This window comes from Mycobacterium sp., from assembly GCF_019247635.1.
In the GTDB taxonomy this organism is placed as follows: domain Bacteria; phylum Actinomycetota; class Actinomycetes; order Mycobacteriales; family Mycobacteriaceae; genus Mycobacterium.
The window spans coordinates 1-54771 of sequence record NZ_JAFBAR010000061.1; the positions used below are offsets into that span (position 1 = coordinate 1).

Genomic DNA, 54771 nt, shown 5'->3' on the forward strand with positions numbered 1-54771 from the left:
CGATACCGAACTCCGGGCCCCGGTCGTAGTAGATCTCCGACGACGGGCCGCACGGACCGGGGATGCCCATCGACCAGTAGTTGTCGGCCATGCCGCGCCGCTGGATCCGCTCGACCGGCAGGCCGGCGATCTCCTGCCACAGCGCTACGGCCTCGTCGTCGTCCAAATAGACTGTCGTCCAAAGCTTTTCGGGGTCGAGCCCATAGCCGCCGTCGGCGAGGCTGTTGGTCAGCAGACCCCAGGCCAATTCGATGGCCTCGCGCTTGAAGTAGTCGCCGAACGAGAAGTTGCCGGCCATCTGGAAGAAGGTGTTGTGCCGGGTGGTGATGCCCACCTCGTCGATATCGGGTGTGCGGATGCACTTCTGGATGCTGGTGGCCGTCGCGTATGGCGGCCTGCGCTGACCCAGGAAGAACGGCACGAACTGGACCATGCCGGCGTTGACGAACAGCAGGTTTGGGTCGTCGAGGATCACCGAGGCACTGGGCACCTCGGTGTGGCCCGCCTTCACGAAATGATCAAGGAACCGCTTCCTGATCTCGTGTGTCTGCACTCTCTTTCGCTTCCTTAGCCTTCTTGTACTTCCGGGGTGCGCCCGGGTTCAGCCTGCCTAGCCTTCCACAAAGCTCAAGCGGACCGACCGACGCGGATTGTCCCGGTTGAGGTCGACCAGAACGATGCTCTGCCAGGTACCCAGCGCCGGCTCACCACGGCAGACCGGCACCGTCACCGACGGCGAGACGATCGCCGGCAACACGTGGTCCGCGCCATGGCCGTGCGAGCCGTGCGCGTGCCGGTAGCGGTCATCACGCGGCAACAGCCGCTCGAGCGTGTCGACCAGATCGTCGTCGGACCCGGCGCCGGTCTCGATGATCGCGACGCCGGCCGTCGCGTGCGGGACGAACACGTTGAGCAGACCGTCCCCGTAGGAGAAGCAGAACCTGCGAATCGCGTCGGTGAGATCCACAATGCGGCGACTGGCGGTATCCACATCCAGCACATCGGTTTGCACCCGGTCAAGCCTACGGCGGCAGTTCGATCACCTGCCAACCGGCGATGTGACCATTGCCACAGGTAGTCGGCCGGAGGAAAGTATCTGTTGGGATCGGCGGCGCCCCAATCCAGCCCGCGGCGCCGCCCCGATATAAGAGGGGTCGGCTGTGTACGCACGCTCTACCACCATCTCGGCACAACGGTCGTCCGTCGACATGGGGATCGCGCATGTTCGCGACGTCGTCATGCCCGCCCTGCGCGAGGTCGAGGGCTGTCTGGGGATGTCGTTGTTGGTCGACCGCGAGTCCTGCAGGTGCATCGCGACCAGCTCCTGGGAGAGCGAGGAGGCGATGCGGGCGAGCGCCGAGCGGGTGCGGTCGGTGCGTTACCGCGCGGCCTCGGTCTTCGGGGGCAGCGCGGTGGTCGACGAGTGGGACATCGCGGTGTTGCACCGCGATCACCACTCCGCACCGGGTGCCTGCGTGCGGGCCACCTGGCTCAAGGCGCGGCCCGAGCAGTTCGCCCCGGCCATCGAGTTCTACCGGCTGGCCGTGCTGCCGGCCGTCGAGGAGTTTGACGGCTTCTGCAGCGCCAGCCTGCTGGTCGACCGGGCGTCTGCCCGGGCGGTGGCCTCGGTGACCTACGACAGCCGGGACGCGATGGAACGCAGCGAACTCCCGGCCCGCTCGTTGCGCACGGCCATGCTGCGTGACCTCAGCATCGACCAGGACGACGTCGGCGAATTCGAGCTGGCAATCGCCCACCTTCGGGTGCCCGAACTGATCTGAGCCCGCTCAGGGCAGCGCGTCCCCGGGGAACCCGCGGCAGGGGTGCACCTCGTAGGTGAAGACCCCGGCCGCCACCCCGGGATCGTCGTTCATGATCTCGGTGGTGTCCTCGACGGTCGCTGCGAACACCCCGATGCCGCACACGTCGGACCCATCGGTGACCGGCAGGACCACCGCCAGCACACCGTCGTCGCGCAGCCCGAAGTTCCGGCGACCGTGTTCCCAGACGATCGCGGCCGCCTCTTGGTCCGCGAATTTAGGCCCCCGCGTGAGGATGACGACGCTGTAGGCCTTGGCAGCGGGCAGCAGTTGGCCCATCTCTTCGTCGGTGAACGTCTTCACGGGTGGCCGCCCTTCTCGGCTGGTGCGCCGAACGTAACGCCGTGGCGAAACCCCAGCGAGCCCGCGGGTGGGCTTGCCGTCATCCGCGCCGCCCGCGGATGATCGCCCGCAGCCGATCCAGCCGGCCGGCGATGTGCCGCTCCGCACCGTGCTCGGTGGGCTGATAGTAGTCCACGCCGACCAGCTCGTCCGGCGGATATTGTTGGGCCACAACGCCATCCGGGTCATCGTGCGCGTATTTGTAGCCCTGCGCGTTGCCCAGCGCCGCCGCACCGGAGTAGTGCCCGTCGCGCAGATGGGACGGCACCAGCCCGGCCTTGCCCGCCCTGACGTCGGCCATCGCCGCGCCCAGGGCGGTGGTGACGGCGTTCGACTTCGGCGCGGTGGCCAGGTGGATGGTGGCGTGCGCCAGCGTCAGCTGGGCTTCGGGCATCCCGATCAGCGCCACGGTCTGCGCCGCGGCGACGGCCGTTTGCAACGCGGTCGGATCGGCCATCCCGATGTCTTCACTCGCCAGGATCATCAGCCGACGCGCGACGAACCGGGGATCCTCTCCGGCGACCAGCATCCGCGCCAGGTAGTGCAGCGCGGCGTCGACGTCCGAGCCGCGCACCGATTTGATGAAGGCGCTGATGACGTCGTAGTGCTGGTCGCCGTCGCGGTCGTAGCGCACCGCGGCCTTGTCCAACGACTGCTCGATGGTCTCGACGGTGACCTGCTCGTCCGCTGCCCCTGCCGTTTCGGAAGCCACCTCCAGCGCGGTAAGGGCGCGACGGGCGTCGCCGGCGGCCAATTGCACCAGCAGGTCGACGGCGTCGGGCGTCACCACGACCCGCCCATCCAGGCCGCGGGGATCCTCGATCGCGCGCCGCACCACTGTGCGGATGTCGTCGGGGGTCAGCGGCCGCAACTGCAGGATCAGCGAGCGGGACAGCAGCGGGGCGACCACCGAGAACGACGGATTCTCCGTGGTCGCGGCCACCAACAGCACCACCCGGTTCTCCACCGCGGACAGCAGCGCGTCCTGTTGCGTCTTGGAGAACCGGTGCACCTCGTCGATGAACAGCACCGTCTGCTCGCCGGCGAGGACGCCTTTGCGCGCTATTTCGATAACCGCCCGAACGTCCTTGACACCCGCCGACAACGCCGACAGCGCCTCGAAGCGGCGGCCGGTCGCCTGGGAGATCAGCGCCGCGAGCGTGGTCTTGCCGCTTCCCGGCGGGCCGTAGAGGATTGCCGACGCCACGCCCGACCCCTCGACGAGGCGGCGCAGCGGCGATCCCGGTGCCAGCAAGTGGTCCTGCCCCACCACCTCTTCGAGCGAGGCCGGACGCATCCGCACCGCCAGTGGCGCTCCGGCCGACACAACCGGCCCGAGGGCCGAGTCGCTCGCCTGCGCGGCGCCGGGCAGGTCAAACAGGCCGTCGGACACGGTTTCAGGCATACCACGCAGCCCGGACATGTCGCCCACCCCGGCGACCCAACAATCACCGCGGCACCAATGCGCGCGCTCCCGCGGCGCATTTGCTAAGTTGCGGTTTGCTAAGTTCCGCGCGTGTACTGACCGAGCGAGTGAGGACGGCAATGAGCCAGCCCCCAGACTATCCAGGCACCCCGGGCGAGTCCCACGGTTCCCATGCGAAACCAGAGGGCTACCCACCATCACCCGATTACGGCACGCCGCCCCCGGGCTACGGCACGCCTCCCGGGCCGCCCGGGTACGGAGCGCCGCCCCCGCCGCCGCCTGGTTATGGTCAGCAGCCACAACCGCCGGGTGGGTACGGTCCACCCCCCGGGGGCTCGCCGCCGGAATACGGCACACCGCCCCCGCCGCCCGGCCCGTCGGAACACGGAACATCACCGGCACCATCGGGATACGGAGCACCTCCCCCGCCTGGCTATGGCGCGCCCCCGCCCGGCTATGCGACACCACCCGGTTACGGCCCGGCGACGCCGCCGTTCAGCGTCGGTGACGCGTTCAACTGGGCGTGGAAAAAGTTCACCGGCAACGTCGCAACGCTCGTCGTGCCGGTCGTCGCATACATCTTGCTGATCGGCGCAATCGTAGGCATCGGGTACGGCATCTTGTTCGCGAACACCACCACCACGAACTCCACCGATGACTACGGCTATGCCGTGCACACCACCCACACGGGCGCCTTGGGGATCATCGCTGTGATCGCTGCCTACCTCGTGTGCTTCCTGGTCGGGGCCTACATGCAGGCCGCAATGATTTCCGGCGTCCTCGACATCGCTGACGGAAAGCCGGTGAGCATCGGCACGTTCTTTAGGGCGCGCAACCTGGGTCCGGTGTTGGTCACCTCGCTGCTGCTCATCGTCGCGACCGGTCTCGGGTCGCTGTGCATCATCGGCGGTCTGATCATCGGCTTCCTCACGCACTTCGCCGTCGCATTTGTGGTCGACAGATCGCTGTCGCCCGTCAACGCCGTCAAGGCCAGCTACGAGCTGGTGAAGAACAACTTCGTCCCCGTGCTGCTGTCCCTGCTGGTGCAGTACGCGGTGATCGCCGTCGGCGAAATCGCTTGCTTCGTCGGCCTGTTCGCCGCGGTGCCGGTGGCCTTGCTGATCCAGGTCTACACCTATCGCAAGCTTTCGGGCGGCCAGGTCGTTCCGCTGGAACAGGCCGCATCCCAGCCGGGGCCCCCGGCTGGCCTCCCGCCGGCGCCACCACCGGGCCAACAGCCGGCCTAGCTCGACCGGAATCGATCTCGCGCGCAACGCGCGATCAACGGCGATAGTTCCGACGGCCTGCGCATTTAAAGCGGGCGCTGGCGGGCCGTGGATGCTAAATTCCGGATGCTCGGTTCCGCGCGAATGCCGACCGGAATGAGGACGACGATGAGCCAGCCCCCCGGCCCTCCGGGTTATCCGGGTGAGCAGAACCCTCCCAGTTACGGTTACGGCGCCCCGCCCCAGCCTCCCGGGTACGGCGGCACGCCCGGGTACGGGGGCGCACCAGGGTACGGCGGGCCGCCCGGCTACGAGGGCGCACCAGGGTATGGCGGGCCGCCCGGATACGGCGCGCCTCCCGCCGGCTACCCGCCGCAGCCGGGCGAGCAGTTTAACGTGGGCGACGCGTTCAAATGGGCCTGGAGCAAGTTCGGCGAGAACGCGGTGGCGCTCATCGTCGCGTATGTGATTTACCGCGCGATACTGGGTGGCCTCAATCTCGTGTACCGGCTGCTGGACGGCGTGCTCGAGTCGGCCGGCACCACCACGACCGACTCCGGCCACGTCTCTACCTCACCGGGCTGGGCCATCGTCTCGGCGGTCATCCTGCTCATCGTCTACCTGGTGACTCTCGCAGTGGAGTTCTTCACCTGGACCGCGTTGATCACCGGGTGCCTCGACATCGCCGATGGCAGACCGGTCACCATCGGTTCGTTCTTCAGACCACGCAACTTCGGCCCGGCGATCCTCGCGGGGCTGCTGGTGGGCCTAATCACCACCGTCGGCTTCATCCTGCTCATCATCCCCGGGGTTATCTTCGCTTTCCTCGCCGCGCTGACCTTCTTCTTCGTGGTCGACAGATCGCTGGGGCCCGTGGACGCGATGAAGGCCAGCATCGCGACGGTCAGGGCGAACGTCGGCCAAGTTCTGCTGGCGCTACTGGCGACAATCGGGACGACAATCCTGGGTTTCCTGGCGTGCTGCGTCGGTCTGATCGTCGCGGTGCCCCTGAATACGCTCATCTGGACCTACACCTACCGCAAGCTGTCCGGCGGCCAGGTCGTCCCGCCGCGGCAGCCGAATTATCAAGCGGGGCCGCCGCCGGGCATGCCGCCCGGACCGCCGCCGGGCACGCCGCCCGGGCCGCCGCCGGGCATGCCGCCGGGGCCGCCGGCCTGGGGCTGACGGTCGGCAACATCGACGCCGCGCGCACCCGGCAAGAAGCAGCGCGATTGCGCTGCCCTGCGCCCTCGCCGCCCTTGTGATGTGATACGCGATTATGAGCATCAAAGTTGCGCTGGAGCACCGCACCAGCTACACCTTTGACCGGCCGGTCCGGGTTTTTCCGCACCTCGTGCGGCTGCGCCCGGCACCCCACTCACGCACGCCAATCGAGGCCTATTCGCTGCGGATCGAGCCGGCCGACCACTTCATCAACTGGCAGCAGGACGCGCTGGGCAATTTCCAGGCCCGGCTGGTCTTCCCGGATCCGATGAGCCGCCTCAGCATCACCGTCGGGCTCATCGCCGACCTCAAGGTGATCAATCCGTTCGACTTCTTCATCGAGGACTGGGCCGAGATGTGGGCCTCGAATCAAGGCTCCGGATGGACCTACCCCAAGGAGTTGGCCGAAGACCTCAAGCCGTACCTGCGGCCGGTCGACGAGGAAGGCGAAGGGTCTGGGCCCGGCGAGCTCGTGCGGGCGTGGGTACGCAAATTCACGGTCCCGGACGCCATCCGCACCATCGATTTCCTGGTCGCGCTCAACCACGCGATCAACGCCGACGTCGCCTACAGCCTGCGCATGGAGCCCGGGGTGCAGACGCCGGATCACACGCTGCGCACGGGCGTCGGGTCGTGCCGCGACTCCGCGTGGCTGCTGGTGTCGATTCTGCGCCAGTTGGGACTCGCGGCCCGCTTCGTGTCCGGATACCTGGTCCAGCTGGCCTCCGACATCGAAGCCCTCGACGGGCCGTCCGGCCCCACCGCCGACTTCACCGACCTGCACGCCTGGACCGAGGTGTACATCCCCGGCGCGGGCTGGATCGGGCTGGATCCGACGTCGGGGCTGTTCGCCGGCGAGGGGCACATCCCGCTGGCCGCCACGCCGCATCCCGCAAGCGCGGCGCCCATCAGCGGGGGCACCGAGCCCTGCGAATCGGTGCTGGAGTTCTCCAACACCGTGACCCGCGTCCACGAGGACCCGCGGGTCACGCTGCCCTACACCGACCAGGCCTGGAAAACCATCTGTGCTGTCGCCCAGTCGGTCGACGAGCGCCTGACCGCCGGCGACGTCCGGCTGACCGTTGGCGGCGAGCCCACCTTCGTCTCGGTGGACAACCAGGTCGACGAGGAGTGGACGACGGCGGCCGACGGCCCGCACAAGCGCCGCCTGGCATCGGATCTGGCCGCCCGCCTCAAGTCCGTGTGGGCCCCACAGGGGCTGGTCCAACGCGGACAGGGCAGGTGGTATCCCGGAGAACCGTTGCCGCGCTGGCAGATTGCGCTGTACTGGCGCACCGACGGGCACCCGCTGTGGACCAACGATGCGCTGCTGGCCGACCCGTGGACTCCCGACACAAGCGAGCCGCGCGACCCCGTTGACGACGATGCCGCTTACCAGGTGGTGGCCGCGCTCGCCGAGGGCCTGGGCCTGCCGCTGTCACAGGTGCGACCCGCCTATGAGGACCCGCTGTCCAGGCTGGCCGCCGCGGTGCGGATGCCTGAAGGGGATCCGGTCGCCTCCGGCGACGACCTGGCCGGCGACTCCGACGCGGACCGCTCGGCGCTGTTGGCCCGCCTCGAGGCGGCCGTCGCAACCCCCGCGGCGTTCCTGCTGCCCCTGCACCGGCGCGCTGACGACCTTGGCTGGGCCAGCGCGAACTGGCGGTTGCGCCGCGGGCGCATCGTGTTGCTCGAGGGGGATTCGCCGGCGGGCCTGCGGCTACCGCTGGACTCGATCAGCTGGCGGCCGCCGCGGGCATCGTTCGAAGTGGATCCGGTGACCGTGGTGTATGCCCTGCCGTCGCCGTCGGCCGCCGGGTCGGGTGCGCCGGCGGCGGTCGTGGAGGACCCCGAGCGCGCGCCGACGACCGCACTGCTGGCCGAGGTTCGTGACGGGCTGCTGTACATCTTCCTGCCACCCACGGACGCACTCGAACACTTCGTCGACCTCGTCGCGCGGGTCGAGGCCGCCGCGGCCAAGCTGGGCTGTCCGGTCGTGGTCGAGGGCTACGGCCCACCGCCGGACCCGCGGCTGCAGTCGACGACGATCACCCCCGACCCCGGCGTCATCGAGGTCAACGTCGCGCCCACCGCCAGTTTCGACGAGCAACGACAACAACTGGAAACCCTGTACGAGTGCGCCCGGTTGGCCCGGTTGTCGACGGAGTCGTTCGATGTCGACGGCACGCACGGCGGCACCGGCGGCGGCAACCACATCACCCTCGGCGGCATCACCCCCGCCGACTCGCCGCTGCTGCGCCGTCCCGATCTGCTGGTCTCGCTGCTGACGTACTGGCAGCGACACCCGTCGCTGTCCTATTTGTTCGCCGGGCGGTTCGTGGGCACAACGTCACAGGCCCCACGGGTCGACGAAGGCCGCGCGGAGGCGCTCTACGAGCTCGAGATCGCGTTTGCCGAGATCGCCCGGCTGTCGGCGGGCGGCCCCGGGGAAAACCGGGCCAAACCGTGGGTGACCGACCGTGCGCTGCGCCACCTGCTCACCGACATCACGGGCAACACCCACCGCGCCGAGTTCTGCATCGACAAGCTCTACAACCCCGACGGCCCCCGCGGCCGGCTCGGTCTGCTCGAACTGCGCGGCTTCGAGATGCCGCCACACCTGCGGATGGCGATGGTGCAGTCCCTGCTCGTACGCGCGCTGGTGGCGTGGTTCTGGGATGAGCCGCTGCGTGCCCCCCTGATACGCCACGGCGCCAACCTGCACGGGCGATACCTGTTGCCGCACTTCCTGATTCACGACATCGCCGATGTCGCGGCCGACCTGCGCGCGCAGGGCATCGCGTTCGAGACCAGCTGGCTGGACCCGTTCACCGAATTCCGGTTCCCGCGCATCGGGACCGCCGTGTTCGACGGCGTGGAGATCGAATTGCGCGGGGCGATCGAGCCGTGGAACACCCTCGGCGAGGAGTCCACGGCCACCGGCACCGCCCGCTACGTCGACTCGTCGGTGGAACGCCTGCAGGTCCGCATCATCGGCGCCGACCGGCACCGCTACCTGGTGACCTGCAACGGTTACCCGGTGCCGTTGCTTGCCACCGACAATCCCGACATCCACGTGGGCGGGGTGCGGTTCCGGGCCTGGCAGCCACCCAGCGCGCTGCACCCGAGCATCACGGTCGACGGCCCGCTGCAGTTCGAGCTGATCGACCTCACGGTCGGAACGTCGCGCGGCGGTTGCACGTACCACGTCGCGCACCCCGGCGGACGCTCCTACGACGAGCCGCCCGTCAACGCGGTCGAAGCCGAGTCGCGGCGGGCTCGCCGCTTCGAGGCGACCGGCTTCACCCCCGGCAAGCTCGACCTGTCCGACATCCGGGAGAAGCAGGCCCGGATATCCACCGACATCGGCGCGCCGGGCATCCTTGACCTGCGACGCGTGCGTACCGTACTGCAGTAATGGCACTGGGCACGGATAGCTCGTCGGCGGTCTCTCCCAGCACCGGAGGCCGCTACGACGTCGACCGTCTCCTGACGGGCTACCGCGCCGCACGCGCGCAGGACACATTGTTCGACGTTCGTTCCGACCGCTCGGCGGCCCCCGGAATCGGCTACGACGAATTCGTCGACCAAAACGGCAATGTGCGACCGGCCTGGACCGAGCTCGCCGACACCGTCGCCGAGCGTGGCAGGGCCGGGCTGGACCGACTGCGCTCGGTGGTGCACAGCCTGATCGACAGCGACGGCATCACCTACACCGAGGTCGTCCCCGACATTGACGTCCCCCGCTACGGCGCGACCGCCGCCCACGGACTCGAGCCGGGTCCGTGGATCCTGGACACCCTGCCGCTGGTGGTGTCGGCCGCCGACTGGGACGCACTGGAGGCCGGGCTGGTACAGCGCTCCCGGCTGCTCGACGCCGTGCTCGCCGACTTGTACGGGCCGCGCAAATTGCTGACCGAAGGCCTGCTGCCGCCGGAATTGCTGTTCGCCCACCCGGGTTACGTGCGCGTCGCCAACGGCATCGAAGTGCCAGGACACCACCAGCTCTTCATGCACGCCTGTGACGTCAGCCGACTGGCGGACCACAACTTTCAGGTCAACGCCGACTGGACCCAGGCGCCGTCCGGGGCCGGTTACGCGTTGGCCGACCGGCGCGTTGTGGCGCACGCGATCCCCGACCTCTACGAGCGGATCGCACCGCGGCCGACGACCCCGTTCGCCCAGGCGCTGCGACTGGCGCTGATCGACGCGGCGCCCGACGTCGCCCAGGACCCGGTGGTGGTCGTGCTCAGTCCGGGCATCTACTCCGAGACGGCGTTCGATCAGGCGTATCTGGCCACGCTGCTGGGTTTTCCGCTGGTGGAAAGCGCGGATCTGGTGGTGCGCGACGGCAAGCTGTGGATGCGCTCGCTGGGCACGTTGAAGCGCGTCGACGTCGTGTTGCGCCGCGTCGACGCGCACTACACCGACCCGCTGGATTTGCGCGCCGATTCCAGGCTCGGGGTCGTGGGTTTGGTGGAGGCGCAGCACCGCGGAACGGTGACCATCGTCAACACGCTGGGCAGCGGCATTCTGGAAAGCCCTGGGCTGCTGCGGTTTTTACCCAGGATGGCCGAAAGCCTGCTCGACGAGGCCCCGCTGTTGCGCACGGCGCCGGTGTACTGGGGCGGCTTCGCCAGCGAATGCTCGCACCTGCTGGCCAATCTCTCGTCGCTGCTGATCAAGTCCACCGTCGGTGGGAGAAGCTTTGTCGGGCCGGCACTTTCGTCTGCGCAGCTAAGCGAGCTGGCGGCGCATATCGAGGCCATGCCGTGGCACTGGGTCGGTCAGGAGTTGCCCCAATTCTCCTCTGCGCCCACCGACCACGCCGGCGTGTTGACATCGGCGGCCGTGGGAATGCGGTTGTTCACGGTCGCCCAACGCAGCGGCTACGCCCCGATGATCGGCGGCCTGGGCCACGTGCTGGCATCGGGTTCGGACGCCTATGCGTTGAAAACCGTTGCGGCCAAAGATATCTGGGTGCGTCCCACGGAACGCGCGCGAGCCGAGACGGTGACCCTCCCCCTTTTGGAGCCGATCAAGGAGTTGCCGCCGGCGAAGACCGGTGCGGGCACGTGGGGCGTCAGCTCACCGCGTGTGCTGTCCGATCTGTTCTGGATGGGCCGCTACGGCGAACGCGCGGAGAGTATGTCCCGGTTGCTGATCGTCGCCCGCGACCGCTACCACGTCTACCGCCACCACCAGGACACCGAAGAAAGCGAATGCGTGCCGGTGCTGATGGCCGCGTTGGGCCGGATCACCGGCACCGACACCGGGGCCACCAACGACCAAGCCGAAATCATCGCCGTCACCCCGTCGACGTTGTGGTCCCTGACGGTGGACCCCGGCCGACCGGGGTCCCTGGTGCAGTCGGTGGACGGGCTGACCCTGGCCGCCAGGGCGGTGCGCGACCAGTTGTCCAACGACACCTGGACGGTGCTGGCCAACGTGGAGCGCGCGGTGGTGCAGCGGTCCGACCCGCCGCAGTCGCTCACCGAGGCCGACGCGTTGCTCTCGTCGGCGCAGACACAAACCCTGGCGGGGATGCTGACGCTGTCCGGGGTGGCCAGCGAGTCGATGGTGCACGACGTGGGCTGGACCATGATGGACATCGGCAAGCGCATCGAACGCGGCCTGTGGCTGACCGCGCTGCTGCGGGAGACGTTGACCACGGTCCGCAGCGCTCCTGCCGAGCAGACGATCATCGAATCGACCCTGGTGGCATGCGAATCGTCGGTCATCTATCGACGCCGCACGGTCGGCAAGTTCAGTGTCGCCGCGGTGACCGAGCTGATGCTGTTCGACGCCGACAATCCGCGGTCGCTGGCGTACCAGCTGGAGCGCCTGCGGGCCAACATCAGGGACCTGCCCGGCTCGTCGGGATCGTCGCGCCCGGAACGGATGGTGGACGACATCAACACCCGCCTGCGCCGCTCGGATCCCGCGGAGCTGGACGGGGTCTCCGCCCGGGGCGAGCGCGCGGAGCTGGTCGAGCTACTCGAGGCGGTCCATGCCGCACTGCGCGATTTGGCCGAGGTCATCACCGCGACCCAGTTGGCACTGCCGAGTGGCATGCAACCGCTGTGGGGGCCCGACGAACGCCGGGTGATGCCGTGACCGTCAGCCGGTGATGTCCACCGGCCCTTTCGCATCCGCGGTCACCTCGGTGACCACCGTGTGGACGAACTGCATTTTCTCCAGCACCGCAGCCGGCAGCACAAAGGGGTAGAGGTCGTCGTGGCCCATCGACCTGTTCACCATGTTCAGCGACCACGACACCGGCAGCCACATGTCGATGATGGTGGGAAAAGCACTGGGGCCCAACGGGGTTCGGTCGAATGTGCCCGAAGCCGGCGCGAAGCCCGACCAGGCCGCGGTGTCCAGGGTGTCGCGGATGTGCAAGTAGTGGGCGAACGTCTCGGCCCAGTCCTCGGCGGGGTGCATCGTCGCGTACGACGACACGAAGTCTTCCTGCCAGCCCTCGGGTGCGCCTTCTTTGTAGTGCCGATCCAGCGCGGCCTGATAGTCGGCGTCGGGGTCGCCGAATAGTTCGTTGAACCGCGTCACGTACTCCTGCGACGGGGTGATCAGCCGGTAGAAGTAGTAGTGCCCGATCTCGTGGCGGAAGTGCCCGAGCAGGGTGCGGTAGGGCTCCTCCATCTCCACCCGCAGCTGCTCGCGGTGCACGTCGTCGCCTTCGGCCAGATCCAGTGTGATTACCCCGTTTTCGTGGCCGGTGAATACCTTCTCCTGCGCGCTGGACAGCAGTCGGAAGGCCAACCCGTAGTCGGGATCCTGGTCACGCCCGATGATGGGCAGCTTCAGCTCGTAGAGCTCGGCGATCAGGCGCCGTTTGGCCGCCTCGGCCCGGGCGAACTCCGCCAATCCGGCCGTGTCGTTGTCGTTGGGCCGTTCAATGGTCAGCTCGCACGACGTGCACAGTCCGCCGGGGTTGTCCTTGGCAACCAGCCAGTTGCACTCGGCGAGATACAGATTGGCGCACAACTGGTATTCGGCGGCGTCCACGGCGCCGGCGTGATCGCCCTCGTCTTCGTCCTTGGCAATCACCAACAGAGCCATCTCACCGAGCGAAAAGCCCAGCGCGCTCCCGCAGGACAGGCACGCCGAGTTCTCAAACGTCAGACGCTGCCCACAGTTGGGGCAGTGGAAGTCACGCATGCAGCACCCCGTCTTCTTCGGAGTCCTCATAGGGCGCCACGTCAACGGCGACGTCGATCACGCTGTTCTTCGAGTTGGTGTAGATGATGCCGCGCAGCGGCGGCACGTCGGCGTAGTCGCGACCCCGCCCGACGATGATGTACCGCTCGTCGATCAGCTGGTCGTTGGTGGGATCCAGCCCCAGCCACTCGAACCGCCCGGGTTCCTGCGGCGTCCACACCGCGGCCCAGGCATGGGTTGCGTCGATCCCGATCATTCGATCCTTTCCGGGGGGCGGGTCGGTGGCCAGATATCCGGATACGTAGCTGGCCGCCAGACCGTTGGCGCGCAGGCAGGCGATCGCTAGCCTCGCAAAGTCCTGACATACCCCTTCCCGGGCGGCCAGAACCTCTTTAACGCCAGTGGAAATCGTGGTCGACCCCGACCGGTAGGTGAAGTCGGTGAAGATCCGCGACGTCAGGTTACGCAGCACCTCGACCAGTGGGCGTCCGGGCATGAAACTGGGGGCCGCGTAGTCGCGCACTTCGTCGGTGATCTCCGGCGGGTCCAGGTCCAAGGTGAACTCGGTCGCGAGCGCCCCCGTGCGTCCGGCCGGCCTGGCGGCCTCCCATGGCTGCGCCGCGGGACCGCTGGTGTACAGCCCGGGCTGCGGCGGATCGACGTCGACGATCGACTCGCCGGTGATGGTCAGCGCGCGGTGCGGCACGGTGACGTGGAAATAGGAGCTGATGTTGCCGTAGGCGTCCACGCTGGTCGAGCTGTCGGTGGGGGTCGGTTCGATGCTCAGCCGGTGCGCGATGCATCGCTGCCGCAGCGAGTCGCGCGGCGTGAGGAAGCCGCGGCCGTAGGAACTCGTCACGATGTCGGAGTAGCGGTACTCGGTGCGGTGCGTGACCCGGTAGCGCCGGGTGGCCACGGGACCGGACGCCATGACGCACCTCCTGACCAGAAATCGACCGCGCGAATGCGGCACCAACCGCACGATAGCCGGAGCACAATCATTTCGTGGCCGCGTGGAACGACGTCGCCCGCATCCTCGGTGGGTTGCCACTCACCGCAGAGCAGTCACCGCACGACTGGCGCGTCGGCAAGAAGCTGTTGGCGTGGGAGCGGCCGCTGCGCAAATCCGACCGCGAAGCGCTCTCCGCGCAGGGGCTGCAGCCACCCGATGGCGACATCCTCGGTGTCCGGGTGTCCGACGAGGGTGTCAAGTTCGCGCTGATCGCCGACGAGCCGGACGTGTATTTCACCACCCCGCATTTCGACGGCTACCCGGCGGTGCTGGTCAGGCTCGCCGAGATCGACGTTCGCGACCTCGAGGACCTGGTCACCGAGGCGTGGCTGACGCGGGCGCCGCGAAAGCTGGTCCAGGAATTCCTGGCGGGGTCATCCTGATCACGTTTGCCGCAAATCGATCACGCGCTGCAGATCGTCAACGCAACTCTGCGCGACACCTGCCAGCATCACCTCGTTTGGCTCGCGGGACTCGGCTTGCAGCGCGAACGCGTGGTGGCGCGCCGCGGCCAGCTGCGCGGCCGCCGCGGCGGGGTCCGCGTCGGTGAGGCGCGTGGCCGTCGCGAGATCGGCGAGCAACGCGGGCACGTGTGGGGGAAGCCAGTCCGGTTCGTGCAGGTCGGGTGCGACGGCGCGGGCCAGTTGCAGCACGCTGCCGGCGAGCAAGGCCACGTGCAGCGCCTGATGGTCGGCGCCGTGCACCGATCGGCGCAGTCCCCAGCGCCGCGGTGCCACCAGCACCACCTGACGGGCCGTTGTTCGAGCCTGGATGAGGGCGCCGAGCTGATCATGCACCGGGTCGACGGCCGATAGCGGCCAGTCACGCGGCGCCGCTTTGCGGCCGGCCGCGAAATCCGCGGTGCGGCACAGGACGCCGTACAGGGCGTGCAGCACTCCGGCGCGGGCGTTGCCCAGTACCGTGAGCGGGTTGGCCGGGAACAGCACGACGGCCACGAACATCGCCAGCCCGCCGCCGATGAGGGCATCGGCCAGCCGTTCAAAGCTGACGCCGTTGCGAAACAGGGCCAGCACCAGCACCGCCGAGACCGTGGTCTGGTTGACGAACATCAGACCTTGCCCGATGTAGCCCCGCCCGAGAAACACCGCCGCACACAACGCGAACAACGCCGCAACCGCGATCGGGACAGCCCCGGTACCCATGATGTGTTGCACGGCGGCCCCGATCGCGATCCCCAGAGCCACCCCGATGATCATCTGGATGGCGCGCTGCGCGCGTAGCACGTTGCTTGCCGACAGGCACACGGCGGCCGCGACCGGGGCGAAGAACGGCTGGGGGTGATCCAGCGCATCGTGCGCGACGTACCAGGCCAGGCCCGCGGTAGCCGACGTCTGCACAATCGGGAACCAGACCCCGCGCACCCGTTGCAAGCCCTCGAGGGTGTTGTCGGTCGCGTGGGTCAGCAGCGTCGGCAGCGAAGTACTCACCACGCTTGCTTACCGTACGACCGCGGACCGCGCCCAACGGCAACTGCCCACCAAGGTTTAGGACGACCCGGGCTGGCCGTTCGCGCCAGGAACACCGCCGTACCGCCCTCCGCGGGCTGGCCGGCGGGTCTAAGCGCGCTCGAGTTCGAACAGCGGAATGACCCGGCTGGTCTTGGCCTGGTATTCGGCGAAGCCCGGCGCCGCCGCCGTGACTTTGTCGAACAGCTCGTCGCGCTCCTCGGCTGGCAACTCGCGTGCGGTCACGTCGTAGGCGTCGGTGCCGACCTCGATATGCGCCTGCGGGTGCGCCCGCAGATTGTGCACCCAGGCGGGGTTGACGGGAGCGCCAGCAAAGGACCCGATGATGATCAGCTTGCCGTCAACGCGGAAGTACGCCAGCGGCGAGACACGCTCCTTGCCGGATTTGGCACCCGTCGTGGTGAGCAGCAACAGGTTGGCGTTGGCGAATTGCCCGGTAACGTTGCCGTCGTTGGCCCGGAACTCCTCGACGATATCCTTGTTGAACGCGTTGATCGTTGCGGTGTCAGGAATTTCTGTCATGCCTCGTGAACCTGTTTGGGCTTGGCGTCTATTCCGGAGTCCTTGCGCTGCTGGGCGGTGATCGGTGCGGGCGCGTCGGTCAACGGGTCGACGCCGCCGCCGGTCTTGGGAAACGCGATCACCTCGCGGATCGACTCCACGCCGGACAGCAGCGCGTTGATCCGGTCCCAGCCGAACGCGATCCCACCGTGCGGCGGCGCACCAAACGTGAACGCCTCCAACAGGAATCCGAACTTCTCCGCGGCCTCGGCCTGATCCAGCCCCATCACCGTGAACACTCGTTCCTGGATGTCGCGGCGGTGGATACGGATCGAGCCGCCACCGATTTCGTTGCCGTTGCAGACGATGTCGTATGCGTCGGCCAGCACGCTGCCGGGATCGGTGTCCAGGATCTCTCCGAATTCTGGCTTGGGCGAAGTGAAGGCGTGGTGCACCGCGGTCCACGCGCCCGAGCCGACCGCCACGTCACCGGCTTCCACGGCGTCCGCGGCGGGCTCGAACAGCGGCGGGTCCACGATCCAGACGAACGCCCACTCCGTCGGGTCGATCAGGCCGAGCCGGTGGGCGATCTCACCACGCGCCGCGCCCAGCAGCGCGCGAGACGCCTTGGCCGGGCCCGCCGAAAAGAAGATGCAGTCTCCCGGCTTGGCGCCCACGTGTGCGGCCAGCCCGGCGCGTTCGGCGTCGGAGAGGTTCTTGGCCACCGGCCCGCCCAGCTCGCCCCCGGATGACTCGTCGCCGACCAGCACGTAGGCCAGCCCGCGGTGGCCGCGCTGTTTGGCCCACTCCTGCCAGCCGTCCAGCGTGCGGCGCGGCTGCGAGGCGCCGCCGGGCATCACCACCGCACCCACGTACGGGGCCTGGAAGACACGAAATGTGGTGTCTTTGAAGAACTCTGCGCACTCGACGAGTTCTAGCCCGAAGCGTAGGTCGGGCTTATCGGAGCCGAAGCGGCGCATCGCGTCGGCGTAAGTCATCCGCGGAATGGGGTTGGGTATCTGGTAGCCGATCAGGGCCCACAGCGCGGTCAGGATCTCTTCGGAGATGGCGATGATGTCCTCGGCGCCGACGAAGCTCATTTCCAAGTCGAGCTGGGTGAATTCGGGTTGCCGGTCGGCACGGAAGTCTTCGTCGCGGTAGCAGCGGGCAATCTGGTAGTAGCGCTCCATCCCGGCCACCATCAGCAGCTGCTTGAACAGCTGCGGGCTCTGGGGCAGGGCATAGAACGAGCCGGGCTTCAGCCGCGCGGGCACCAGGAAGTCGCGCGCCCCTTCCGGCGTCGAACGGGTGATCGTCGGCGTCTCGATCTCCACGAAGTCGTGCCGGGCCAGCACTGCGCGGGCAGCCGCATTCACCTTGGAGCGCAACCGAATTGCCGCGGCCGGGCCCTCGCGGCGCAAATCCAGGTAGCGATACCTCAGCCGCAGCTCCTCGCCGGCCGGCTCGTCGAGCTGGAACGGCAGCGGCGCGCTCTCCCCCAGCACCGTCAGCGATGTGGCGTTGACTTCGATGTCGCCGGTAGCGATCTCGGGGTTGGCGTTGCCTTCCGGACGGATCTCGACGATCCCGGTTACCGCGATGCAAAACTCGGAGCGCAGCCGGTGTGCCTGTGCCAGGACGTCCGATTCGCGGAACACCACCTGCGCGATACCGGACGCGTCGCGCAGGTCGATGAAGATGACGCCGCCGTGATCGCGGCGACGAGCCACCCAACCGGCCAACGTCACCTGCTGCCCGGCGTCGCTACTCCTGAGCGCTCCGGCGGCGTGGCTGCGCAGCACAAATACTCCCTTCACCCGAGGTTTGGCCCGCTCTGAAAACGAGTGCCCAGTCTAGATGGCGACAGGACGCACGCGGCTGCCGCCGGTAAGTTGTTCGCATACCCACGGACATCGCTCTGGTCGGTCCCGGCGCCGTCGGCACGACGGTCGCCGCCCTGTTGTACGCGGCCGGCAACCCGGTGCTGCTGTGCGGCCACAGCCCTCGCGACAGCATCGAACTGCGGCCCGACGACGCGGACCCCATCGTCGTGCCGGGCCCGGTGCACACCGACCCCGACGATGTCACCGGGCCGGTCGAACTGCTGATCCTGGCCGTCAAGGCCACCCAAAACGCCGATGCCGCCGGCTGGCTGGCTCGGCTGTGCGCCGAACACACCGTCGTGCTGGTCCTGCAGAACGGCGTCGAGCAGGTCGAACAGGTGCAACCGCTGTGCCCGTCGTCGGCCGTGGTCCCCGGGATGGTGTGGTATTCGGCCGAGTCCCAGCCGCAAGGGTGGGTACGCCTGCGCGGCGAAGCCGCGCTGGTGTTGCCCAGCGGACCCGCGGCGCATACGGTCGCCGAACTGCTGCGGGCGGCGGGTTGCCGGGTGGACTGCGACCCCGACTTCATCACCGCGGCGTGGCACAAGCTGCTCGTCAACGCGCTGGCCGGCGTCATGGCGCTGTCCGGGCGGCGAGGCGGAATGTTCCGCCGCGACGACGTCGCGGCGGTGGGGCGCAGTTATGTCGCCGAATGCCTCGCCGTGGCGCGCGCCGAGGGCGCGCGGCTGGGCGACGACCTGGTCAGCGGGTTGGTCGACATGTTCAGGGCCGCTCCCGAGGACATGACCACCTCGATCCTCACCGACCGGGAAAACCACCGGCGACTGGAATGGGACATCCGCAACGGCGTGATCATCCGCAAGGCCCGGGCGCACGGGCTGCCCACCCCGATCAGCGACGTGCTGGTGCCCCTGCTGGCCGCGGCCAGCGATGGTCCCGGTTAGGGTCTGGTGCATGTTCCCCTGCGAGCGCGTCGACCTCAGCTTCATCGACACCGCACCCCATCGATTCCGCAACAGCGTCGACCTCGCGATCACGCCCGAGCAGCTGTTCGCGGTGCTTGGCGACGCCGAGTCGTGGCCGCGCTGGGCGACGGTGATCACCAAGGTGACCTGGACCAGTCCAGAGCCACGCGGTGTGGGCACCACCCGCACCGTCGAGATGCGCGGCGGCATTGTCGGTAACGAAGAGTTCCTGTCCTGGGAGCCGTACACCCGCATGGCATTTCGATTCAACGAATGCTCGTCGAAAGCTGTTGCCGCCTTCGCCGAGGATTACCTCGTCGAGCTCATTCCGGGTGGTTGCCGGCTGACCTGGACCATGGCCCAGAAACCCGCCGGCCCGGCGCGGTTTGCGATGGTCCTGGTAGGCCCGCTGCTCAACATCGCCCTACGTCGGTTTCTGAAGAACCTGCGCTCCTACACCGACGCGAATGTGAAAAGCTGACTCATGACCTTCAACGAGGGTATGCAGATCGACACCAGCACTGCATCGTCGTCAGGCGGAGGCGGTGGGCGGGTCATGGCTATCGGCGGCGGTGTCGGCGGCCTGATCTTCGTGGTGGTAGCGATGCTGCTCGGCGTTGATCCCGGACGCGTGCTGAACCAGCAGCAGACCAACACGAGCGACTATTCGGCACCCGGTTTCGACCTAAGCCAGTGCAAGACTGGCGCCGACGCCAACAAGTACGTGCAGTGCCGCGTGGTGGCGACCGGCAACTCGGTGGACGCGGTGTGGCATCAGCTGATGCCCAGCTACACCCGCCCGCACGTGCGCCTGTTCACCAGCCAGGTCAGCACCGGCTGCGGACAGGCGACCACCGCGGTGGGGCCGTTCTACTGCCCGGTGGACCAGACGGCGTATTTCGACACCGACTTCTTCCAGGAACTGGTCGACAAATTCGGTTCCAGCGGTGGACCATTCGCCCAGGAGTACGTGGTCGCCCACGAATACGGCCACCACGTGCAGAACCTGAAGGGCGTGTTAGGCCGCGCCCAGCAAGGGGCTCAGGGGGCTGGCGGTAACGGTGTCCGCACCGAGTTGCAGGCCGACTGCTACGCGGGCATTTGGGCACACTACGCATCGACCGTAAAGCAGGACAGCACCGGCGTGCCCTACCTTCAGCCGTTGAGCGACAAGGACATTCAGGACGCTCTCTCGGCAGCGGCGTCGGTGGGCGACGATCGCATCCAGCGCGAGACGACCGGGCGCGTCAACCCCGAATCGTGGACGCACGGTTCCGCGGCGCAACGGCAGAAATGGTTCACCATCGGCTACCAGACCGGTGACCCGAGCCAGTGCGACACCTTCAGCGCACCCGACTTGGGTTAGCTACGGCGAGCAGACGCAAAAGCACCCATTTCGTGCCGAAATGAGGTGCTTTTGCGTCTGCTCTCCCTCTTACTCGCCCTCTTACTCGCCCTCTTACCAAGGCCGCGTCGAGCACGTGACGCCGGTGGTGGCGTTCTGGGTGACCACAACCTGGCCGTCCACAGCGATCTGGCACTGGATTTCGGGAGTGGCCCCCGAGCCACAGTCGGGCCAGTGACATCCGCCGCTGGCGGCGACGTACGCCCACTGGTTCGGGTCTGTGAGAGTGGCGGTGTACACCAGCGGCTGGCCCGCGCTGAACGCCGTCTGCACGGTGTTCATGTACTGCGCCGAGTTCGCGTTGAAGGCCGCCTGGCTGGGCGGGTCACTGTTCATGTACCGCACGTTGCCGGTGAGGTTGCCCGTGGCCGTGATGGTGTAGGTGATCTGGTGGCCGGCCGGGTCCGCATGCGAGACCGCGGGCGTCAGCGCGATTCCGGCGACTCCAAGAGCCAACGTTGCCGCCGCAAGCACGCATGCCACTTTTTGCACGTTAGTCATAGCCAAAACGCTACCGGATCCATTACCGACGGTCGGGGTCTCGGTGGGCTCGGTTAGTCCCTCGGTTTAGCCAGGATCAGAACAGCGTCGGCTGCGCGGCTGGGGCCACCGTCACTTCGGCGGCGACCGGAAGCGGGCGCGAACCGCCGGCCAGCCGATACTTCGCGATCAGCGGTGCCACCCGTTCCCGCAGCATGTCGCGGTAGCTTGGCGGCAGGTAGGCTCCGCGGCGGTACAGCTCGCGGTACCGGCCGACCAGTTCGGGGTGCGAACGGGCCAGCCAGGACATGAACCAGCCGCGGGTCGAGCTACGCAGGTGCAGGCCGAAAACCGTTGCCCCGGTGGCACCCGCTGCGCCGATCTGGCCTAACAGTCCGTCGAGGTGCTCGACGGAGTCGGTCAGGTGCGGCAACACCGGCGCCACCATCACATGACAATCCAGGCCCGCCTCGCGGATCGCGGTGATCAGCCCCAGGCGCGCCTGCGGCGTCGGCGTGCCCGGCTCGACGTCCCGGTGCAACTCCTGGTCGCCTATCGCCAACGAGACCGCCAGCGACACCGGAACCTGTTGCGCTGCTTGGGCAATCAGCGGCAGGTCGCGGCGCAGCACCGTGCCTTTGGTCAGGATGGACAGCGGTGTGCCCGATGCGGCGAGGGCGCCGATGATGCCCGGCATCAGCGCGTAGCGCCCCTCGGCGCGCTGGTAGGGGTCGGTGTTGGTGCCCAGGGCGACGGCCTCGCGCCGCCACGACGGCCGGCGCAGCTCACGCCGCAGCACCTCGACTACGTTGGTTTTCACCACCACCTGGGTGTCGAAGTCGTTGCCGCAGTCGAACTCCAGATACTCGTGCGTGGGACGCGCGAAGCAATAGCGACAGGCGTGGGAGCAACCCCGGTAGGCGTTGATGGTGTATTGGAACGGCAACGCGGAAGCGTTGGGCACCCTATTCAGTGCGGACTTGCACAGCACCTCGTGGAAGGTGATGCCGTCGAAATGCGGCGCCCGCACGCTCCGGACTAAGCCGATCCGCTGCAGCCCGGGCAGCGCTCCGTCGTCGACGGCCTTGCCGCTCACCGCGACGACCTGGTTGGCCCACCGCATTGCACTATTCGAACACTCGTTCGACTCCGAGTCAAGTCGCGGCGCGTCCTCGCGGCGCGTCCTCGGGTAAGCAAGCGACAGGCCGGCGGCACACCCGAGTCGCTATTAGGTGGGCAAATCGTCCCGTCCTGCAGACAGGCGGCAGGTGTTGCAGATGTGCCGAACCGCCAATCGCCATGCAGCTTGCACCACCGGTGCTGTCCGCCAATTCCGAGGGCCGGCCTACTTAACCGCGTAACATCGAAAGCACTTCGGCGACAACGGAATCCGTCGGCACCGACACCTGTTCACCGGTCGTCATATCCTTCACCCCAACGGTCCCGGCCTCGATGTCCCGGTCGCCGGCGACCAGCGCCAAACGCGCCCCCGAACGGTCGGCCGCGCGCATCGCGCCCTTGAGCCCGCGGTCGCCGTAGGCCAGGTCCACCCGCACGCCCGCCGCCCGCAACTGCCCGGCCAGCACCGCCAGTCGCAGCTTGGCCTGCTCACTCAACGGCACGCCGAACACGTCGCACCTGGCGGTCTCCCCCACGATCTTGCCCTCGGCACGCAACGCCAGCAGGGTCCGGTCCACTCCGAGCCCAAAACCGATGCCGGACAAGTCTTGTCCGCCGAGTTGCCGCATCAGGCCGTCGTACCGGCCGCCCCCGCCAATGCCCGACTGCGCGCCCAAGCCGTCGTGCACGAACTCGAACGTGGTCTTCGTGTAGTAGTCCAACCCGCGCACCATGCGCGGGTTGAGGACATATGGCACCCCGAACGCGTCCAGGTGCGCCAGCACGGTGTCAAAGTGTTGCTTGGCGGCATCGGACAGGTGGTCGAGCAACACCGGCGCCTCGGCCGTCAGCGCCCGAATGTCCGGCCGCTTGTCGTCGAGCACACGCAGGGGGTTAATTCGTGCGCGCTGCTGGGTCTCCTGGTCCAAATTTAGCCCGAACAGGAACTCCTGCAACATTTCCCGGTATTGCGGACGACAGCTCTCATCGCCCAGCGAGGTGATCTCCAGGCGGAACCCGTCGAGGCCGAGCGAGCGGAAGCCGGCGTCGGCGACGGCGATCACCTCGGCGTCAAGCGCCGGGTCGTCCACCCCGATCGCCTCGACGCCCACCTGCTGCAGCTGGCGATAGCGGCCGGCCTGCGGACGCTCGTAGCGGAAGAACGGGCCCGCGTACGCCAGCTTCACCGGCAACGCCCCACGGTCCAGGCCGTGTTCGATCACGGCGCGCACCACCCCGGCGGTGCCCTCGGGCCGCAGCGTTACCGATCGGTCCCCGCGGTCGGCGAACGTGTACATCTCCTTGGACACCACGTCGGTGGATTCGCCCACGCCGCGGGCGAACAGGGCGGTGTCCTCGAAGATGGGCAGCTCGATGTCGACGTAACCCGCACGCCGAGCGGCGCCCAGCAGCCCGTCGCGCACCGCGACGAACTGCACCGAGTCCGGCGGGACATAGTCCGGTACGCCCTTCGGGCCAGAAAACGACGTAAATTCCGTCACCGGCTCAGGCCTTCGAGGAACGGATTGAGGCGACGCTCGGCGCCGATGGTGGTCGAGTTGCCATGTCCGGGAAGTACCACGGTCGCATCGTCGAGCACCAGTAATTTGTCGACGATGGAGCGCAGCAGATCGCGGCCGCTGCCGCCGAACAGGTCGGTGCGGCCGATCGAACGCTCGAACAGCGTGTCGCCGCTGAAGACGACGTCATGGTCGCCCTTGCTGGCCCGAAGGACACGGAAGCACACCGACCCGCGGGTGTGCCCGGGCGTGTGGTCAACATTGATGGAGATGCCGCCCAGGTCGATCTTGTCGCCGTCGCGATCCAGCTCGACGACCTGCCTGGGCTCCCGGAAGAAAGCGCCCGCCATCAGCTGCGCCACCCGCGGACCCATGCCATAGATCGGGTCTTTCAGCATGAACCGGTCCTCGGGGTGGATGTACGTGGGGCAGCCGACCGTGTCGGACACCTTCTGGGCCGACCACATATGGTCGATGTGCCCGTGCGTGATCAGCACCGCCGCCGGCGTCAGCCGATGCTGGTCCAGGATGCGCCGCAGCGGACCCATGGCGCGCTGCCCCGGGTCGACAATGATGGCGTCGGTTCCCCGCCGTTCGGCCAGCACGTAGCAGTTGCACTGCAGCAACCCGGCGGGGAATCCGGTGAGTAACACGGTCCCCAGTTTCCCATCCCAGGGCACCGGCCCTACGCACCGGGCGATCATGGAAAGATATCGGCCGTGCCGACTAACCAACAGCGACGTGCGACAGCCAAGCGCAAACTCGAGCGACAGTTGGAGCGCCGCGCCAAACAGGCCAAACGACGCCGGATCTTCGTGATCGCCGGCGGCGCCACCGTGGTGGTGGCGTTGATCGTGGCGATAACGCTGCTCGTGATGAACGACAAGGACAAGAACAAGAGCAACACGGCGGCCACGCCGACGATCCCAAGCGCCGCGGAGACCACCACGACCACCGGACAGCCGCCACCGGCTCCGCCAATGCCGGCATTCAAGCCGTCGGCCAGCGTCGGTGCCAACTGTCAGTACCCGGCGTCGCAGGACAAGCCCGCCAAACCGGTGAAGGCGCCGCGCACCGGCAAGGTGCCGACCGATCCCGCCCAGGTGAGCGCCAGCATGGCGACAACCCAGGGCAACATCGGGCTGATGCTGGCCAACAACGAATCACCCTGCACGGTCAACAGTTTCGCCAGCCTGGTCAGCCAGGGCTTCTTCAACGGCACCAAATGTCACCGACTGACCACCTCGCCGGAACTGGGCGTCCTGCAATGCGGCGATCCCAAGGGCGATGGAACGGGCGGGCCCGGGTACGAATTCGCCAACGAGTACCCGACCGACCAGTACGCGGCGAACGACCCGAAAGCCCAAGAGCCGGTCCTGTATCCGCGCGGCACACTCGCGATGGCCAACGGCGGGCCGAACACCAACGGCAGCCAGTTCTTCCTGGTGTACCGGGACTCCGAACTGCCGCCGCAGTACACCGTGTTCGGCAAGATTCAGGACGACGGGCTGGCGACCCTGGACAAGATCGCCAAGGGCGGCGTCGCGGGCGGGGGCATGGACGGCGAACCGGCGACCGAGGTCACCGTGAAGTCGATTCTGCTTGACTGACCTGCCCGCGCTCGCACCGAAACTGCGCTGAGGGCGTACTTTTCGCGAAAAACCAGCCCTGCGCGCAGGCTCGACGCTCTCACCGCAGACTCGGCGCGATAACCGCCCAGAGCGCGTGTGCGCTAGGCCGCGGATGTCACCCGGTAGACGTCGTAGACGCCCTCGACGTTGCGCACCACGTTGAGCAGGTGCCCGAGATGTTTGGGGTCTCCCATCTCGAAGGTGAACCGGCTGATCGCAACCCGGTCGCCCGAGGTGGTGACCGACGCCGACAGGATGTTCACCTTCTCGTCGGCCAGCACCCGCGTCACGTCCGAGAGCAATCGATGCCGGTCGAGCGCCTCGACCTGGATCGCCACCAGGAACACCGACGACGGTGACGGCGCCCACAGCACGTCGATGATGCGTTCGGCCTGTTGCTGCAGCGACGCGGCGTTGGTGCAGTCGGTGCGGTGCACGCTGACCCCGCCGCCGCGGGTAACGAACCCCATGATCTGGTCACCGGGCACCGGTGTGCAGCACTTGGCGAGTTTGGTCAGCACGCCCGGAGCCCCGGGGACCGAAACCCCGACATCATCGGTACTGCGCGGGCGCCGCAACATGGTCGCCGGCGTGGACCGCTCGGCAAGGTCCTCCTCGGCCTGATCGATGCCGCCGAGTTCGGCCAGCAGCCGCTGCACCACATGGCGCGCCGAGACGTGGCCCTCACCGATGGCGGCATAGAGCGCGGAGACGTCCGTGTAGTGCAGTTCTCGCGCCACCGCGCCCATGGAGTCGCCATTGACCAAGCGCTGCAACGGAAGTCCGCCGCGGCGCACCTCGCGCGCCATCGCCTCCTTGCCGGCGTCGAGCGCTTCCTCGCGTCGCTCCTTGGCAAACCACTGCCGGATCTTCGTCTTGGCGCGCGGTGACACAACGAACTGCTGCCAGTCCCGCGAGGGCCCGGCGTTGGGCGCCTTGGAGGTGAAAACCTCGACGACTTCACCGTTTTCCAACTTGCGTTCCAGCGCCACCAGGCGGCCGTTGACGCGCGCGCCGATACAGCGGTGGCCGACCTCGGTGTGCACGGCGTAGGCGAAGTCCACCGGCGTCGAACCCGTGGGCAGTGTGATGACGTCGCCCTTGGGGGTGAACACGAAAAGCTCTTGCACCGCAAGGTCGTAGCGCAGCGACTCCAAGAACTCGCCGGGGTCGGCGGCCTCCCGTTGCCAGTCGAGCAGCTGACGCATCCAGGCCATGTCGTCGATCTCGGCAGCGGCGTGCGGATGCGGAACACCGTTGCGGCCCTTGGCTTCTTTGTACCGCCAGTGCGCGGCGATGCCATATTCGGCGGTGCGGTGCATGTCGCTGGTGCGGATCTGCACTTCCAGCGGTTTGCCTTCTGGCCCAACCACAGTCGTGTGCAGCGACTGGTACACACCGTATCTGGGCTGCGCGATGTAGTCCTTGAACCGCCCCGCCATCGGCTGCCAGAGCGAGTGCACCACGCCGACAGCGGCGTAACAGTCGCGGATTTCGTCGCACAGGATGCGGATGCCGACCAGGTCGTGGATGTCGTCGAAATCGCGGCCCTTGACGATCATCTTCTGGTAGATCGACCAGTAGTGCTTGGGGCGCCCTTCGACACTCGCCTTGATCTTCGACGCGTTCAGGGTGGAGGTGATCTCGGCGCGGACCTTGGCCAGGTACGTGTCGCGGGACGGCGCGCGGCCGGCGACCAGTCGGACGATCTCCTCGTATTTCTTGGGGTGCAGGATCGCGAACGCCAGGTCTTCTAGTTCCCATTTGACGCTGGCCATGCCCAGCCGATGCGCAAGGGGGGCAATGACTTCCAGTGTTTCGCGGGATTTGCGGGCCTGCTTTTCCGGCGGCAGGAAACGCATGGTCCGCATGTTGTGTAACCGGTCGGCCACCTTGATCACCAGCACACGTGGGTCGCGGGCCATGGCGGTGATCATCTTGCGGATGGTCTCGCCCTCGGCCGCGCTGCCCAACACGACGCGGTCCAGCTTGGTCACCCCGTCGACCAGGTGGCCGACCTCCTCGCCGAATTCCTCGGACAACGCCTCAAGCGTGTAGCCGGTGTCTTCCACGGTGTCGTGCAGCAGCGCGGCCACCAGCGTGGTGGTGTCCATGCCCAACTCGGCCAGAATGTTCGCGACCGCCAGCGGATGGGTGATGTAGGGGTCACCCGAATGGCGCAGCTGCGTGGCGTGGCGCTGGTCGGCGACCTCGTAGGCGCGCTGCAGCAGCGACAGGTTGGCCTTGGGATAGATCTCGCGGTGCACCGCGACCAGCGGCTCGAGCACCGGGTTGAGGGCGCTGCGCTGGGCTGTCATGCGCCGGGCCAACCGGGCCCGGACCCGCCGAGAGGCGCTGCTCGTGGTCTTGAGGGTTTCGGCGGGCGCCTCGGGTATCTCGTTCAACGGAGGCGGAACCGAGGGCGAATCCGGGGGCGACGCGACGGCTTGGGCCGTGCTCTGGTCGTCCGCCACGTTGGTCACCTCCGAGTTCGAGGATATCGCTGAATTTCATCGGCCCGCGCCCGTTGCGGCCGGCATCGTCGCCGAGCGTAGCGCCACCGCGACAAATCCAGCCGAAATCGCAGCCGCGGTACGCCCGCGGGGCGACCCACCGACCTAAACCAGGCTCAGGCTGTGTACGGGCAACGGCGCGACCGCCTCGCGACCTCCCAGCCCCTCGAGTTCCAGCACCACCGCCGCCGCGGTCACCTGGGCGCCGCTGCGCACCAGCAGCCGATTGGCCGCACGGACGCTGCCCCCGGTCGCCAGGACGTCGTCGATAATGACCACGCGCCGCCCCGCTAACTCGATGCCGTTCGCGGGAATCTCGATGCTGGCGGGGCCGTACTCCCGCTCGTAGTCCTCGCTGAGCACCGGCGGCGGCAGCTTGCCACCCTTGCGAATGGCCAACACCCCGGTGCGCAGGCGCGTGGACACGGCCGCGGCCAGCAGGAACCCCCGAGAGTCGATGCCGGCCACCAGGTCGGCACCGGATGCGATGTCGGCCAGCGCGTCGGTGACACCGGCCATCGCATCCCGGTCGGCGAAGACGGGGGTGAGGTCCTTGAACTGGATCCCCGGCTGGGGGAAATCGGCGACGTTGCGCGTCAGCGACGCAATGAGCTGAGTCAGGTCCGCCGTCACTGAACCAGCGCCCATCGGTCCATGTTCCAGCCCGCACCCCAGCGGGTGGGATTCATGCTCACCGCGTACATCTTCTTCGACACGAGCAGCGTGCGCTGCTGGCGGTACAGCGGCAACGTCGGCATGTCGGCCCACAGTACCGGGGCGGCGTCGGCGAGCAGCCTGACCCGCTCGGCGGGGTCGGCCGACACTGCCAGTGCAGCGATGACGTTGTCGACCTGCGTGTTGGTGTAACCGGACAGATTGTTTCCGTTGCCGGTGTGCAGGTCGTAGGCGTCGATCGCCGACGATCCACTCGATCCGCTCCCGGTAGCCCCGCCGGTGCTGGCCACCAGCACGTCGAGCTTTCCGTCGCGCAGGGCCTGCGGTCCCGACGAGTCGACGATGACGTTGGTGACGGTGATACCCGCGGGCGCACAGGATTTGGCGATGGTCCCGATGGTGGTCGCCAGCCGCGCATTGGGTCCGCGATAGCCGATCCGCACCGTCAGCGGCGCTCCACCCAGCGCATCGCGGGCGGCGGCCGGATCCGCCTTGCTGAACTGTGCGGCCTGTGCCGCGCCGTCAGCCTGGGCGGCCGCGTCCTCGCTGGCCGGGTCCAACCGCGAATTGGCGATGCCCACCCCGGCGTCGCGCGCGATGGCGTCGCGCGGCGTGCACAGCGCCAGAGCACGTCTGGCTTTGGGCTGTGACGGGCCGGACAAGGGCCACTGCCCGCTGAAGATCAGTTGTTCGATGCCCGACGACGGCGCATCGCTGCGCTGGTAGTTGTCCGGGGTGGCCAGCGAACCCGACGACCCGGCGGCCACGTCGACCACGTCCACGCTGCGGCTGTTCACCCGGTCCTGGATGTCGGCGCCCTGCGCCGCCACCGTGATCCGCTTGGTGATCGGTTTGGCGCCCCACCAACGGTCGTTGGCGACGAGCACGACGGCGCCGCCATCCAGGACGGACTCGATCTTGTAGGGGCCCGACGACGGAAAGCGCTTGAGTACTTCGTCGGATTTGAGACCGGGCTTGAGGTCCCAGGTGGTGTTCCACAGTTTGGCGATCTGGTCCACCACCTGTGCATTGTTACCGAGCAGCGCCGCGGTGAGGTCGATGTTGAGCTGGTCGGCGATGACGTGCGACGGCATGATCGCGGTCGCGGAGAACAACTGCGCATAGTCCACGACGCTGCGGTCCGGGACGAATGACACGCGGGCCTTCTTCTGCCCCGGCTGGCACTCGATGTTGGCGATGTCGACGTAGCCGGCCTGGCTGGCGGCGTCGAAACCGGGGAATCGCCCGGAGGAGGCCGCCCAGGTCAGCACCAGGTCGTCGCAGGTAACCGGCTTGCCGTCGGAGTAGACGGCGTTGTCTGCGATCTGATAGTCCAGCACCAGCGGGGCGCCACCCACCACGGAGACGGTTCCGAAGTCGTGGTCGGCGACGACCTGCCCGTCGGGACCGTGGTACGAGAAGCCGGTGAGGGTTCGGGCGAAGGCCTGCGCCCCGGCCGACGCGGCGCCGACGACCGTGTTGGCGTTATAGGTGACCAGCGTTCCGTCGACCACATAGTCGATCTGGCCGGAGGCGGTCCCGGAACACGCGGTAAGCACGCAGGCCGCCAGCACTGTCCCAGCCACACCCAGGGCCCGTAAGCGACGCCAGGTGGCCATCGACAACTAGTCCCGGTTACCGCTTGCCGGCGTTTCGCTTGCCGGTGGGACGGCCCGAGCGGGTACCGGTGGGCCGCACCGGCCGCGCGCCGGGTGCCGGCTTGTTCGACGCTCCCGGTTTGCTGGTCTCAGCTGACTGCGTGACGGCCTCTGCGGCTTCTGCGCTTTTGTCCGGCGCCTCGTCGCCCGCTTCGGGCGGCTCCACGCCTTTCGGCGTCTCGTCCTTGGCGCTTTCCGGTTGGCTTTCTTTAGCGGTTTCTTTTGCGCTTTCTTTTGCGCTTTCTTTTGCGCTTTCCGATCCGCCCGGCGCAGCCTGACCGCGGCGTCTGCTCACCCGGCGGGTGTGCGTGCGCACCAGTTCCGTGCGTTCGCGCAGCGTGACCAGCAGCGGCGTGGCGAAAAAGATCGACGAGTAGGTCCCAACGAGGATGCCGACCAGCTGCACCAGCGCCAGGTCCTTCAGCGTGCCCACCCCCAGCAGCCACACCGCGACCACCATGAGCGCGAGCACCGGCAGCACCGAGATCAGGCTGGTGTTGATGGAGCGCATGAACGTCTGGTTGATCGCCAAGTTGGCTTGCTCGGCGAAGGTGCGCCGGGTGGTGTGCTGGAAGCCGTGGGTGTTTTCCTCGACCTTGTCGAACACGATGACGGTGTCGTACAGGGAGAAGCCGAGGATCGTCAGCAAGCCGATGACGGTGGCCGGGGTGACTTCGAAACCCACCAGGGAATAGACGCCGGCGGTGACCGTGAGGTCGAACACCATGGTCAACAATGCCGACACCGTCATGTACCGCTCGTAGCGCACGGTGATGTAGAGCGCGACCAGCCCCAGGAAGACCACCAGCGCGATCAGCGCTTTCTTGGTGATCTGATCACCCCAGGTCTCCGAGACCGCCGAGTCGCTGATGGCCTTCTTGCTGGCCTTCCCATCGGCGCCCTTGGGCTGGAAGGTGTCGAACAACGCGGTGCGCAGCTTGGACGTCTGATCGTTGGAAAGGGTCTCGGAACGAATCTGCACCGTCGCCGAGCCGCCGTTGCCGACGATCACCACCGATTCCGGGGCGACACCGAGGGTCTTGGTGAAGACGTCGGTGACCTGCGCCGTCTCCGCGTTGCCTTTCCCGCCCGCGGCGGGCATTGACACCGTGGTGCCGCCCTTGAAGTCGATCCCGAACGTGAATCCGCGGATGAGAATGCTCAGGACCGCGATCGCCACGATCGTGCCGCTGATCGCGTACCACATGCGACGACGTCCCACGACTTCGAACGCGCCCGTGCCCGTGTACAGGCGGGACAGAAAGCTGTGGTGCGGCAGCGCGGTGCCGGTGTCGCCGGCGGACAGTTCCGTGGCACTGGTTTCGGTGACTTCGGTGACTTTGCGAGTGCCCTTGGCGGCCCCGGTGCCGGTCTTGGCTTTGGACGCCATGGCGTTATCCCCGTCCCGTCTTTGCGGCACCCGCATACGCCGTCCGGCGTTCGCGGGCGACCTGCTGAACAGCACCCAGGCCGTTGTAAGCCGGCTTGGCGAGCCGCGACGACTTGGACGCCAGGTACACCAGCGGCCAGGTCACCAGGAACACCACGACGAGGTCGAGGATCGTGGTAAGGCCCAGGGTGAAGGCGAAGCCCTTGACCTGACCGATGGCCAGGAAGTACAGCACGGCGGCGGCCAGGAAGGTCACGGCGTTGCCCGACACGATCGTTTTGCGTGCGCGCACCCAGCCGCGCGGCACCGCCGAACGGAACGAACGGCCTTCGCGGATCTCATCTTTGATGCGCTCGAAGAACACCACGAACGAGTCGGCGGTGGTGCCGATACCGATGATCAAACCCGCGATGCCGGCCAGGTCCAGGGTGTAGTTGATATAGCGACCCAGCAGCACCAGGATCGCGAAAACCATTGCGCCCGAGGCGGACAACGACAGCAACGTCAGCAATCCCAGTACCCGGTAGTACAGCAACGAGTACACCAGGACGAGGGCCAGGCCTATTGCGCCCGCCATCAGTCCCGCCCGTAGCGATGTCAAACCCAGTGTCGCCGAGACGGTTTGGGCCTCCGACGATTCGAAGGACAGCGGCAACGACCCGTATTTGAGGACGTTGGCCAGCTGGCGTGCCGTTCCGGCGTTGAACGGCGGATCGCCGCCGCTGATTTGGGTGCGGCCGCCCGGAATGCCCTCCTGGATCTGGGGAGCGCTGACCACCTGCGAGTCCAGGGTAAAGGCGGTCTGGACGCCGATGTGAGCGGCGGTGAAGTCGGCCCAGGTGTTGGCCGCCGCGGGCTTGAATTGCAGGTCGACGACGTAGCCTACGCCGCGCGGGTTCATGCCCGACGTGGCGTCTTGGATTTGGTCGCCGCTGATGATCGAGGGTGCCAGCAGGTACACAGTCTTGTGGTCTTGCGAGCAGGTCACCAACGGCAGGTTCGGGTCGTCGTTGCCGGCCAGGATGTCCTGTTTGTCGCAACTTCTTGCCAGTACTTGCAGGGCGAGCATCTGTAGGTATTGGTTGTTGCTCTGCCGCAACTTCTTCTCATAGGCGATGCGCTCGGCGAGATCCTGGCGGGGATCGGGCGGGGGTGCCTGCTCCGGAGGGGTCTCGGCCGGGGGTTGCGCACCGGTCGCCGGTGCCGTCGCGCTGGGCGCCGGGGTTGGGCTGGGCGCTGGGGTTGGGCTGGGCGCCGGGGTTGGGCTGGGTGCCGTCGCGCTGGGCGCCGGGGTTGGGCTGGGTGCCGGAGTCGGGTCCTCCGGGTACGGCCGCGGTTGCGGCGCCGGTTGCCCAGTCGGCGGCGCCGGAGTCGGCGCTGGCCCTCCAGACGGGGCTCCGGTCTGCGTCGGCGCGCCTGGTGCCGGTTGGTCTGTCGGCACAGGTGCTCCAGGCGCTCCGGGTGCTGCGGGCGCTCCGGGTGCCGGCTTGGGCTCAGCGCCCATTGCAGGTTCCGCCTGGATCACTGGCCGGATGTAGAGCCGCGCGGTCTGTCCCAGGTTACGGGCCTCGTTGCCGTCGGTGCCGGGCACGGTGATGACCAGGTTGTCGCCGTCGACGACGACCTCGGAACCGGAAACTCCCAGCCCGTTCACGCGCGCGCTGATGATCTGCTGCGCCTGCGCCAAAGCCTCCCGGCTCGGGGCGGAGCCGTCGGGCGTGCGCGCGGTCAAGGTGACGCGGGTGCCGCCCTGCAGATCAATGCCCAGCTTCGGGGCGGCCTTCTTGTCCCCGGTCAGGAACACCAGCAGGTAAACGCCGATGAGCAACAACAGGAACACCGACAGGTAGCGGGCAGGATGCACCGGCGTCGAAGACGATGCCACGTTGCTTGTTTCTCCTTGAGAATCGGTCTTTTCCTCGGCGGAGCTTCCAGAGAGCCTCCAAAGAGACTACGTGTCGCGTCCGGCTGGACTTCGCCGGTCAGGAATCCTTGATCGCCCGGTCGGCGTCTTCGTCGGTTTCGTCCGCGTCTTCCAGCTCATCCACGTCGTCGGAATCCTCCGGCAAGATCCGGTCGCGGATCGCCAGCTTCATCCACGTGGTCACCACGCCGGGGGCGATCTCGAGCTCGACGTTGTCCTCGGTGATGGCGACGAGGGTGCCTATCAGGCCGGACGTGGTGTGCACCCGATCGCCGGGCTGCAGGGATTCGTGCAGGTCGATCGTGGCTTGCATCGCGCGCCGCTGGCGCCGCGACGACAACACGAAGATGCCCAGCATGATCAGCACGAAGGGCAAGAACAAGACCAAGTTATTCATCGACGCGCCTGTCTTTCATCTCGGTGGTGCTGCGTATTGCGGTCCAGTCTGTCAGGCGCCAGGTCGTTATCCGACCGGCAGTGCGGACGGCTTACAGCTACGCTTTACCCGCGACGCGTCTTCGGACGCGCAAAGCGCCACAGTGAGGAGGATTTCGTGGCCAGCCTCGAGCAGAGTCGGCACCTGGTCACAGAGATTCCGGGACCCGCATCGCTGGAACTGACCAAGCGCCGGACCGCGGCCGTGTCGCGTGGGGTGGGCAGCACGATGCCGGTGTTCGTGGCGCGCGCCGGGGGCGGCATCGTCGAGGACGTCGACGGTAATCGGCTGATCGACCTGGGTTCGGGCATCGCGGTGACCACTATCGGCAACTCGTCACCGCCCGTGGTGGAAGCGGTGCGCCAACAGGTGGCCGAGTTCACCCACACCTGCTTCATGGTGACGCCGTATGAGCAGTACGTTGCAGTCGCTGAAGAGCTCAACCGAATCACCCCGGGCTCGGGCGAGAAGCGCTCGGTGCTGTTCAACGCGGGCGCCGAAGCCGTCGAGAGCGCCATCAAGGTCGCGCGGTCCTATACCCGCAAGTCGGCCGTCGTCGCCTTCGATCACGCCTACCACGGCCGCACCAACCTGGCCATGGCGCTGACCGCCAAGTCCATGCCCTACAAGAGCGGCTTCGGCCCGTTCGCCCCGGAGATCTACCGGGCGCCGCTGTCCTACCCCTACCGGGACGGCCTGCTCGACAAGGAACTGGCCACCGACGGGGAACTCGCCGCGGCGCGTGCCATCAGCTTCATCGACAAGCAGGTCGGGGCGCGCAACCTGGCCGCGGTCATCATCGAGCCGATCCAGGGCGAGGGCGGCTTCATCGTTCCCGCCGAGGGCTTCCTGCCCGCCCTGCTGGACTGGTGCCACCACAACGACGTGGTGTTCATCGCCGACGAGGTGCAAACCGGGTTCGCCCGCACCGGCGCGATGTTCGCCTGCGAGCACGAAGGCATTGAGCCCGACGTCATCTGCACCGCCAAGGCCATCGCGGGTGGCTTGCCGCTGTCGGCGATCACCGGCCGCGCCGAGATTATGGACGCTCCGCATGTCGGCGGCTTGGGCGGCACGTTCGGCGGCAATCCGGTCGCCTGCGCGGCGGCGCTGGCCACGCTCGAGACCATCGAGAGCGATGGCCTCGTCGAACGGGCCCGGGAGATCGAACGGGTGATCACGGAACCCCTGCTGCGGCTGCAATCCACCGATGACCGGATCGGCGACGTCCGTGGTCGCGGCGCGATGATCGCCGTCGAGTTGGTGAAGTCCGGAACCGCGGATCCCGACCCCGAGCTGACCGACAAGCTTGCCACCGCGGCCCATGCCGCCGGCGTGATCATCCTCACGTGCGGCATGTTCGGCAACATCATCCGGCTGCTGCCTCCGTTGACCATCAGCGACGAGCTGCTGACTGACGGCCTCGACGTCGTATGCGGCCTGCTGGCTGAGCTCTAACCCGGCGTCTACCGCCTCGCGCCTTTGGCGCCGAGCGTTGACGTATCGCCGCCTCGCGCCTTTGGCGCCGAGCGTGACGTGAGGGCGAGATTTTGGCCAAAATCGCGCCGCCAGTGCACGCTCGGCGAAGGGCGATGGGACACCCGCACGGCCATCGTGCGCTCACTGAGCGACCCAGGAAAGCACGTCGGGCGCCCAGGAGCGAACCGTCGGGTAATGCATTTCACATCGCACCCAGGCGGCCTGACCGTTGAGGAATATCGTTACTTTCGCTAACGTTCTAAGCATTGAGCGCAACGTCGCGCTACTCGGATTTCTAATTCTTAGTCAGTTCAAAGGGGATCTGTTATGCCGACTGCACAACAACAAGAGGAGCGGCTCGCGCGCCGCGTTGACGACCTAGTGGCCAACGACCCACAGTTCGCCGCCGCCCGCCCGGACCCGACGGTCGCCGCGGCCCTGGAGCAGCCCGGACTGCGACTGCCGCAAATCATCCAGACCGTCGTGGAGGGTTACGCGGACCGGCCGGCACTCGGCCAGCGCGCCGTGGACTTCGCCACCGACCCAAAGACCGGACGCACCGCGCTCACACTGCTTCCGCGCTTCGAGACCGTGAGCTACCGCGAGCTGGGCGAGCGCATCAGCGCCTTGGGACGCGCCTTGACCGCCGACTCGTTGCACGCCGAAGACCGAGTGTGCGTGCTGGGCTTCAACAGCGTCGACTACGCCACCATCGACATGGCGCTGGCCCAGATGGGCGCGGTGTCCGTTCCGCTGCAGACCAGCGCCGCCGTCGCGCAGCTGCAACCGATCATCACCGAGACCGAGCCCGCGCTGATCGCCGCGAGCGTCAACCAGCTGCCCGACGCCGTCGAACTGATCCTGGGTGACCCAGCGCCTGCGCAGCGCGCTGAAAAACTCATCGTGTTCGACTACCACCCCGAGGTCGATGACGAGCGCGACGCCGTAGCGGCCGCCCGCACGCGGTTGTCGGACACCGGCGTCGTCGTCGAGACCTTGGCCGAGGTCGTCGAGCGCGGTGAGGGCCTGCCGGCCATCCCGCTTGCGGACGTGGCGCAGGACGCCTTGGCGCTGCTGATCTACACCTCGGGCAGCACCGGCGCGCCCAAGGGCGCGATGTATCCGCAGGCCAACTTCGGCAAGATGTTCCGCCGGTCGAGCAAGAACTGGTTCGGCCCGACCGCCGCGTCGATCACCCTCAACTTCATGCCGATGAGCCACGTCATGGGCCGCGGCATTCTCTACGGCACGCTCGGCAACGGCGGCACCGCTTACTTTGCCGCCAAGAGCGACCTGTCCACCCTGCTCGAGGACCTCGCTTTGGTGCGGCCCACCGAGTTGAACTTCGTGCCACGCATCTGGGAGACGCTGTTCGGCGAATTCCACAGCGAGGTCGACCGGCGGCTGGTTGACGGATCGGACCGTGCGGCCATCGAGGAGGAGGTCATGGTCGAGCAGCGGCAGAACCTGCTCGGCGGGCGCTTCATCTTCGCGATGACGGGTTCGGCGCCCACCTCCCCCGAACTCAAGTCGTGGGCCGAGTCCCTGCTGCAGATGCACCTGCTCGACGGCTACGGCTCCACCGAGGCTGGCATGGTCCTCTTCGACGGCGAGGTGCAACGTCCGCCGGTCATCGACTACAAGCTGGTCGACGTCCCGGACCTGGGCTACTTCAACACCGACCGGCCCCACCCCCGCGGCGAACTGCTGCTCAAGACCGAGAACCTGTTTCCGGGCTACTACAAGCGTCCCGAGGTCACGGCCGGCGTGTTCGACGAGGACGGGTACTACCGGACGGGCGACGTCGTCGCCGAGGTGGGCCCGAACCGGGTGGTCTACGTCGACCGTCGCAACAACGTGCTCAAGCTCGCGCAGGGCGAGTTCGTGACCGTCGCGAAGCTGGAGGCGGTGTTCGGCAACAGCCCATTGGTGCGCCAGATTTACGTCTACGGCAACAGCGCGCACCCCTACCTCCTGGCCGTTGTGGTGCCCACCGAAGATGCGTTGGACCGTTACGCCGACGACGGCCTGGACGCCCTGAAACCGGTGATCGCCGACTCGCTGCAGAACGTCGCCAAGGAGGCCGGCCTGCAGTCCTACGAGGTGCCGCGCGACTTCATCATCGAGACCACGCCGTTCACTTTGGAGAACGGTCTGCTGACCGGCATCCGCAAGCTGGCCTGGCCGAAGTTGAAGGCGCATTACGGCGAGCGGCTGGAGCAGCTCTACGCCGAGTTGGCCGCCGGCCAGGCCAACGAGCTGAGCGACCTGCGTCGCAGCGGGGCCAATGCTCCGGTGCTGCAGACGATCAGCCGGGCCGCGGCTGCGATGCTCGGTGCGGCGAGCACCGACCTGTCACCCGATGCGCACTTCACTGACCTCGGTGGAGACTCGTTGTCGGCGTTGACATTCGGCAACCTGCTGCACGAGATCTTCGACATCGAGGTGCCGGTGGGCGTGATCGTCAGCCCGGCCAGCGACCTGCAGGCCATTGCCGACTACATCGAGAACCAGCGCCAGGGCACCAAGCGGCCCACCTTCGCCTCGGTGCACGGGCGGTCAGCCGAACAAGTGACCGAGGTGCACGCCAGCGAGCTGACGCTGGACAAGTTCATCGACGCCGACACCCTAGCCGCGGCGCCCAACCTGCCCGGGCCCGCCACCGAGGTGCGGACGGTCCTGTTGACCGGTGCCACCGGCTTCCTGGGCCGCTACCTGGCCCTGGAGTGGCTGGAACGCATGGACCTGGTCGACGGCAAGGTGATCTGCCTGGTCCGGGCCAAGTCCGACGAGGACGCGCGAGCGCGGCTGGACAAGACCTTCGACAGCGGTGACCCGAGGCTGTTGGCCCACTACCGCGAGCTGGCCGCCGACCACCTCGAGGTGCTGGCCGGCGACAAGGGCGAAGCCGACCTGGGCCTCGACGCCGCGACGTGGCAGCGACTGGCCGACACCGTCGACCTGATCGTCGACCCCGCCGCCCTGGTCAACCACGTGCTGCCGTACAGCCAGCTGTTCGGTCCCAACGCGCTGGGCACCGCCGAGCTGATCCGCCTGGCGCTGACAACGAAGATCAAGCCCTACACCTACGTGTCGACTATCGGTGTGGGCGACCAGATCAAGCGCTCCGAGTTCACCGAGGACGGCGACATCCGGGTCATTAGCGCTACCCGCAGCATCAACGACGGCTACGCCAACGGCTACGGCAACAGCAAGTGGGCCGGCGAGGTGCTACTGCGTGAGGCGAACGACCTGTGCGACCTGCCTGTCGCGGTATTCCGCTGCGACATGATCCTGGCCGACACCAGCTATGCGGGTCAGCTCAACGTGCCGGACATGTTCACCCGGATGATGCTGAGTCTGGTGGCCACCGGGATCGCGCCCGGTTCGTTCTACGAGCTGGACGCCGACGGCAACCGGCAACGCGCCCACTACGACGGGCTGCCCGTCGAGTTCATCGCGGAGGCGATTGCCACCCTGGGGCCCACCCAGGGCGGCGACGGGTTCCAGACGTACCACGTGATGAACCCCTACGACGACGGCATCGGGTTCGACGAGTTCGTCGACTGGCTGATCGAGGACGGTTGTTCGATCCGGCGGATAGCCGACTACAGCGAGTGGTTGCAGCGGTTCGAGACGTCGCTGCGGGCTCTGCCGGACCAGCAGCGTCAGGCCTCGCTTCTGCCGCTGTTGCACAACTACCAAAAGCCCGAGGTGCCGGTGTGCGGGTCGATCGCTCCGACAGACCGATTCCGCGCGGCCGTGCAGGACGCGAAAGTCGGCCCGGACAAGGACATTCCGCACATCTCGGCGCCGGTCATCGTCAAGTACGTCAGCGACCTGCGACTGCTCGGGTTGCTCTGACGCGATAGCAAAAGCCGATCGCCGGCGCGCCGGCGATCGGCTTTTGCGTGCGCAATTAGGGGGCGTGCCCGACCGGTGCGCGGTGGCGACGGAACAAGCCGCCGCCACGGTGCGGCTCGGTTTCGGTGTTATAGGGCGGCGCCGGCGTGGTGAGCGCGTCGGCGGGCTCCTCCAAACCTGAGTATTGCTGCTGGGCCGGCACAGGTTCGGCCGGTTGCACCGGTTGCACGTCGCGCGCCAGCCGGACAGCCAGGCGCGCCAGGACAGCTCCGGCCAGGAAGACGATCAGCACGCCCAGGCCGGAGAAGTAGGCAAGCTGCAACGCCGCGTGCTTGCGCTGCGTGACGGCAACCGGGTCGCCGACGGAGCCGATCCCCAGCAACGGGGCGAAGACGGTGCCGACGACGAACCACGCGCCGCCGAGCGCGGCCAGCCAGCCGCCGAGCATCGCGCTCGCGCGATGTCTCGAAACGATTAGCAGCAGGCCGCCGACCGCGGTGGCGACGCCCGGCAACACCTCCAGCCAGCCCCGGGCGGCGGTCCACGTCTGACCGGGCGTGTAAGCGAATTCGAAGGTCGGGCCGATGAAGGGGATCAGCGCTCCCCAACCACCCAGAACGACCAGGAGCAATCCGGTAAGCGCGCCGCGGGTGCGTGGGATGCGCATTCTGGCGACACGAGTGTCTGTGTGTTTCATGGCGTCACGGATACCCGAAGGCCGCGGTGTTGAAGCATCAGGTCAGCTCTTGAGGCCCAGTACCAGCAGAATGATGGCGATTGTCGGAAACAGGCCCTGCACTACGGCAGCGCGGGCCTTGTCGCGCGCCGAGATCAGCAGCACCACCGCCGCCGCCGCCATGGAACCGACGCCGGCGAAAATCAGCGCCGCGCCAACGGCCCTGCATCCCATGGCAACCGCGCCGACGCCTACGCCGGTGACGATAGCGAGAAACAGGTTGTAGAAGCCCTGGTTGAGCGCGAGCAACTTCGTGGTCTCGGCCTCCTCGGGCGTGGTGCCGAAGGTCGCGCGGGTACGCGGCGAAGTCCAGGTCAGCGATTCCATGGTGAAGATGTAAACGTGCACCAGCGCGGCGAGTGCGGCGACTATTAGCCCGGCCGTGATCATCGTCATCCTCCAGTCGAACTACTCGAACAGCCCCGGTTGGCTCGCGCCGACCGGCGGCGTCAGCCCCAGGTGAGTCCAGGCTTGCGGGGTCGCCACCCGCCCGCGCGGGGTACGGGCGACCATACCGGCGCGCACCAGGAACGGCTCACACACCTCCTCAACCGTGGCGGCTTCCTCTCCCACGGCCACTGCCAGCGTCGACACCCCGACCGGTCCGCCGCCGAAGCTACGGGTCAGCGCCGACAGCACCGATCGATCCAGCCGGTCGAGGCCGAGTTCGTCGACGTCGTAAACCTCCAGCGCCGCCTTGGCCACGTCGCGGGTGATGACGCCGTCGGCGCGCACCTCGGCGAAGTCTCGTACCCGGCGCAGCAGCCGGTTTGCGATTCGCGGCGTGCCGCGCGAGCGTCGGGCGATCTCCGCGCCGGCCTCACCGCCGAGCTCGATGCCCAGGATCCCGGCGGACCGCGCCAGCACCCGCTCCAGCTCAGCCGGCTCGTAGAAGTCCATGTGCGCGGTGAAGCCGAACCGGTCGCGCAGCGGGCCGGTCAGCGCCCCGGACCGAGTGGTGGCGCCGACCAGCGTGAAGGGTGCGACCTCGAGCGGAATCGACGTCGCCCCCGGCCCTTTGCCGACCACCACGTCGACCCGGAAATCCTCCATCGCCAGGTACAGCATCTCCTCGGCCGGCCGCGCGATGCGGTGGATTTCGTCGATGAACAGCACATCGTGCTCCACCAGGTTGGACAGCATCGCGGCCAGGTCGCCCGCGCGCTCCAGCGCGGGCCCGGACGTCAACCGCAGCGAGGTTCCCAGCTCGGCGGCGATGATCATCGCCAGCGACGTCTTGCCCAGCCCCGGCGGGCCGGACAGCAGAATGTGGTCCGGTGTGCCGCCGCGGTTCTTGGCTCCTTCGATGACCAGCTGCAGCTGTTCGCGAACCCGCGGCTGGCCGATGAACTCCCGCAGTGAGCGAGGGCGCAGGCTGCCGTCGATGTCGCCCTCGCCGACGTTCAGCGCCGGGCTGACGTCCCGGTCCGCGAAATCCTCCTCGGTCATCGGGCCTTCCCCAGCAGTGACAGGGCGGCACGCAGCGCGCTGGACGTCGTCGCGCCATGATCCCCGGCCAACACCTTATCGGTGGCCTCCTCGGCCTGTTTGGCGGCGAACCCGAGGCCGACCAGGGCCTCCACCACCGGGCTGCGAACCCCGTGACCGTTGACGGTTGGGGCCCCCGAGCTTGCGGCGACGGCACCAACTTTGTCGCGCAATTCCAGCACCATTCGTTCGGCACCGCGCTTGCCGATGCCGGGCACCCGGGTCAGCGCGCCGACGTCGCCGTCGGCCAGCGCCTGTCGCAGCGCCTGCGCGTCGTGCACGGCCAGTGTCGCCATGGCCAGCCGCGGCCCGACACCGGAGACGCCCAGCAATGTCAGGAACAGATCGCGGGTCTCCCCGTCGGGAAACCCGTACAGCGTCATCGAATCTTCGCGCACGATCATCGCGGTGACCAGGCGGCCCTCACTCCCCTGCCGCAGCGTCGCCAACGTCGACGGCGTCGCGTTCACCCGGTATCCGACGCCGGCGGCCTCGATCACCACGTGGTCGAGCGCGACCTCGAGCACCTCACCGCGGACCGCGGCGATCATCGGGCGGCTTTCAGCTTGGCCTGATAGTCGCGTCGATGCTGGGCGGCCAGCGCTTCGGCCTTCGCACGAGCCTGAGCCATCCGCGTCAGCATCGGCGCGCGCCAACAGTGGCAAATCGCCAGGGCCAGCGCGTCGGCCGCGTCGGCCGGCGTCGGTTTGGCTTGCAGCGCAAGGATTCTGGTGACCATCGCGGTAACCTGCGCCTTGTCTGCCGAACCGTTGCCGGTGACCGCGGCCTTGACTTCGCTGGGAGTGTGGAAGTGCACGTCGATCCCCCGTTTGGCCGCCGCCAGCGCGATCACACCACCGGCCTGCGCCGTGCCCATCACGGTGGAGACGTTGTGCTGAGAGAACACTCGCTCGACGGCCATCACGTCGGGTTGATGGGTGTCCAGCCAATGCTCGACGGCATCGCTGATGGTGAGCAACCGCTTCGCCAGCGGCACATCCGAGGGGGTACGCACCACGTCGACATCGAGCGCTATCAAATGGCGACCGCGCCCGTTCTCGATGACCGACAGCCCACATCGCGTCAACCCGGGATCGACACCCATTACTCGCACCGCATACTCCCACCTAGGTAGAACAGTTGTTCGATACCTTAACGGCTGGGTCCGACATCGGCGGGTAGGACACGCGGTGACGTCCTGGCCAGCGCAAAAGCTGTTACCTTAAAGCGCACTACGGAAGGGTTGGCGTGGGGTCACTGTTGATCGTGCTGGCCGCGGTGCTGTTCATCGCGTCGATCGTCGTCCTGGTCGTGGCGCTGCGCCGGCCGAAAACGCCCAAGGCGGGCGGGGGGCGCCAGGATCCGCTGTTCTTCAACGCGATGCCTCAGTTCGGGCCGCGCCAGCTGGGCCCGGGCGCGATCGTCAGCTACGGCGGCATCGACTACGTAGTCCGCGGATCCGTCACCTACCGCGAGGGGCCGTTCGTGTGGTGGGAACACCTGCTGGAGGGCGGCGACCAGCCCCTGTGGTTCAGCGTCGAGGAGGACGACGGGCGCCTTGAGCTGGCGATGTGGGTCGCCCGCAAGGACCTCGTCACGTTGCAGCCCGGCGGCCAGCATGTGGTCGACGGGGTGACGTTCCACGAGAAGGAGCGTGGCGGCGCCGGCTACACCACCGAGGGCACGACCGGCCTCCCGGCGGGCGGGCAGATGGACTTCGTGGACTACGCCAACGCCGACGAGAGTGCGCTGCTGTCCTTCGAACGCTGGGCACCCGGCATGCCCTGGGAGGTGTCGACGGGCAAAACCGTGCTGCCCGGCGAACTGACCCTCTACCCCGCACCGTCTCCGGGAAACCCGGGAACCTAGGTGCCCCTGCATCGGCTCGCCGTGGCTCCAGCGGACGTGTCTGGGGCGCGGCTGGGGCTCGCGCTCAACGCACCGGCGCCACCACCGCTGGCCAGCTGCCGGCTTGACCACCCTGCCGGCGGCGCGCTGTTGCTCGGGGTGCTGGGCGCGTCCCACGTCGTCGTCATCGAGCACCTCGATCGCCGCTTCTCCGAGCAGGTCTCGTGCACTGCCGGCCCCGCCCTGCCCGAACACACCGACGCCCCCGGCTACCACCTGGAGACGCGCACCGACGCAGTCGAGGAGGACGCGTTCCGCGCGCTCGCCAAGGAGCTGCGCGAACAGTGCGCTCTCGAGGCCGGATGGCTCGGCGGAACCTTCCCCGGGGACGACGCCGCGCTCACCGTACTGGCCGCCGAACCCGACGGGACAGGGTGGCGCTGGCAGACGTGGCACCTGTACCCGGCCGGCTCGGGAGGCACCCAAGGCGGGACGGTCGTCCACACGGCCAGCCGGTGGCGGCCGTGAGCCGCAACCGCCTGCTCATGATCGCCGGCGCGCTGGCCCTCGCGGCGATTGCGTCGTTGATCGGCGGAATCGTATTGCTAAACAAGGACATCGGCTCGTATATCGCAAGCCACTATCACGAGTACTCCCGCGACGCCAACGGCACACGCTACGTCTGCAGCGGATCCCCGTCGGACGTCGCCGACACGCTGGCCGACTACCAAGCCCCGCAGGCGCGCGCGGACAACGGCAACAACGAGTACCTGCGTTACAGCAACAACATCGTCATCGTCGGGCCCGACGGCAATTATCCGTGCAGCATCCGCGTCGAACCGCTGAGCGCCGGATACAGCCACGGCTCGTTCATCTTCCTCGGCCCCGGTTTCACCCCCGGATCTCCTTCCGGCGGCGCGGGAGGCAGCCCCGGCGGCCCCGGCGGAACCAAATAGCGACCCTCCAAGAAAGGTAAGGACAGTCATGTACCAGGCGGCCATCGATTTCGGAAGCCTCAACGTCGCTTCAATCCTGCGCGGAGTGGTCGCGACGATCTTGTATTTCCTGGTCGGCGTCATCGTGCTGATCGCCGGCTTCGTCATGGTCGACGTGCTGACCCCGGGGAACCTGCGCCGGCTGGTGTTCATCGATCGCCGCCCCAACGCCGTCGTGCTCGCCTCGGCCATGTATGTCGCACTGGCCACCGTCATCATCGCCGCCATCAACACCAGCTCCAACCAGCTGGGGCAGGGCCTGCTCGGTGTCGCGATCTACGGAACGGTCGGCGTCATCCTGCAGGGCATCGCGCTGTTTATCCTGCAAATCGCGGTCCCGGGCCGCTTCGACGAACACGTAGAGGAACCGGCGTTGCATCCCGCCGCGTTCGCTACGGCCACGATGCTGCTGGCCGTGGGAGGGGTCACCGCAGCAGCACTGTCATGAGGCGCTGGCGGGCACTGCTGTTGGCGGCGGTGGCGGCGTGCGCGGCGTGCGGAATCGTGTACGAACTGGCGCTGCTGACGCTGTCGACGAGTCTGAACGGCGGCGGGATCGTCGCCACGTCACTGATCGTCGCGGGTTATGTGGCCGCGCTGGGCGCGGGCGCGCTGCTGGTCAAGCCGCTGTTGGCGCGCGCGGGCATCGCCTTCGTCGCGGTCGAGGCGCTGCTGGGTGTCATCGGCGGCCTGTCCGCGGCGGCGTTGTACATCAGCTTCGCGTTCTTGGACGAGGCGGGCGGGTCGATGTGGGTGCTGGGTGTGAGCACGGCCCTGATCGGCGGACTCGTCGGCGCCGAAGTGCCGTTGCTGATGACGCTGCTGCAGCATGGCCGGGCGGCGTCCGGCAAAGACCCGGCCGCCGACACCGGGCGCACCCTGGCCAACCTCAACGCCGCCGACTATCTGGGGGCGTTGATCGGTGGGCTGGTGTGGCCATTCGTGTTGTTGCCGCAGCTGGGGATGATTCGCGGCGCGGCGGCCACCGGCATGGTCAACCTGGTGGCGGCGGCCATCGTGGCGGTTTTCCTGCTGCGGCGCGTCGTCTCGACCCCGCAACTGGTGACGGCGCTGTGCGCGGTGGGCGCGGCCCTGGGTCTGCTGGCCACGCTGCTCATCAACGCCCGGCAGATCGAGACCACCAGCCGGCAGCGGCTCTACGCTGACCCGATCATCGCCTACCGGCACACCGCCTACCAGGAAATCGTGGTGACGCGCCGCGGCAACGACCTGCGCTTGTATTTGGACGGCGGCCTGCAGTTCTCCACCCGCGACGAGTACCGCTACACCGAAAGCCTGGTCTACCCGGCCGTCGGTACGGGTGCGCGCTCGGTGCTGGTGCTCGGTGGGGGCGACGGCCTGGCCGCCCGCGAGCTGTTGCGCCAGCCCGGCGTGGCAAGGATCGTGCAGGTCGAGCTGGACCCGGTGGTGATCGAGTTGGCGCGGACAACCATGCGCGAGGCCAACGGCGGTTCGCTGGACAGCCCGCGCGTGCAGGTCATCATCGACGATGCGATGCGCTGGCTGCGCGGCGGCCAGTCCGGCTTCGACGCCGTGATAGTCGACCTGCCCGACGCCGACACACCTGTGCTGGGCCGGCTGTACTCGACCGAGTTCTACGCGCTCGCCGGGCAGGCGCTGGCTCCCGGCGGGCTGATGGTCGTGCAGTCGGGCAGCCCGTTTTCCACCCCGACGGCATTCTGGCGCACGGTTTCGACGATCCGGGCCGCCGGGTTCGCGGTGACGCCGTATCACATGCACGTGCCCACGTTCGGCGACTGGGGGTTTACGTTGGCTCGTCGCGGAGACGTGCCACCCGCGCCCACGGTGCCGCCCGATGCGCCGCCGCTGCGCTTCCTGACTCAGCGTGTGCTTGACGCCGCGACGGTGTTCTCCGGCGACGTCGGACCGCGGGACCTGGAGCCGTCGACGCTGGACAATCCACGCATCGTCGAGGACATGCGGCACGGGTACGACTAATCGGAGTCGATCAGCGTGGATCCCGGGCGCTGGCACAGCCGCGCTACATGCGCATGCCATGCGCATGTAGAGTTCCAGGGATGAGTGTCGCAATTCAGATCAAGGACGTTCCTGAAGAAGTCCGCGACGTCATCGCGGCGCGCGCGGCTGCCCGTGGCCAGACCACCCAGGCGTATTTGCGTGGACTATTGGAGCGCGAGTTTCGCGCCGAACGTAATAAGCAGCTGCTTGAGAACCTTGCCGAGCATCGCAGCCTGGACCTCAGTGCCGAGGAGGTGGTCCGGGAAATCCGCCGCGGGCGCGAGGGAGACGACGATTGATCGTCATCGACGCGAATGTCGCGGTCATGGCGTTGGCCAGCCCGGCAGCGCAAGGTGACGCTGCACGTGCCGCCTTGTACGCCGACGACGCCTGGGTTGCTCCTGCGCACATGCCTTTGGAGGTGTTGCGCACGTTGCATAAGGCCGTCGCGGCTGATCGCCTCACCATCGCCGACGCCGACGCTTCCGTACAGATGCTGCTAGCGATGCAGATCGAGTACATCGGGACGGATGTCGTACTGCTACAGGCGGTCTGGGGGATGCGCCACAATATCTCGGTGTATGACGCCGCTTACCTTGCCGTCGCCGCGATGCACGATTCCCCGCTCCTCACCTTCGATGAGCGACTCGCCCACGCGGCCAGCCGGGTTAAGCCCGATGTCCGGGTCCGTCGCCTATGACGACGACCCGGACTCGTTCGCACGCAGCGGAGCGATCGAGTTAGCTTATGGCGCTTGAAATCGCGTCGCGGGCGCGGTCGAGCAGCGACGCGAACGGACCCAGCGCGAAATTCAGCTTCGCCGACTCCACGCCGGGGTGCGGCCTGGTCGGTGCGATCGCCTCAGCCGCCTGCACCGCTTTTGTCAGGAGCTTGCGTTCGTTGGAGTCGAGCTCGCGCTGCAGCTTGGGGAACTCTTCGTTCTCCTCGTGCTCAGCGTGGTCGATCACGGCTTGCTGCAGCTTGGTCAGCTCGTCGAGGAATTCTTTGGAGGCGATGTCGAGCTTTTCGATGGCCGCCAGCAGTTCTTTGGCGTCGTGCTCCTCCTGCAATCGGGCATCGACAATGTCATCGCCGTCGGCTATCTCGCGACGGACGCGGGGATGGACGAACATCTCCTCGGCCGTCTCGTGCACGGCCAGCAGCTGCCGCAGGTCGTGGAACGCCTTTTCGCGGGCCTCGGGCGCCGACGCGTGCAGCACTTCCTCGAACATGTCCTTGATCAGGTCGTGCTGAGCCTTCAGGAACTTGACGACCTCATCGGGGGTCTCAACCAGCATTTCGGCCATGTGAAATCGCCTCCGTTAATCGGGTATCGCGAGCAAATACGCGCAGTGGGCTGTGCGCGGACCTGAGCGGCCGAATACCCGAGTTCAGGGGCCGCGAAACGGGTCGGGCGGTTCGCCGCCTTTGGGCGCCGTCGCCACGGCGACGTAGCGCTATTCCTCGTCGAGTGCGGCCAGCACCTCGTCGGAGAGGTCGACGTTGGTCCACACGTTCTGCACGTCGTCGCTGTCCTCCAGCGCGTCGACGAGCTTGAACACCTTGCGGGCGCCGTCGATGTCGACGGGCACGCTGACCGAGGGCTGGAAGCTGGCTTCGGCCGATTCGTAGTCGATGCCGGCGTCCTGCAGCGCGGTGCGCACCGCGACCAGGTCACCCGGCTCGGAGATCACTTCGAAGCTGTCGCCCAGGTCGCTGACGTCCTCGGCACCGGCGTCGAGCACCGCCGCTAACACGTCGTCCTCGGTGAGGCCGTTCTTTTCCAACGTGACCGTGCCCTTGCGGGTGAACAGGTAGGCCACCGAGCCGGGGTCGGCCATGGCGCCGCCGTTGCGCGTCATGGCCACCCGGACCTCACTCGCCGCGCGGTTGCGGTTGTCGGTCAGGCACTCGACCAGCACCGCCACACCGTTAGGTGCGTAACCCTCGTAGGTGATCGTCTGCCAGTCGGCGCCGCCGGCCTCTTCGCCGGCGCCGCGTTTGCGGGCCTTCTCGATGTTGTCGTTGGGCACCGAGCTCTTCTTCGCCTTTTGGATCGCGTCGTACAGCGTCGGGTTGCCCGCTGGGTCACCGCCACCGACGCGAGCCGCGACCTCGATGTTCTTGATCAGCCGGGCGAACATCTTGCCGCGGCGGGCGTCCACGACGGCCTTCTTGTGCTTGGTGGTGGCCCACTTGGAATGGCCGCTCATAGAAGTCCTAGCTGTCCTGTCTGAAAGTCCTCTTGTTTTCTAGCCAGACGAGTCTACGTGGACCCTTGATGTGGATCGCGAGCCACTGCACGGCCGTCTCAGAGGCCCCACAAGTCACAGCAAGCACCGGGGCATGCGGCTTCCGAAAGCGATAGCGCATCCGCTAGCGGTTTTCGTAACCGGCATGACCACCTGGTGATGGTGCTGCTGAGGCTGCTGCGACCGGGGTGGTCAGCTGGGGCGTCGGACCAGGTCGACGAACAGGTGGTGGATGCGCCGGTCGCCGGTCATTTCGGGGTGAAACGCCGTCGCCAGCTTCCGGCCTTGCCGCACCGCAACGATGTGCCCGGCCGCGCTGGCCAGCACCTCGACACCGGCACCGGCGCGCTCGACCCAGGGTGCGCGGATGAACACCGCGCGCACCGGATCAGTCAGGCCCGCGAACGGGATGTCGCCTTCAAACGAGTCAACTTGGCGTCCAAAAGCGTTGCGCCGCACCGTTATATCGATCGCTCGCAGGGGCAGCGCCGCGCGCCCGCCCGCGCCGGCGTCGAGAATCTCGGTGGCCAGCAGGATCATCCCGGCGCATGCGCCGTAGGCGGGCAGCCCGTCTGCCAGCAGGCGCCGCAACGGCTCCAGTAGGTCGAGGTCGAGCAGCAGGTGGCTCATTGTGGTGGATTCCCCACCCGGAATGACCAGCCCGTCGACCTTCTCCAGCTCGCTGCGTCGCCGCACCGGCATCGACTCGGCCCCGGCTTCGCGCAACGCAGCCAGGTGTTCCCGGGTGTCCCCCTGCAGCGCCAACACCCCGACGCGCGGCGCAGTCACGGCCGGTATCCGCGCTTGAAGCGGGTCAGCCCCTCCTGCATCACCGCCGCTACCAGCTCGCCGTCCTGGCTGAAGATCTTGCCCTGGGTCAGCGAGCGACCACCGCTGGCCGACGGCGACGACTGGTCGTAGAGCAACCATTCATCGGCCCGGAACGCCCGCATGAACCACATCGCGTGGTCCAGCGAGGCCACCTGCAGGTGCTCGCGCACATCCAGGTGGGTGACCTGCGCCGATCCCAACAACGTCAAGTCGCTCATGTACGCCAGCGCGCAGATGTGCAGCACCGGGTCGTCGGGCAACGGGTCGTGGTGGCGGAACCACACCTGCTGCTGGGAGGCCTTGCCCGGCAGGCGCCGCAGCTGCTTCTGCGGCACGATGCGGATGTCCCACTCCTCGAACTGCTTGAATCCCGCGTCGTCGAACACCCGCACCGACTGCAATCCGGGCAGTCCGTCGGGCAGCGGCGCGGTCGGCATGACGTCCTGGTGGTTGATGCCGTCCTGGTCGCTCTGGAAGGAGGCCCCCATGCTGAAAATGATTTCCCCGTGCTGGATTGCGTTGACGCGCCGGGTGGCAAACGACCCGCCATCGCGAGTGCGCTCGACGAGAAACACGGTGCGCGCCTTGGCATCTCCGGGCCGAAGGAAATAACCGTGCAGGGAGTGGACCCGATAGCGCGGGTCCACGGTGCGCACCGCCGAGACCAGCGACTGGCCCGCGACGTGGCCACCGAACGTGCGCTGCAGGAAACCCGAGTCCGGGCTGAACACGCTGCCGCGGTAGATGTTGACCTCGAGTTGTTCGAGATCAAGGATCTCTTCGATCGCCACGAACGGTTTTTACCAGCCGCGTTCGGCTAATCGATGCGACTGCGCCAGCTGCTCGACGTTGATGCCCACCATCGCCTCGCCCAGCCCGCGCGACACCTTGGCCAGCACATCGGGGTCGTCGTAGAAGGTGGTGGCCTTGACGATCGCGGCGGCGCGCTGCGCGGGATCGCCGGACTTGAAGATGCCCGAGCCGACGAACACGCCCTCGGCCCCGAGTTGCATCATCATCGCCGCGTCGGCGGGGGTGGCGATGCCACCGGCAGTGAACAGCGTGACCGGCAGCTTGCCGGCCCGGGCCACTTCGGCGACGAGGTCGTAAGGTGCCTGCAATTCCTTTGCGGCAACGTGCAACTCGTCGTCGGGCAAGGACGTGAGCCGACGGATTTCGCCACCGATGGCGCGCATGTGTGTGGTCGCGTTGGACACGTCGCCGGTGCCGGCTTCGCCCTTGGAGCGGATCATGGCCGCGCCCTCGCTGATGCGACGCAGCGCCTCGCCCAGATTGGTCGCCCCGCACACGAACGGCACGGTGAACTTCCACTTGTCGATGTGGTGGGTGTAGTCGGCGGGGGTCAGCACCTCGGACTCGTCGACATAGTCCACGCCGAGGCTCTGCAGGATCTGCGCCTCGACGAAATGCCCGATGCGGGCCTTGGCCATCACCGGGATGGTGACCGCGGAGATGATGCCCTCGATCATGTCGGGGTCACTCATCCGCGACACCCCGCCCTGGGCCCGAATGTCGGCGGGCACGCGTTCCAGCGCCATCACCGCGACCGCGCCGGCGCCCTCGGCGATGCGGGCCTGCTCCGGCGTGACGACGTCCATGATGACGCCACCCTTGAGCATCTCGGCCATGCCGCGCTTGACCCGCGCCGTTCCGGTTTGCCCGGAGCCGTTGTGCGCTGCGCTATCCACTACAACCTCTATCGTCCGTGTCGGGTTTGCTGTTCAGTGTAGTGGTCGGCCACCAGCCGATTTCCGCCCGACGGCTCGGCGCTCAGCTCGGCAACGGCGTCGCTCAGCGGATGGACTGCAGCTGGGGTAGCCCGCCCGAGGGGTGGCTGGTGGCCAGCCGGTTGGCGGCGGGCAGCAACTCGCCGAGCTGCACCGGATACACCGTCTCGCCGGCCGCGGCCAACTCGGCGATGTCGTCGGGATGACACCAGCGGGCACCGTGGATGTAGCGGCGCTCCAACTCGGTGCGGCCCGTGTCGGACGGCTCGAACCGCCGCGTGCGGTGCACCAGGTAGAACTCCTCGCTGTCGATCAGCGAGCCGTTGAACTCGAAGACCTCGTCGCGGCGCCAAATGGGTCCGTACATGTCCGCCGCGGTGACCCGCAGGCCGGTCTCTTCGGCCAGTTCGCGGGCGGCGGCCTCGGCCAGACGCTCGCCTGGACGGACCTCGCCGCCGACGGTGAACCACCATCGCGGCGCGCGGGTACCGGAAGTTGGTGTGATCGCCGGATCCGAACCACACAACAGCAGCACGGCACCGGATTCGTCGAGCAGTACGACCCGCGCGGAGGTGCGATGGTTGAGTACCGGATGATCCCCGTGCGCGAGCGCGTGCGGGTGTTCGGCGATCTCGAAATAGCTTGGCAGCGCGGCGGTTCCACCGAGCCGGAACAGGCGAACCATGCGGCGCTCGCGCAGCGTGAGGGTGTCACGGACCGCGTCGTTGTGGAACCTGCGCGCCAGCAGGACCCGGGCCTCGGCGTCGGCCAACTCGGCGATCAACCCGGCCGGCAGGGCGGCCGGCTCGACCATCGCCAGCGCGGCCGAAAGCTCGTTTTCCGCGGCCTCGCGCGCGTGCCGGGGCGCCGCCTCGGCGGCGTCGGCCAGCGCCGCCAACCGCCGCCCCTCGGGGGCGCCGCCGTACGCGTCGATCGCGACCGCGCGGGCCACGACGGCGCGGCGCGCCAACGCGCCGTCCAGCGCCTGCCAGGACAGGTCGTAGCGGACATGCAAGCGGTCCAGCCGATTGGCCCGCTGGTAGCCCCAGGCCCCGAACAGTGCAAGCGCCAGCAACAGCACCGCGGCCAGCACAATCAACGTCATGTCCAGCCAGGACATCAGCTGGCCACCTGGACCTTCGCGCCGGATCCGGCGACCGTCTCATAGACCCGCATGATCTGGCTGGCCACCACCGACCAGTCGTAGCGGCCGACGGCCTGGGAACCGGCTGCGACGTAGCGCTCGCGCAGCAGGTCGTTCTCCAGCACCGTCATGAGCGCGTCGGCCAACGCGTCGCCGTCGCCGACCGGCACCAAGCGGCCGACCTCGCCGTCGCGCAGCACGCGGCGAAACGCGTCCAGGTCGCCGGCCACCACCGCGGTGCCGGCCGCCATCGCCTCGACCAGGACGATGCCGAAGCTCTCGCCCCCGGTGTTGGGCGCGCAGTAGACGTCGGCGCTACGCATCGCCGAGGCCTTGGTGGCGTCGTCCACCTGACCAAGAAAACGCAGGTGCTTGGCCAATTCGCCGGTCTGGTTGCGCAATTCCTCCTCGTCGCCGCGACCGACGATCAGCAACTGCAGGTCCACGAAGCGCTTCGCCACTTTCGGCAGCGCCTCGAGCAGCACCGTCATGCCCTTGCGGGGCTCGTCGTAGCGGCCCAGGAACAGCACCGTCTTGCCGGGCCGCGGATACCCGTCCAGCGGCGGCGCGGCGGCCAGGGACGCGACGTCGACACCGTTGGGAATCTCCACCGCGTCGGAGCCCAGCGCCTCCATCTGCCAGCGCCGGGCCAGGTCCGAGACGGCGATGCGGCCGATGATCTTCTCGTGCCACGGCCGCAGCACGCCCTGAAATACGCTCAGGGTCAGCGATTTGGTGGTCGACGTGTGGAATGTCGCCACAATCGGCCCCTCGGCCACCCGCAGGGCCCACATCGACAGGCTGGGCGCGTTCGGCTCGTGCAGGTGCAGCACGTCAAAATCTCCCTCGGCCAGCCAACGCCGAACCCGGCCGTGCACCGCCGGACTGAACTGCAGCCGCGCCACCGACCCGTTGTACGGAATCGGGATCGCCTTACCGGCCGACACGACGTAGTCGGGCAGCGACACGTCCGGCGAGGCCGGCGCCAGCACGCTGACGTCGTGGCCGCGGGCGCGCATCACCTCGGCCAGCTGCAACACGTGCGATTGCACCCCGCCCGGCACATCGAACGAGTAGGGGCAGACCATCCCGATGCGCATCAGGCTTCCCTCAGCCGCGCCTGTCGCGCTTCGGACAGATCGGCCAGCCACTGCGGCTGCATCATGTGCCAGTCGGCCGGGTGGGCGGCGATGTTCTGCGCGAACTGATCCGCCAGCGCCTGGGTGATGGCGCCGACGTCTCCGCTGCTGCAGTCGAGCGGCGGGTGGATCGAGACCGGCCACGCGTCGTCCTCATACCAGCAGTGCGCCGGCAGCAGTGCCGCCCCGGTCGCGATGGCGAGCTTGGCCGGGCCAGCCGGCATCCTGGTGGGCTCGCCGAAGAATTCGACCTGGACCCCGGTGCGGGTAAGGTCGCGCTCGGCCATCAGGCACACCGCCCGGTTGTCCCGCAGGCGCTCGCCGAGCACCTCGAAGGGCGGCCGCTCGCCGCCCGACAGGGGTGCCACTTCGAAACCCAGACTCTCCCGATAGTCGATGAAACGCTTGTACAGCGACTCGGGTCTGAGGCGCTCGGCGACGGTGGTGAAGGTGCCGTAGTACTGCACCAGCCACACCCCGGCCATGTCCCAGTTGCCGCTGTGTGGCAACGCCATAATCACTCCGCGGCCGGCGGCGAGCGCGGCGTCGATATTCTCCGCGCCCAGAAACGTCTCGTTGATCCTGGCGGCCAGCGTGCCGTGGTCCATCGTCGGCAACCGGAATGCCTCCCGCCAGTAGCGGGCATAGGACGCCACCGAAGCGCGCATCAACGAGTCGGGCACCTCGGCGGGCGGCACCCCGATGACGCGGGCCAGGTTCTTGCGCAGCTGCTGAGGTCCGCCGTTGCGCGCGGCGTAGCGCGCTCCGGTGTCAAACGCGTTGCGCGCGGCGAACTCGGGCATTGCCCGCACCAATCGCCAACCCGTCGCGTATGCCCAATCCGTCGCGGCGCCGGTCATCAGACGACGAGGGGCCCCGATCAAGCTCAGGTCGGCCCTACTGGGGATCACGCCTCATTCTTTCCCGCGGCGCCGGGTGCCACAATTCGATCAGTCGCGCCGGGCGAGTTACGCACCGCATACAACCGTTGCGCGCAGGTGATCAGGCTGGCCGCCGCAAGCACCCACATCGCCACGGCCAGCGCCGGCGGCCAGCGGACCCCCGGAAAGTCCGAAACGCCCGCGCCGCTCAGGACGATGATCAGCCGTTCCGGCCGTTCGATCAGGCCGCCGTCGCCGCGCAGCCCACTGCCCTCGGCGCGGGCCTTGATGTAGGAAATCACCTGCGAGGTCACCAGGCAGATCAGGGTCGCTACCACGAGCAGCCGGTCGCGCAGCCCGAACGCTATCCACCAGAGCAACCCGCAGAACACAGCGCCGTCGCTGACCCGGTCACAAGCGGCGTCGAGCACCGCACCGAACCGGGTGCCGCCGCCGCGTTCGCGTGCCATCGCGCCGTCCAACATGTCGAACACCACGAAGAACCACACGACCAGCGCGCCGACGAATAACTTGCCCATCGGGAACAGCGTTAGCGCCGCTGCCACCGTGGCGGCGGTGCCCAGGATG

52 protein-coding genes are annotated in these 54771 nt (G+C 67.7%); 19 read left to right on the forward strand and 33 right to left on the reverse strand.

The window, feature by feature from the left end:
• Both JO236_RS08595 and JO236_RS08600 read right to left on the reverse strand, forming a co-directional pair.
• Positions 1–553, reverse strand: a 553-nt coding sequence (locus JO236_RS08595; protein WP_293327362.1) for an alanine--tRNA ligase-related protein, incomplete at its 3' end; no start/stop codon positions are given.
• 57 nt (positions 554–610) lie between these two features.
• The gene (locus JO236_RS08600) at positions 611–1000 is read right to left on the reverse strand and encodes a secondary thiamine-phosphate synthase enzyme YjbQ (RefSeq protein WP_293327492.1); all 390 of its coding nucleotides are present in this window, start codon (positions 998–1000) and stop codon (positions 611–613) included.
• A gap of 160 nt (positions 1001–1160) precedes the next feature.
• Between JO236_RS08600 and JO236_RS08605 the strand changes: the two genes are divergently transcribed.
• Positions 1161–1781 carry an antibiotic biosynthesis monooxygenase gene (locus JO236_RS08605; protein ID WP_293327365.1) on the forward strand — a complete coding sequence of 207 codons (621 nt, stop codon included), beginning with the start codon at positions 1161–1163 and terminating at the stop codon, positions 1779–1781.
• Between the two features lie 6 nt (positions 1782–1787).
• Here the strand turns inward: JO236_RS08605 and JO236_RS08610 are convergent, their stop codons facing one another.
• Both JO236_RS08610 and JO236_RS08615 read right to left on the reverse strand, forming a co-directional pair.
• Positions 1788–2123, reverse strand: a complete 336-nt coding sequence (locus tag JO236_RS08610; protein WP_293327368.1) for a hypothetical protein — start codon at positions 2121–2123, stop codon at positions 1788–1790.
• 79 nt (positions 2124–2202) lie between these two features.
• A complete protein-coding gene (locus JO236_RS08615) occupies positions 2203–3567 on the reverse strand; it encodes a replication-associated recombination protein A (RefSeq protein WP_293327371.1) in 1365 nt (454 codons plus the stop codon).
• 140 nt (positions 3568–3707) lie between these two features.
• On the opposite strand from JO236_RS08615, the gene JO236_RS08620 reads away from it, so the two are divergent.
• The 4 genes from JO236_RS08620 (at position 3708) to JO236_RS08635 (ending at position 12155) form a co-directional block, all read left to right on the forward strand.
• Positions 3708–4835: a hypothetical protein gene (locus JO236_RS08620; protein WP_293327374.1), complete on the forward strand. Its 1128-nt coding sequence runs from the start codon at positions 3708–3710 to the stop codon at positions 4833–4835.
• Positions 4836–4982: 147 nt separating this feature from the next.
• Complete coding sequence (locus JO236_RS08625; protein WP_293327377.1) at positions 4983–5999, forward strand: hypothetical protein; 1017 nt, start codon at positions 4983–4985, stop codon at positions 5997–5999.
• Positions 6000–6093: 94 nt separating this feature from the next.
• Positions 6094–9456 (forward strand): DUF2126 domain-containing protein, encoded by a 3363-nt coding sequence (locus JO236_RS08630; protein ID WP_293327380.1) that lies wholly within the window; start codon positions 6094–6096, stop codon positions 9454–9456.
• Positions 9456–12155, forward strand: a complete 2700-nt coding sequence (locus JO236_RS08635; protein WP_293327383.1) for a circularly permuted type 2 ATP-grasp protein — start codon at positions 9456–9458, stop codon at positions 12153–12155. Before JO236_RS08630 ends, JO236_RS08635 begins: the two co-directional genes overlap by 1 nt.
• Before the next feature lie 3 nt (positions 12156–12158).
• Here JO236_RS08635 and JO236_RS08640 read toward each other — a convergent pair whose 3' ends face one another.
• Together JO236_RS08640 and JO236_RS08645 are read right to left on the reverse strand one after the other, a co-directional pair.
• Positions 12159–13217 (reverse strand): zinc-binding metallopeptidase family protein, encoded by a 1059-nt coding sequence (locus JO236_RS08640; protein ID WP_293327495.1) that lies wholly within the window; start codon positions 13215–13217, stop codon positions 12159–12161.
• Entirely contained in the window at positions 13210–14148 is a 939-nt protein-coding gene (locus JO236_RS08645) for a transglutaminase family protein (RefSeq protein WP_293327386.1), read from the reverse strand. Before JO236_RS08645 ends, JO236_RS08640 begins: the two co-directional genes overlap by 8 nt.
• A gap of 74 nt (positions 14149–14222) precedes the next feature.
• On the opposite strand from JO236_RS08645, the gene JO236_RS08650 reads away from it, so the two are divergent.
• Positions 14223–14612 (forward strand): MmcQ/YjbR family DNA-binding protein, encoded by a 390-nt coding sequence (locus JO236_RS08650; protein WP_293327389.1) that lies wholly within the window; start codon positions 14223–14225, stop codon positions 14610–14612.
• Here JO236_RS08650 and JO236_RS08655 read toward each other — a convergent pair whose 3' ends face one another.
• The 3 genes from JO236_RS08655 to aspS all read right to left on the reverse strand — a co-directional run bounded on the left by JO236_RS08655 (position 14613) and on the right by aspS (position 18034).
• Entirely contained in the window at positions 14613–15677 is a 1065-nt protein-coding gene (locus tag JO236_RS08655) for an FUSC family protein (protein WP_293327498.1), read from the reverse strand. It abuts the gene before it with no gap.
• Between the two features lie 129 nt (positions 15678–15806).
• Positions 15807–16238, reverse strand: coding sequence for a nitroreductase family deazaflavin-dependent oxidoreductase (locus JO236_RS08660; protein WP_293327392.1), 432 nt, complete (start codon positions 16236–16238; stop codon positions 15807–15809).
• Entirely contained in the window at positions 16235–18034 is a 1800-nt protein-coding gene (gene aspS, locus JO236_RS08665) for an aspartate--tRNA ligase (protein WP_293327395.1), read from the reverse strand. Before aspS ends, JO236_RS08660 begins: the two co-directional genes overlap by 4 nt.
• 83 nt (positions 18035–18117) lie before the next feature.
• Between aspS and JO236_RS08670 the strand changes: the two genes are divergently transcribed.
• Genes JO236_RS08670 through JO236_RS08680 form a run of 3 tightly spaced genes read left to right on the forward strand, consistent with a single transcriptional unit; the run spans position 18118 to position 20392 of the window.
• Positions 18118–19005, forward strand: coding sequence for an oxidoreductase (locus tag JO236_RS08670; protein ID WP_293327501.1), 888 nt, complete (start codon positions 18118–18120; stop codon positions 19003–19005).
• A gap of 10 nt (positions 19006–19015) precedes the next feature.
• On the forward strand, positions 19016–19507 hold the full coding sequence (locus JO236_RS08675; RefSeq protein WP_293327398.1) for an SRPBCC family protein: 492 nt from the start codon (positions 19016–19018) through the stop codon (positions 19505–19507).
• A 3-nt stretch (positions 19508–19510) separates the two neighbouring features.
• On the forward strand, positions 19511–20392 hold the full coding sequence (locus JO236_RS08680) for a neutral zinc metallopeptidase (protein WP_293327400.1): 882 nt from the start codon (positions 19511–19513) through the stop codon (positions 20390–20392).
• Between the two features lie 93 nt (positions 20393–20485).
• On the opposite strand, the gene JO236_RS08685 is transcribed toward JO236_RS08680, so the two are convergent.
• The 4 genes from JO236_RS08685 to JO236_RS08700 form a co-directional block, all read right to left on the reverse strand.
• Complete coding sequence (locus JO236_RS08685; protein WP_293327403.1) at positions 20486–20932, reverse strand: hypothetical protein; 447 nt, start codon at positions 20930–20932, stop codon at positions 20486–20488.
• 76 nt (positions 20933–21008) lie between these two features.
• Positions 21009–22034, reverse strand: coding sequence for an Rv2578c family radical SAM protein (locus tag JO236_RS08690; protein ID WP_293327406.1), 1026 nt, complete (start codon positions 22032–22034; stop codon positions 21009–21011).
• Between the two features lie 226 nt (positions 22035–22260).
• Positions 22261–23532: a histidine--tRNA ligase gene (gene hisS / locus JO236_RS08695; protein ID WP_293327409.1), complete on the reverse strand. Its 1272-nt coding sequence runs from the start codon at positions 23530–23532 to the stop codon at positions 22261–22263.
• A complete protein-coding gene (locus tag JO236_RS08700) occupies positions 23529–24203 on the reverse strand; it encodes an MBL fold metallo-hydrolase (RefSeq protein WP_293327412.1) in 675 nt (224 codons plus the stop codon). Before JO236_RS08700 ends, hisS begins: the two co-directional genes overlap by 4 nt.
• 66 nt (positions 24204–24269) lie before the next feature.
• On the opposite strand from JO236_RS08700, the gene JO236_RS08705 reads away from it, so the two are divergent.
• On the forward strand, positions 24270–25160 hold the full coding sequence (locus tag JO236_RS08705; RefSeq protein ID WP_293327415.1) for a peptidylprolyl isomerase: 891 nt from the start codon (positions 24270–24272) through the stop codon (positions 25158–25160).
• 122 nt (positions 25161–25282) lie between these two features.
• On the opposite strand, the gene JO236_RS08710 is transcribed toward JO236_RS08705, so the two are convergent.
• The 6 genes from JO236_RS08710 to yajC form a co-directional block, all read right to left on the reverse strand.
• Complete coding sequence (locus tag JO236_RS08710; protein WP_293327503.1) at positions 25283–27655, reverse strand: RelA/SpoT family protein; 2373 nt, start codon at positions 27653–27655, stop codon at positions 25283–25285.
• 144 nt (positions 27656–27799) lie between these two features.
• A complete protein-coding gene (locus JO236_RS08715; protein ID WP_293327418.1) occupies positions 27800–28342 on the reverse strand; it encodes an adenine phosphoribosyltransferase in 543 nt (180 codons plus the stop codon).
• On the reverse strand, positions 28324–29988 hold the full coding sequence (locus JO236_RS08720; RefSeq protein WP_293327421.1) for an ABC transporter substrate-binding protein: 1665 nt from the start codon (positions 29986–29988) through the stop codon (positions 28324–28326). The genes JO236_RS08715 and JO236_RS08720 overlap by 19 nt, the downstream gene beginning before the upstream one ends.
• Before the next feature lie 16 nt (positions 29989–30004).
• Positions 30005–31417, reverse strand: a complete 1413-nt coding sequence (secF, locus tag JO236_RS08725) for a protein translocase subunit SecF (RefSeq protein WP_293327424.1) — start codon at positions 31415–31417, stop codon at positions 30005–30007.
• Between the two features lie 4 nt (positions 31418–31421).
• Positions 31422–33302, reverse strand: coding sequence for a protein translocase subunit SecD (gene secD, locus JO236_RS08730; protein WP_293327427.1), 1881 nt, complete (start codon positions 33300–33302; stop codon positions 31422–31424).
• A gap of 97 nt (positions 33303–33399) precedes the next feature.
• Positions 33400–33738, reverse strand: coding sequence for a preprotein translocase subunit YajC (gene yajC / locus JO236_RS08735; RefSeq protein WP_293327430.1), 339 nt, complete (start codon positions 33736–33738; stop codon positions 33400–33402).
• Between the two features lie 156 nt (positions 33739–33894).
• Between yajC and gabT the strand changes: the two genes are divergently transcribed.
• Positions 33895–35235, forward strand: coding sequence for a 4-aminobutyrate--2-oxoglutarate transaminase (gene gabT / locus JO236_RS08740; RefSeq protein ID WP_293327432.1), 1341 nt, complete (start codon positions 33895–33897; stop codon positions 35233–35235).
• A 348-nt stretch (positions 35236–35583) separates the two neighbouring features.
• Positions 35584–39120, forward strand: a complete 3537-nt coding sequence (car, locus tag JO236_RS08745; RefSeq protein WP_293327435.1) for a carboxylic acid reductase — start codon at positions 35584–35586, stop codon at positions 39118–39120.
• A gap of 55 nt (positions 39121–39175) precedes the next feature.
• Here the strand turns inward: car and JO236_RS08750 are convergent, their stop codons facing one another.
• From JO236_RS08750 to ruvC, 5 genes are read right to left on the reverse strand one after another with little or no spacing between them, the layout of a single operon-like run.
• Entirely contained in the window at positions 39176–39817 is a 642-nt protein-coding gene (locus JO236_RS08750; protein WP_293327438.1) for a hypothetical protein, read from the reverse strand.
• A 42-nt stretch (positions 39818–39859) separates the two neighbouring features.
• On the reverse strand, positions 39860–40246 hold the full coding sequence (locus tag JO236_RS08755; RefSeq protein WP_293327441.1) for a DUF1304 domain-containing protein: 387 nt from the start codon (positions 40244–40246) through the stop codon (positions 39860–39862).
• A gap of 18 nt (positions 40247–40264) precedes the next feature.
• On the reverse strand, positions 40265–41305 hold the full coding sequence (ruvB, locus tag JO236_RS08760) for a Holliday junction branch migration DNA helicase RuvB (RefSeq protein ID WP_293327443.1): 1041 nt from the start codon (positions 41303–41305) through the stop codon (positions 40265–40267).
• The gene (ruvA, locus tag JO236_RS08765; RefSeq protein WP_293327447.1) at positions 41302–41895 is read right to left on the reverse strand and encodes a Holliday junction branch migration protein RuvA; all 594 of its coding nucleotides are present in this window, start codon (positions 41893–41895) and stop codon (positions 41302–41304) included. Before ruvA ends, ruvB begins: the two co-directional genes overlap by 4 nt.
• Positions 41892–42458 carry a crossover junction endodeoxyribonuclease RuvC gene (ruvC, locus tag JO236_RS08770; RefSeq protein WP_293327450.1) on the reverse strand — a complete coding sequence of 189 codons (567 nt, stop codon included), beginning with the start codon at positions 42456–42458 and terminating at the stop codon, positions 41892–41894. Before ruvC ends, ruvA begins: the two co-directional genes overlap by 4 nt.
• A gap of 134 nt (positions 42459–42592) precedes the next feature.
• Here ruvC and JO236_RS08775 point away from each other — a divergent pair, with 134 nt between their 5' ends.
• The 7 genes from JO236_RS08775 (at position 42593) to JO236_RS08805 (ending at position 46888) form a co-directional block, all read left to right on the forward strand.
• Positions 42593–43213, forward strand: a complete 621-nt coding sequence (locus JO236_RS08775) for a DUF4178 domain-containing protein (RefSeq protein ID WP_293327452.1) — start codon at positions 42593–42595, stop codon at positions 43211–43213.
• Positions 43214–43720: a DUF2617 family protein gene (locus JO236_RS08780; RefSeq protein WP_293327455.1), complete on the forward strand. Its 507-nt coding sequence runs from the start codon at positions 43214–43216 to the stop codon at positions 43718–43720. It abuts the gene before it with no gap.
• Entirely contained in the window at positions 43717–44148 is a 432-nt protein-coding gene (locus JO236_RS08785; protein ID WP_293327458.1) for a DUF4247 domain-containing protein, read from the forward strand. The genes JO236_RS08780 and JO236_RS08785 overlap by 4 nt, the downstream gene beginning before the upstream one ends.
• Positions 44149–44176: 28 nt before the next feature.
• A complete protein-coding gene (locus JO236_RS08790) occupies positions 44177–44635 on the forward strand; it encodes a DUF350 domain-containing protein (protein ID WP_293327460.1) in 459 nt (152 codons plus the stop codon).
• Positions 44632–46167 (forward strand): polyamine aminopropyltransferase, encoded by a 1536-nt coding sequence (locus tag JO236_RS08795; protein WP_293327463.1) that lies wholly within the window; start codon positions 44632–44634, stop codon positions 46165–46167. The genes JO236_RS08790 and JO236_RS08795 overlap by 4 nt, the downstream gene beginning before the upstream one ends.
• 80 nt (positions 46168–46247) lie before the next feature.
• Entirely contained in the window at positions 46248–46487 is a 240-nt protein-coding gene (locus JO236_RS08800) for a FitA-like ribbon-helix-helix domain-containing protein (RefSeq protein ID WP_293327466.1), read from the forward strand.
• Positions 46484–46888 carry a type II toxin-antitoxin system VapC family toxin gene (locus JO236_RS08805; RefSeq protein ID WP_293327469.1) on the forward strand — a complete coding sequence of 135 codons (405 nt, stop codon included), beginning with the start codon at positions 46484–46486 and terminating at the stop codon, positions 46886–46888. Before JO236_RS08800 ends, JO236_RS08805 begins: the two co-directional genes overlap by 4 nt.
• Positions 46889–46928: 40 nt before the next feature.
• Here the strand turns inward: JO236_RS08805 and JO236_RS08810 are convergent, their stop codons facing one another.
• The 9 genes from JO236_RS08810 to pgsA form a co-directional block, all read right to left on the reverse strand.
• Complete coding sequence (locus JO236_RS08810; RefSeq protein WP_293327472.1) at positions 46929–47495, reverse strand: hemerythrin domain-containing protein; 567 nt, start codon at positions 47493–47495, stop codon at positions 46929–46931.
• 150 nt (positions 47496–47645) lie between these two features.
• Positions 47646–48401: a YebC/PmpR family DNA-binding transcriptional regulator gene (locus tag JO236_RS08815; RefSeq protein WP_293327474.1), complete on the reverse strand. Its 756-nt coding sequence runs from the start codon at positions 48399–48401 to the stop codon at positions 47646–47648.
• Between the two features lie 231 nt (positions 48402–48632).
• Positions 48633–49229: a pyridoxal 5'-phosphate synthase glutaminase subunit PdxT gene (gene pdxT / locus JO236_RS08820; protein ID WP_293327477.1), complete on the reverse strand. Its 597-nt coding sequence runs from the start codon at positions 49227–49229 to the stop codon at positions 48633–48635.
• The gene (tesB, locus tag JO236_RS08825; protein WP_293327479.1) at positions 49226–50062 is read right to left on the reverse strand and encodes an acyl-CoA thioesterase II; all 837 of its coding nucleotides are present in this window, start codon (positions 50060–50062) and stop codon (positions 49226–49228) included. The genes pdxT and tesB overlap by 4 nt, the downstream gene beginning before the upstream one ends.
• A gap of 9 nt (positions 50063–50071) precedes the next feature.
• Positions 50072–50980 carry a pyridoxal 5'-phosphate synthase lyase subunit PdxS gene (gene pdxS, locus JO236_RS08830; protein WP_293327483.1) on the reverse strand — a complete coding sequence of 303 codons (909 nt, stop codon included), beginning with the start codon at positions 50978–50980 and terminating at the stop codon, positions 50072–50074.
• Between the two features lie 103 nt (positions 50981–51083).
• Complete coding sequence (locus JO236_RS08835) at positions 51084–52124, reverse strand: NUDIX hydrolase (RefSeq protein WP_293327505.1); 1041 nt, start codon at positions 52122–52124, stop codon at positions 51084–51086.
• A gap of 14 nt (positions 52125–52138) precedes the next feature.
• Positions 52139–53263: a glycosyltransferase family 4 protein gene (locus JO236_RS08840; RefSeq protein WP_293327486.1), complete on the reverse strand. Its 1125-nt coding sequence runs from the start codon at positions 53261–53263 to the stop codon at positions 52139–52141.
• Complete coding sequence (locus JO236_RS08845; RefSeq protein ID WP_416362195.1) at positions 53263–54192, reverse strand: phosphatidylinositol mannoside acyltransferase; 930 nt, start codon at positions 54190–54192, stop codon at positions 53263–53265. The genes JO236_RS08840 and JO236_RS08845 overlap by 1 nt, the downstream gene beginning before the upstream one ends.
• A gap of 17 nt (positions 54193–54209) precedes the next feature.
• The coding region (gene pgsA / locus JO236_RS08850) for a phosphatidylinositol phosphate synthase (protein ID WP_293327489.1) at positions 54210–54771 on the reverse strand (562 nt) is incomplete at its 5' end.

Excerpts from the sequence above, each read along its gene's own strand:
- JO236_RS08635 (WP_293327383.1), top strand. The coding sequence starts at position 9,456 with ATGGCACTGGGCACGGATAGCTCGTCGGCGGTCTCTCCCAGCACCGGA.
- JO236_RS08630 (WP_293327380.1), top strand. The coding sequence starts at position 6,094 with ATGAGCATCAAAGTTGCGCTGGAGCACCGCACCAGCTACACCTTTGAC.
- ruvB (WP_293327443.1), bottom strand. The coding sequence starts at position 41,305 with ATGACCGAGGAGGATTTCGCGGACCGGGACGTCAGCCCGGCGCTGAAC.
- JO236_RS08715 (WP_293327418.1), bottom strand. The coding sequence starts at position 28,342 with ATGGGCGCTGGTTCAGTGACGGCGGACCTGACTCAGCTCATTGCGTCG.
- yajC (WP_293327430.1), bottom strand. The coding sequence starts at position 33,738 with ATGAATAACTTGGTCTTGTTCTTGCCCTTCGTGCTGATCATGCTGGGC.
- JO236_RS08620 (WP_293327374.1), top strand. The coding sequence starts at position 3,708 with ATGAGCCAGCCCCCAGACTATCCAGGCACCCCGGGCGAGTCCCACGGT.
- JO236_RS08840 (WP_293327486.1), bottom strand. The coding sequence starts at position 53,263 with ATGCGCATCGGGATGGTCTGCCCCTACTCGTTCGATGTGCCGGGCGGG.
- JO236_RS08645 (WP_293327386.1), bottom strand. The coding sequence starts at position 14,148 with ATGGCGTCCGGTCCCGTGGCCACCCGGCGCTACCGGGTCACGCACCGC.
- JO236_RS08795 (WP_293327463.1), top strand. The coding sequence starts at position 44,632 with ATGAGGCGCTGGCGGGCACTGCTGTTGGCGGCGGTGGCGGCGTGCGCG.
- secF (WP_293327424.1), bottom strand. The coding sequence starts at position 31,417 with ATGGCGTCCAAAGCCAAGACCGGCACCGGGGCCGCCAAGGGCACTCGC.
- JO236_RS08625 (WP_293327377.1), top strand. The coding sequence starts at position 4,983 with ATGAGCCAGCCCCCCGGCCCTCCGGGTTATCCGGGTGAGCAGAACCCT.
- JO236_RS08720 (WP_293327421.1), bottom strand. The coding sequence starts at position 29,988 with ATGGCCACCTGGCGTCGCTTACGGGCCCTGGGTGTGGCTGGGACAGTG.
- car (WP_293327435.1), top strand. The coding sequence starts at position 35,584 with ATGCCGACTGCACAACAACAAGAGGAGCGGCTCGCGCGCCGCGTTGAC.
- JO236_RS08675 (WP_293327398.1), top strand. The coding sequence starts at position 19,016 with ATGTTCCCCTGCGAGCGCGTCGACCTCAGCTTCATCGACACCGCACCC.
- JO236_RS08690 (WP_293327406.1), bottom strand. The coding sequence starts at position 22,034 with ATGCGGTGGGCCAACCAGGTCGTCGCGGTGAGCGGCAAGGCCGTCGAC.
- JO236_RS08680 (WP_293327400.1), top strand. The coding sequence starts at position 19,511 with ATGACCTTCAACGAGGGTATGCAGATCGACACCAGCACTGCATCGTCG.
- JO236_RS08640 (WP_293327495.1), bottom strand. The coding sequence starts at position 13,217 with ATGCGTGACTTCCACTGCCCCAACTGTGGGCAGCGTCTGACGTTTGAG.
- JO236_RS08800 (WP_293327466.1), top strand. The coding sequence starts at position 46,248 with ATGAGTGTCGCAATTCAGATCAAGGACGTTCCTGAAGAAGTCCGCGAC.
- JO236_RS08810 (WP_293327472.1), bottom strand. The coding sequence starts at position 47,495 with ATGGCCGAAATGCTGGTTGAGACCCCCGATGAGGTCGTCAAGTTCCTG.
- JO236_RS08835 (WP_293327505.1), bottom strand. The coding sequence starts at position 52,124 with ATGACGTTGATTGTGCTGGCCGCGGTGCTGTTGCTGGCGCTTGCACTG.
- JO236_RS08615 (WP_293327371.1), bottom strand. The coding sequence starts at position 3,567 with ATGCCTGAAACCGTGTCCGACGGCCTGTTTGACCTGCCCGGCGCCGCG.
- JO236_RS08815 (WP_293327474.1), bottom strand. The coding sequence starts at position 48,401 with ATGAGCGGCCATTCCAAGTGGGCCACCACCAAGCACAAGAAGGCCGTC.
- JO236_RS08750 (WP_293327438.1), bottom strand. The coding sequence starts at position 39,817 with ATGAAACACACAGACACTCGTGTCGCCAGAATGCGCATCCCACGCACC.
- JO236_RS08660 (WP_293327392.1), bottom strand. The coding sequence starts at position 16,238 with ATGACAGAAATTCCTGACACCGCAACGATCAACGCGTTCAACAAGGAT.
- ruvA (WP_293327447.1), bottom strand. The coding sequence starts at position 41,895 with ATGATCGCCGCGGTCCGCGGTGAGGTGCTCGAGGTCGCGCTCGACCAC.
- JO236_RS08790 (WP_293327460.1), top strand. The coding sequence starts at position 44,177 with ATGTACCAGGCGGCCATCGATTTCGGAAGCCTCAACGTCGCTTCAATC.
- JO236_RS08685 (WP_293327403.1), bottom strand. The coding sequence starts at position 20,932 with ATGACTAACGTGCAAAAAGTGGCATGCGTGCTTGCGGCGGCAACGTTG.
- JO236_RS08755 (WP_293327441.1), bottom strand. The coding sequence starts at position 40,246 with ATGATCACGGCCGGGCTAATAGTCGCCGCACTCGCCGCGCTGGTGCAC.